Here is a 57,671-nt window from a genome sequence, read left to right as displayed (position 1 = left end):
CCCCCCGGTGCGCCGTCGGGACGCGCGTTCTGCCCGCGGCCCGCGAGGCGACCCCCGCTCTGGGGGCCGCGGCGGCCGCCTTCTCCTCAGCAGGTGAGCCCGGATCCCGGGGCCACTTCGACGGTGCTGGTGATGCGTTCGTACCGCTGTACGCGCGCGGCCACGGACTGCGGGTTGCCGCCGTCGCACTCCAGGGCTCCGTTGAGCGAGCGGATCGTCTCGCCGAACCCCGCGCCGCCGACCATCGCCTCGTGCGAGGTCATGGTCCCAGGGCCGTTCTGGGTGTTCCAGTACCACAGCGCGGTCCGCCAGGCGACGGACGAGTCCCGCTCGACCAGCCACGGATCGTTCAGCAGGTCGAGCCCGAGGGCGTCACCGGCGGCCTTGTAGTTGAAGTTCCAACTGAACATGATCGGGCCTCGTCCGTAGTACGCCTCCCGTCCCGCCGGGCAGCCGAAGGACTGGGTGTCGTCGCACTTGCGCCAGTAGTTGGCCTCGTTGATCTCCTTGACGTACTTCAACCCCACCGACTCGAAGTCCGCGTGCGTCAAGAAGGCGGCCGCCTCGCGGGCCCGAGTCTGCGGGGTCCCGGTGTTCGCGAAGCGCGGGTAGGCGTGCAGCGCGTCGATCAGGCCCTGGTAGGTGTAGAAGGGGTGGCGGTCCGGGAAGATCTCGTCGAACTGCTCCGGGCTGATGACGAAGTCGGAGACCCCTCCGGTGCAGGCGCCGCGGTCGGACCACGCGGACCCGGCACCCGGATTCTCGCCGCGCGTCCACCACTTCGCGGTCCAATTGCGTCCGTGGTGCGCAACGGTGTCCCCCCCGCGGTAGTCGGCCGAGGGGCTGTACAGCGGGGCGCACGGCTCGGCGCCGGACGGGACGGCCGACGCGGCGGGGGCCGCCGTCAGGAACGCGGCGACAAGCGCGGTCAGAGCCGCCGGCAAGGACAGGAAGCGTAGGGCGCGATGCAAGGCTGCTCACTCCTTCGGCGCGGCACACCGCATACCCGGCAGGCCGACAGGACGGACCCCCACCCAAGCCTGATTGGTCTGGACCTGTCAAGGTCTACCGGATGATGCCACCCCGACGTCCTTTCGGCGTACTCCCCCGCCACCCGGCCTCACAAGTCGACCATGCTCGCTCCCCGCCTGGGACCAGGCCGGTGTTCGGCACCATCGGCGCGGTCCTCAACGGCCCTGCCACGGCGCCGAGGCGCGTCGATCACCGGAATGACGCTCTGGCGAGGCCACCGCCTTCACGCTCCTGGGCTTCCTGCCCAACCTCCGGCCGGCGGTGACGGTGCTGGTGCTGCCAGGCGTCGGCATGGCGTACTCCGCCGATGTCGCCCTGCCCGCCTTCATCCGGACCGGGGCCCCACCGCGAGGCCCGCTCCCCGAGTACGGGGTCTCTCCGGCGCCACTCCCACCCGGAACCTGGCCCGCCGACCGGGGGCGCCTCGGCCTGACCGTCGTGCCGACACCTGGACGTCGGCCGCCTCGCTGCACCTTCCGCCGACCGGGCCACGGGAAAGCACCGGTGGCCCGCAGCCCTCCGAGCGCGCCCGGAGGCTGCGGCGCCCACCCGCCCCGTCGCCTGGTGCGGCCCCGGTCCGGTGACGTGCCTCGGGCGGCGGTCTCGCGTGGGAAGCGAGCGGTCCGCTGTCCGGCGCGCCGTTCACCTCGTGTACATACGAGATGCGGGTTGCCGGTCGGCCGGCGGCTGCCGTGCCGACACCAGGAGGGATCACTCTTTCGCGGGACCAGCCCCGCTCTCAGAGGAGATCTGCGTGACTCGCTCCATGATCGCCCGATCGACCGTGCTGGCCGTGACCGCAGCCCTCACGGCGGCGGCCCTGGCGGCGCCGGCCTCCGCCGGGGACCGCCATCGCCCCTCCAGCGATGCGCTGCCGGCCGTCACCGCCCGCGCGGAGACGCCGACGCTGCACGACGACGACGAGGGCGGCAACGCCGACGCGGACGACCCCGCCATCTGGCGCAACGCCGCGGCCCCCGGCCGCAGCCTCGTCGTCGCCACCGCCAAGGAGGGCGGCCTGCGCGTCTACGACCTGGACGCGCGCCTGGTGCAGTCGATACCCGCACCCCCCGCCGTCGGCGAGGACGACGCACCGGGCCGGTTCAACAACGTGGACCTCGTCCACGGGCTGCGGCTCTCCTCGGGGAAGGCCGATCTGGCCGTCACCAGCGACCGCGGCCACGACCGGCTGCGTTTCCACCGCATCGACCGCGACCGCACCGGCGGCCCGCTGACCGATGTCACCGACCCCGCCGCGCCGCCCGTGTTCTCACGGGACCAGGCCGAGATCAACGACCAGCGGACCGCCTACGGCCTGGCCACCTGGACGGACCCGGGGACCGGCACGTCCTACGCCCTGGTCAGCCGCCGCGAGCGCACCAGCGTCGCCCTCCTGGAACTCCTGCCGACCGCGGACGGCAAGGTCACCTATCGCAAGATCCGCACCGTGGACCTGCCCTCCTCCTTCCGGCTGCCCGACGGCGCCGCGTGGTCCCCGTGCGGCGAGCCCGGCGAGCTGCCGCAGGTCGAGGGCATGGTCGTCGACCCGGCCAACGGCGTGCTCTACGCCGGCCAGGAGGACGTCGGCGTCTGGCGGCTGCGCGCCGACCTCACCGGCACGCCGAAGCTGATCGACAAGGTCCGCGAGTACGGCGTCCCCGGCGTCTACGACGAGGAGACCGAGGAGTGCACGCCGGGCGCCGACCCCGGCTTCGGCGGCACGAAGGTCTCCGCGGACGTCGAGGGTCTGACGCTGCTCACCGAGCCCGACGGCGACGGTTACGTCCTCGCCTCCAGCCAGGGTGACGACACGTTCGCCGCCTACGACCGCGAGCTGGAGGACGCCAATGAGTACGAGGGCGGCTTCCGGGTCACCGCCGCGGGCGACGCCCTCGACGGCTCCGAGGAGTGCGACGGCGCGGCCGTCCTGAACGCCCCGCTCGGCTCCAAGTACCCCAACGGCCTCCTCGTCGTCCAGGACGGGCACGACGCCCCCGGTGACGGCGACCGCGCCTCGACCAACTTCAAGTTCGTCGACCTCGGCGAGGTCATGGGCGCGCTCGACGACTGATCCCCGTTCCGCGGGCCGTCCGGCTTCCGGCCGGGCGGCCCGCGTTCGGTCAGCCTCCGCCACGCGCCGCGCACTTCGGGGGGTCGTACGGTCGCGGGCGAGCCCGCGCCGGCGACCTCGGTGATCAGGTCGACCGGGTGGCCGCGGCGGCGAGCGCTCGACCCGGTTCGGGTCCGGCCGACCGGCATCACCACCAGGACCAGCCTCGTGTGCTGCTCAGAACTCGGGACGGAAGGCCTGCGGCTCGGCGAAGCCGGCGACCTTCGCCGTCCGCGCCTGCCGATGCGGATCGGGCCGGATCACATGGCCGAGCCCGAAAAGCTCCTGCCCCGCCGCCTCTGCGGCCTCCGACGGGAAGGCCGGCCAGTCTGGCCAGTGCGAGAGGTCCTTCTCGGCGACGGACTCGGAGCCGTCGTTCCGTGCCACTTGCAGGAGATGGCCGCTATCCGCCGCCTGCCGGGCGGCGCCGCCCCGAGATCGAGATGCGCGGACCGCGGTACGGGGCGAACCTGGAGGAACCCCACCCCCAGGAGAGCCATGATCGTCAAGATGCTGCACGACAAGGGCCTGCGGGCCGAGCACGCCTACACCGCCGGTTTCGTCTCGATCGGCCTGTCCATCGCCTCGTGGTGCGGGTCGATGAAGCTCGAACCCCTCGGGGTCTCTCGGGCCGACCGGTGGGGGATCTTCGTCGGCGAATGGGCGCCCACCTTCTTCGGGCTCGGGCTGGCCCTGGCGCACTACGAGTGCCACGCGGACGCGCCGCACTCGGCCACTCATTGAGGGCCGGGCTCGGACCGGGCATGAGGAGGGCCCCCACCGCGGTGGGGGCCCTCCTCATGCCCGGTCGGCACCTCGCGGACCGCCGGCCCCCTGAGAAGGTGCTGCCCGTTCGGCTGGTGCAGGGCCTCACATGAGCCCGACGGTCACGCCGGGTCACGCGTGAGGCGGTGCTCTCGAAGCAGACGCAGGCGGCTTGGACCGTGGCAGGGGCCGCTCCGGACAACGCCGAGGCGCGACCACCGGTTCCGTGCTTCGTCGAGGTCGTGGAGGGCCTTTCCCCAGGGTCGCGGTCGATGAACGCCGTGGCAGTGTCTGGAGGGCGCCGTCCTCGTCGACCGCTGCGTGGGCTGCGTCCAGCAGGTCGCCGCGTACCGCTCCGAGCACATCGCCCGCCCTGGGCACGGACTGACCATGGGTCTCATCGGCGGGCGTCGAAGCGACGCTCACCGACCGGGGTTCGCCGTTGGCGGCCCGCGGTCGCTGGGATCGCGGTACTCGACGAGGCGGTCGACTCCGCCGTGCTGGTCGGCTGTCGCACGGCGGGCGGGCTTCTTGCTGCGGACGGGACGACCGGGTGCGGCCTGTCGGGCCCGGACATCGTGCGCGGTGGACCCGCAGTGTTCGACGGGGCCGACCGCGACAGCGCCTGCCGGCCCCCTTCTCACCAGGGCGCTAGGCGAAGTGCCACAGTGCGCACCCGACCGGATGAGCGCTCGGCGGGGATGTCCGGGCTGCTGGTGAGCCGGGTGGCACCGGGCAGAGCCGCCGCGCGCGGGTTCGAGCCGTATCGGCGCACCTGGACTTCCTGGGCTCGCCGCAGGAGGGGACGACCCGGCGGCCGCCTTCGACCCGCCCGCGCAGGCCGCTGATGGGCCCACGTATCCGGGACGCCCGGAGACGTGGGCGACGTCAACGCGTACGTGGCACTGCACCGCCTGGACCACGACGGGCGAGTGCGGGCCTGACGTACCTGACGGGGATTCGGGTCGACCGACCGGGGCACCGGGCGTCGCCCCTGCAGCGGTGCACGTGACGGGGCTTGGCGGCCGTCGGCGGGCGACGGCCAGAAGTCAGGGCCGCGGGACGCAGGAGTCCGCGACGTGCCGCAGAAGGGCGTGGCGCAGGGCGGTGCGGTCGTCGAAGGGGCGTGAGCCGGTGGTGGAGGTCTGGTACCGGTCCGCGCCGCGTCCGGCGACGACGACCACGTCGCCGGGGCGGGCGGCCGAGACGGCCAGGAGGAGGGCTCGTTCCCGGTCGGGTTCGACCTGGACCGCCGCCTGGCCGGTCCGGTGGGCGCCGGCTGCGACGGCGGTGCGCAGGAGGGCCGGGTTCTCGCTGTGCGGGCTTTCATCGGTGACGATCACGAGGTCGGCGGCGCGGGCAGCGGTTTCTCCCAGTGCGTGGCGTTTGCGCGGGTCGCGGTCGCCTGTCGCGCCGAGGACGACGATGACCCGGCCGTCGGTGAGTGAGCGGAGGAAGGGCATGAGGCGGTGTTGGCCGCCGGTGTTGTGGGCGAAGTCCACGAAGGCGAGGAAGGACTGGCCGGCGTCGATGCGCTCCAGCCGCCCGGGGATCGAGGCGAGGTCCTCCATGCCGTGCAGGGCCGCGGCCACGTCGACACCGCCGGCCGCCAGGGCCGCGGCGGCGGCCACCGCGTTGTCCGCCTGATGGGCTCCGAGCAACCGTAGCCGCACCTCCTGGTCGACGTCTGGGCCCCGCAGGCGGAAGCGGGTACCGCGGGCGTCCGCGGCGATGAGGCGGGCGCTCCAGTGGGCCGGTTCGGGGCCCGTGGTGAAGGTGGTGACGGGGCAACGCGTCTCGGCGGCGAGGCGGCGTCCGTGGAGGTCGCCGATGTTGACCACGGCGTGCTCGCAGCGGGCCGGGGTGAACAGGGATGCCTTGGCGGCGTAGTACCGGTCGAGGGTGCCGTGGAAGTCGAGGTGGTCGGGGCTGAGGTTGGTGAAGACGCCGACGCGGAAGCGGGTGCCGTCCACCCGGCTGAGCTCCAGCGCGTGGCTGGAGACTTCCAGTGCCGTGTCGGTACCGCCTGCCTGCTGGATGAGGGCGAGCAGTCGCTGGAGTTCAGGTGCTTCGGCCGTCGTGCGCTCGGCCGGCAGACCGGCGCGGCCCGGCAGGCGTGTCTCCAGGCTGCCGGCCAGCCCGACGCGGCGGCCGACGGCTTCCAGGCCGGCGGCGAGCAGATGGGTGGTGCTGGTCTTTCCGTTGGTCCCGGTGACCCCGTACACGGACAGGGCGTGGGAGGGGTCGCCGTAGAGCCGGGCGCTGAGGGCGCCGAGGACCCGGCGGGGGTCGTCGACGACCAGGGAGGGCAGGCAGGCGCGGGGGTGGTCGCTGAGCAACGCGACGGCTCCCGCCCCGGCGGCCCGGTCGGCGAAGTCGGCCCCGTGCCGGCGCCTTCCGGGCAGCCCGGCGAACAGATCACCGGGCGCGACGTCGGTGCTGTCCAGGGTGATCCCCCGCACCCGGCGCTGCCCGTCGCCGGGTCCCGCGACCAGCCGGGCTTCGGGGGCCAGGGCTCGCAGGACGCCCAGGAGGTCGTGGAGGCGCAGGGGCGCCGTGAAGGGGCGGTCCTCGCGCTGCGGAGCACCGGTCATCGTCCACCTCCAGGGGCCCGGGCGCGGCCCGGGGCGGTATGCGTCGCGCACCACGCGTGCTGTTCGCCGGCGGCGTGCCAGGACCGTTCCGGCGGCCGGAGGCGGCATCGGAGAGGTAACCGGTCGGCCGATGCGCGAAACTCCGGTCGCGGCGGCGCCGAGGTCGGTGCGCCCGACCGGTGGAGTGCGCTGTCCGCACGGACTCGACGTGCGAACGCCTCCGGCTGGGGTGACGGTGGAGGTGGGGCCGGCGACATCGCCGGTCATCTGTCCGAGACTGAGGAGTTCCCGATGTCGGAACGCAACACCGCGCTGCGCAGTATGCATGATCTGGGGCTGGCGGCGTGGTTCGGCGGCTCGCTGATGGGCGCGGTCGGTCTGAACGGTGCGGCTGGGGCCGAGGGCGGTACGTGGCGGAACACGGCGCGGATCGCGAGCGCGGGCTGGGCGAAGTGGACGCCGGTCAACGCCGCGGCGATCGCCGTGCACCTCGTCGGCGGCGGCGGTCTCCTGGGGGCCAACGCCACCCGAGTGGCGAAACAAGAGGGTGTGGCCGCGTCCACGGTCGCCAAGACGGTGCTCACCGGTGCTGCCCTGGTCGCCACCGCCTACAGCCGCGTTCTGGGCAAGAAGATCGAACTCGCCTCGTCGGAGGATCCCGAAGCGCTGGAGAAGGCTGTGGAACATCCCATCGACACCGACAAGGCCCAGCGAGACCTTGCCCGTGTGCAGTGGGTGCTTCCCGCGCTCACCGGTGGCCTGATCGTCCTCAACGCCCTGCACGGCGAACAGCAGCGTCCCGCCGAGCAGGCGCGGGGAATGCTCCAGCGAGCGGGGTCGATGACCTCGTGGCCCTGCAGGCACTGAGCGGCCTGCCGACGGCCGGGCGGGGCGCCGGGCCGCGCTCCCGACGCGCGCCTGTGCGCTGTGGCCGGTCCGGTGGCCGACGTGTGCGGCGGCGCCACCGGCGGCACCGCACACGGAGAGCGGGTTCGTGGCGACGGGGGGCCGGTCGGCCCGCAGGACGCGGAGGCCGGGCAGCGTGAACGTACCGCACTGGTGGTCCGCCTCGGCGAACTCATGGCCGAGGACGACCGACCCGATCGACGCCGAACCGGTGTGGACCGAGATCGACGGCCGGCACACCCGGACCTGACCGCCCTGCGCCCGGCACCCGGCGTCCGGCGTCCGGCATCCGGGGTCCGGCGTCCGGCGTCCGGCGTCCGGGGAGGCGCATCGGGGGCTCGGCCGCTCCTGCGTCGACAAATCCCCTGGCGCGCCGCCCACGCGGCCGTCGCGCCCGGCCCTGGCGGCGTTCCAGCGGGTCGCCGTCGACGCCTGCACCGCAGACCGCGTCGCCCGACGCCCTTCGGGCCGTCCGCCGTCACCGTCCGGGCCCTCGCCTGTCACCGGGCGCGGCAGGACCGGAGTCGTCCTTCCGCCGTACGCGGTGGTGCGGTCACACGGGCCCCGGCGCGGTCCGGGGGGTGCGAGGTCCCGCGTCACGGCCCGGACGACGTCGACGTGTCGACGGGCGAGGGGGACGGTCTGCTCGCGCCCTGTCCGCCGCTTGCTCTTCCCGTCCAACCCGCTCCGGCCGGCGGGTTCGCCCTGCCCGGATTCCCCTGGGCGCCCCGTACGGAAGAGTCGTGGACACCCGCCGAGCGGAACGGGCGAGACTCCGGGCGCGACGTGACCGGCGCGGCCGAGGCCGCGGTGGAGAGCCGCACGGCACCGCTGAGAGCCGACGGCCGACGCCTCGTTGCGCCTGTGTGAACTCGGCGCGATCTCCTTGACCGGCACGGGGAGAGGCTGGCAACGTCCCAGGTCATGAGGCTCATGGCCGTCCGCAGGTGCGTCGCGCTCGTCGAGCGCCGCCACGTCGACCTGTGTCGTCACTCCAGCGCTGTCTGTCGCTGACCCGCGCCCTCGCGCGCCCTCTCTCTTTCTCTTCTCGTCGCCTCCTCGTCAGGATCACGCATGTCCGAGATATCCCGTCGTGCCTTCGGCGGTCTGGTCGGCGGCGGAGCCGTGACGGCCGTCGCCGGTACGTCCGCCGCCGCGTCCGCCCCTTCCGAGCGCCCGTTCCGCTCACGCTCCGCCGCACGGCCCCGCAGACGCCCCAACGTCCTGTTCATCCTCGCCGACGACCTCGGCTGGGCCGACCTGTCGTCCTACGGCGCTCCGCACATCCGCACGCCGCACCTGGACCGACTCGCCGCCCAGGGTGTGCGCTTCACCAACGCCTACTCCGGGTCGGCGACCTGCTCCCCGACCCGCTTCAGCCTCTACACCGGCCGCTTCCCGGGGCGCACCGCGGGCGGGCTGGCCGAGCCCATCGGCAACCGCGCCCAGGGGCTGGACCCCGACCACCCCACTCTGGCCTCGCTGCTGAAGGGGGCCGGTTACGCCACCGCTCTGCTCGGCAAGTGGCACTGCGGCTGGTTGCCGGACTACAGCCCCACCAAGTCCGGTTGGGACGAGTTCTTCGGCAACTTCGGCGGTGCTCTGGAGTACTTCTCGAAGCTGGGCCAGCTCGGCGACTACGACCTGTACGAGGGCGACGCGACCTACGAGGACCTGCGCTACTACACCACCGTCCTCACCGAGCGCGCCGTCGAGTACGTCGGCCGCGACCACGACCGGCCCTGGCTGCTGAACCTCAACTTCACGACCCCGCACTGGCCGTGGCTCACCGAGGACGACCAGGAGACGGCCGCGGAGATCGCCGCGGAGATCCGCTCCGGGAACGTGCTGGGCGCTCTGCTCCACAAGGACGGCGGTTCGGTGGAGAAGTACAAGGAGATGGTCGAGGATCTGGACGCCTCGGTCGGCAAGGTGCTCGCCGCGCTGCGCCGCTCCGGCCAGGAGGAGAACACGGTCGTGGTCTTCTCCAGTGACAACGGCGGGGAGCGCTTCTCGTACCAGTGGCCGCTCAGCGGCGGCAAGTCCCAACTGCTGGAAGGCGGCATCCGGGTCCCGACGATCCTGCGTTGGCCGGCAGGCGTCGATGCCCGGCAGGTCAGCCATCTGCCCCTCTACTCGCCGGACTGGACGGCCACCCTGCTGGAGCTGGGCGGCGCCCGGCCCGACCCGGCGTACCCGCTCGACGGGCACAGTCTCGCCGGCTACCTGCTGCGCGGCGAGAAGGCGCCCCCACGCGACCTGTTCTGGCGCGTGCGCGGCAACCGCGCGCTCAGGCGCGGCGACTGGAAGTACTACCGGGACGCGAACGGTCGGGACCACCTGTACGACCTGACCGCCGACGCCCGCGAGCAGGCCGACCTCGCCGCGGACCGGCCCGCGCTGCTCGCCCAACTGAAGGCGGCCTGGGAGAGGACCGACGCCGGGCTCCTGCCGTACCCGGCGTCGTGAGGCGGGTCCGTCGTCAGCCAAGGAGGCCTCGGCGGTAGGCCGCCGTCGCGCGGTCGTCGGCGCCCGGCGTGGCGTACGCCGTAGGTGAGACGGTCCGGAGCCCTGGCGCTCCGCGCGGCGCACGGCCGGAGACCGGAGGCCGTTGCGTACGCACTTGGCTGTTCCGAAGGGCTCGCGCGCTACCGGGTGGAGGCGCTCAGGAGGTGCGCCGGCGCGTCCGAGGTGTGCTGGAGGAGGGCGCATCGCGGGTCGATCGCCCCGTCGGGAACCATCCGGTCGTCAGGCCTCGGGGTGCCGACACCGGGAACGCGCGCACGCGTCGCAGCACGCAGCCGCGTCACCGGTCGGGTTCTGCCGTCGCTAGCAGGTGCGGACCGGTGCGGGAGGGCACTTCGAGCACTGTTCATGCCGGGGACACAACATCTCCACCAGCAGGTTCAGGGTGATCGCTTAGAGATAACGGGTCTGGTCCCACCAGACGCCGCCACGCCGGTCGGGGGCCGCCCCGGCGTGGCGGCCCCCGCAACTCCGAAGGACGTATCCATGGACCGCAGAACCCTGCTCAGCACCGCTGCCGGAGTGACCGCCGCAGCGACCGCCACCGCGCTGACGCCGGCCCAGGCGGCCGCCCGGCCCTCATTCGGCGGGCCCGTCACCACCTTCAACGTCATCAGCGACATCCAGGGCGACCTCGCCGACCTGGGCGTGGCGCTGCGGGACATGAAGTCGACCAATCCCGCCTCCTCCGGTCTCGCCGTCGCCGGGGACATCACCCCCCGCGGCTACGACGCCGAGTACGCCGCCGTCAGGGCCGAACTCGCCAGGACGAGCCATCCCTCCACCGTCGCCTGGGCCATCGGCAACCACGAGTTCTACGTGCCCAAGTGGCGTGACCCGGCCACCCTGGACCAGGCCGCGTGGCCCAACGGCACCACCGAGGAGTCCCTCTTCCGCAGCTTCTACAACTTCGCCGGACGCAACTCCGTCTACGCGGAGCAGCTCTTCGGCGGCGTCCCGGTGCTGACCCTGGGCACCGAGCGTTACATGCACTACCACGACCCGAAGCTCTGGGACGAGGTGTGGCTCAGCGACGCCCAGTTCACGTGGTTGGAGCAGCGGCTCGCGTACTGGGCGCGCCGCCGCCGGCCCGTCATGGTGGTGACCCACCACCCGCTGCCCAACACGGTTTCCGGCAGCCGCAACAACCTCTACCTCCACGACTACCTCCAGGCCGATCGCCTGCTCGGCATCCTCGGACGCCACCGCGATGTCTTCCTCTTCTGCGGCCACACCCACTGGGACCTCGGCCTCTCCGACTGGTACGTGCGCCGGGTCGTCCCCGGCACGGCGAACCTCAGCGGCTTCTCCGTGGTCAACACCGGTGCCGTGCAGACCGGTTACACCGACAACGGCAAGGGCGGGGAGACGGCCGTGGCCGGAACGTTCAACCAGGGTCTGCAGGTCGAGGTCCACAGAGACCGCGTGGTCATCAAGGCCCGCGACTTCGCCAAGCACACCTGGTTGAAGCAGATCACCGTCCCTCTCGCCACCCCCCTGTAGGCCGCGTGGCAGGAATGCATCCTGAGTGATGGATGATCACGGTCCATGCCGCGGGACGCTCTCGTGGACGAGCCGTGGGCGGTGCCGGGGTCGCCGTCATCGGCGGGCGGGGATACGGGACGGTCGCGTGTCCGGCCTCGACGGTGGTTGATCGACGGTATCCGGTCGCGGGTCCGGGCCGTGTTCCCGTCGCGGGGCGGGCGCGCCGGGCAGGGCCACGGCCTGGTCCGTCGATGGCACAGGGCTGCGAGGATCGACTTCGCCGTGCGGCCCGCTCATCGACATGCGGCCGGGTCTCGGGAGAAGAGCGCCCTCCGAGAGGGGGCGGCGGGCAGTCGGCGGCCCGCGCAGCAAGGTCGAGGGCCCTCACGCGACCGGCCGGGCCCTCGACCAACTCTCCCTGGAGCAACGCATCACCTCGCGTGGCCCTGTGGTCGCCGATCGGGGAACCGCCACCATCCCCGAGCCGGTGGCCCGGCGGCCGGCTCCCCCGTGCCGGACGCGGACGACGCCCTCCGGCCGGTCCACCCATGCCGCCCCGGCCGCTTCGCCACCGAGGCCGCCGGCGTACGCCCGTTCAGCATCTACGTCCCCTTGACGCTGCCGGACCCGGTCGGACTCCGATCCGTGCGGCTTCGGCTTCCGGGGCGCGCCGAGGCGTCGGCGGGCACCGCCCTGTTACCCCCGGCAACCGGCTTCCGACGGCGATTCGCTCACGCTATTGTCGCCGCACCGGACCAACCGGCCCTCGACGCTGCGCTGACAACGCCTCGACCGTCTCGTCGAACAGGTTGCCGTGCCCGACCTGCCTGCCTGCCTGCCGCGGAAGGAGCGATGCCGTGCGCGTCCTCGACCGGCACAGCGGCGGCCTCGCGGACCGCGGCAGCCCTCTCGGTGACGGCGAACACGGGGTCGCGTACGCAACCGTCCCCGAGCCTCCGTCCGTGGCCTCAGCCACCCGTGCGCCCGTCGCGATCCTCCCCTCGCTCACCGACCGCGGGCTGGAGTCGCCGACCGCCGGGCGGTGCGACCGCGCGACCGGCCCTTCCCCTGGCCGGCAGGCGACGCCACGCGCGATCGGCTCGACGCTCCCCGGCCGGAGGTCGAGGCCGTCAGCCTGTTCCGGGACAGGACGCGCGGGAACGCTGGGGTGCGTGGCTCCCGGCCGCACACAGCGCGATGCGCCCCTGACCGGTTGGCCGCCGATCTCCTTGGCACCAGCGGCTACGGCGAACTCCCCAGCCGCTTCCCGCACCAGGGGCCTCTTGCCGAACGCGCCGCAGCGGCCCACCATATGACGCTCGGCACCGACCGCTACATACGGACGAGGGAAGGTTGATGGAGCGAGCCGTCTTCCTCATGCAGGATCCCGGTGACGTCATGCCGGTCGAGATGTCCCTGTTCATGGGGGCGGACCCGCCGTACGACCCGGTCCGGGCCTCGGCCGAGTCCGCCGCGCTGCGCGAGACCCTCACCCGGTACGGCGCCGGTGTGCACAGCGTGCGCGAGGTCCTTGAGCGGGCTCCCCGGCGGGCGGTGGCCGAACTGGCGGCCGCCGCCGTGGGCACGTCGGACCCGGACCGCCGCGAGGCGATCAGCGCCGCCCTCGCCGCGTGGTCCACCCCCGACCTCGTCAGCATCGTGATCCGCCAACCGCACCTGCGTACCCACGCCGACCCGGACCTTGCCGCCATCAGCCCGGACGCCGGTTACGAGAGCTACGAACTGCGCCCCCTGTACGGCCTGTTGTTCCCACGCGACCACTACGTGGACCTGGGGAGCGAGGTGGCCCTCGGCCGTCTGCGCCGCCGCGACCGCAGGCGGGAGACCGCCGCCATGGCCGTGGCGCTGGAACACCTGCGCGGCAGACCGCCCGAGCTGTCCACCCAGGACACCGGCTACCTCGAGGGCGGTGACGCGGCGATCGCACAGGGGCTCGCCGTGCTCAACTCGGGCTTCCGCAGCAGCGAGGAGACGATGCGCCGGCTGGGGTCGCGCCTGGTGGGCGAAGGCGCCACGGTCATCCACGTGCAGGACGGACTGCGCCGGCCCGAGGAGTTCCACCTGGACCACTGGCTGGCGCTGGGGCGCGGGTTCGCCCTGGTGGCCCACGACCGGCTGCACACCCTGTCGGTCCCGGCCTCGGTGCACACGGGACCTGACCGGCCGGTCCGGTCCGGGCTCACCCTGGGCGAGGCACTCGACGAAGTCGGCGTCACGGTCGTCCCCCTGACGTCCCGACAGCTTCGCCGCTTCGCCGCCAACATCGTCTTCCTGCCCGGCGGCCGTACCGCCGTCGCCGCGACCACCGCCCGCGACGCGTTGGCCCCGCTGCTCGAACCTCTCGGCGTGGAGGTCGTGGGCGTGCCCTTCGACGAGCACCACAAGCTGTTCGGCAGTATCCACTGCGCTCTGAACACCGTGCCGATCCCCCCGGCCGGCAGGCCGGGTAGAGAGGAACCAACCCCATCATGACCAGTCAAGCGGAGACGCCGGCGAGCCCCGCCGTCACGGCACGGGACACCCTCTTAGGCCACATCGCGCTCGGGGGCAGCGTCCTGGGCATCGGCTCCGCGTTCATCTTCGTACGCCTGAGCGAGGTGGACGCCACCTCGACGCTCATGCTGCGCATGGTCGCCGCCTCCGCCGTGCTCGGCGCCTTCCTCGCACCGCGAGGCATCACGCCACGGCTGCGCGCCGTACGCGGGCGCGACCTGAGCCTGCTCATGGCGGCCAGCGTCGTCTCCGGGCTCGACCTGCTGGCGAACCAGTGGGCCGTGAACTACACGTCGGTGGCCAACGCCGCCTTCCTGATGAACACCTCGCCCGTCTTCGTCATCCTGCTCACCTGGCTGATGTACCGCGAGCGTGCGGCCGCCGCCAAGCTGGTGGCAGTGCTGATCGCCCTCGTGGGGGGCGCTCTGGTCATCATCGGAGGCGGCAGCGCGGCCCCGAGCGGCTTCCATCTCCTGGGGGACGGACTCGCGCTGTCCTCCGCGGCGCTCTACGCGGCCTCGCTGCTGATGACCAAGCAACTACGCGAACGGGTTCCCACGTCGATCATCATGCTCGTCAACTCGTTGACGATCGCCGTCCTTCTCGCTCCGGTCGCCTGGGCGACCAGTCACCCCCTGCTGCCGCAGAGCGCCGCGGGATACCTGCTCATCTTCGCCTACGCCCTCGTCAGCCAGTTGCTGGGCCACGGGCTGATGACCTACGCCCTGCGCACGGTGGACCCCACCCTCGCGTCGATGTCCGGGCTGCTGCGCCCGGTCGTGGCCGCCGTGCTGGCCTGGCTGGTGCTCGACGAAGGCATGGGCCCCCTCCAACTCCTCGGAGGGCTCGTCCTGCTCGTCGCCCTGGGCGTCTTCCAGTGGGCGGGTTCGGGGCGAGGCCGCCCACCCGCGTCGCCGCCCGCGGACGCCGCCCGCGGCGCGCTCCCCGTGCCGGAGAAGTAGCGCCGGGGCGGCAGGCGTCGGCGACGGGTCGCGCGCGGGCCCGCGGGATGCGTTCATCGGCTCGGGGGCGGCGACGCGCCCGCCCCTCGCCCGCCCGCGGCGCTGCGGCAACGGGATCACCGCAGGTGGCGGCGGTCCTCATCGCTCCACGTACGGGTGTCGCGGGGCTCGACGTAGGGCTCCTCGTCGGCCGGATGCCCGCCCGCGACCGCACGCTGACGGGCCATCTCGGCGTCGAACTCCAAGCCGAGGAGGATGGCGAGGTTGGTGATCCACAGCCACACGAGGAAGATGATCACACCGGCGAGGGTGCCGTACGTCTTGTTGTACGAGCCGAAGTTCGCGACGTAGAACGCGAAGCCGGCCGAGGCGAGCATCCAGATCACCAGTGCCAGGAAACTGCCGGGGGTGATCCACTTGAGACCTCGGCCCTTGGCGTTGGGGGCGGCCCAGTACAGGATCGCGATCATGATCGTGACGAGGAGGACCAGGACCGGCCACTTCGCGATCGACCACGCGGTCAACGCCGTGTCACCGATGCCGAGGGCGGCGCCCGCCTGCCGGGCCAGCCCACCGGTGAACACCACGATCAGCGCGCTGACCACGGCCAGGATCATCAGCGTGACCGTGAGGGCGAGCCGAAGGGGCAGGATCTTCCACAGCGGGCGGCCCTCGGGCATGTCGTAGACGGCGTTCGAGGTGCGGATGAACGCCGCGACGTAGCCGGAGGCCGACCATACCGCGACGGCCAGACCCACGAGCGCCAGGAGCGACCCGACACCGGCGTTGCCCTGCAACTGCTCGACGGCGTCGCTGATCACATCGCGGGCCGAGCCGGGCGTCAGCTTCTGCAGGTTGTCCAGCACCTGCTTGGTCGCCGACTCGCCCGCGACACCGAGCAGCGACACGAGCACCAGCAGAGCCGGGAAGAGCGCCAGCACCCCGTAGTAGGTCAGCGCCGCCGCGCGGTCGGTGAGCTCGTCGTCCTTGAACTCCTTCAGCGTCCCGCGCAGGACCGCCGTCCACGACCGTTTCGGCAGCTCCGAGAGCTGGTCCGGAGCCCGTTCCTCGACCTGCTCATCGGGGCCCACCCGCCCGGACTCGCCGGCGGAGGGGTCGCGGTGGTCACCGTGTCGGGGTTTCGCTGTACGTGTCATACCCAGCGGTTTTCCGCTCACGTCCGACCCATGCACTGCCGAGACCGGCAGGATGGGCGGGTTTCGCCCCTCGTCGGGTGCTCTCCACCGACTCCCGGCCGGCCGTCCGCCGGGTGTCCGTGTGTCGGCGCACGCACCGGGAGGACCACGTCGACTGCGAAACCGCGGTGCGGTCGGCGTTCGGGCGGTGCGCCGTGCCCCCGTCGGTACGGCGTCGGCGGAGCGGTCCCCGTACGCCGGTCGCCTCCCCCGCTGCGCGGACGGCGTCGACCGCGCGTGGGCGGGCTCGGGGGCCGGGCCCGTCCGGCGGCAGCCCCTCGGGAGGGGCTGCCGCGGGAGGGGCTGTCCTCAGCTCCGGGAGGGTCCGGGGCGCGCCGTGGGGTACGCCGCCTCCGGCACCCGGCGGCCCAGGGCGGTCAGGCTCGCGGCGACCTCGGCGGGGCTGCGGCCCGTGGCGCTCGCGATGGCCAGGATGTCCTGCACCTGCAGGTACTCCCCGTACCGGGCCACCGCCTCCAGCAGGGGGATGTCGTCCACGCGGACCGGCAGGGGCAGGGTGACCGCCTGGCCGAGCTGGGTCAGCCGCGTCGCGATCCGCTGGGGGCTGCGGCCGGTCGCGCGTGCCGCCCGCAGCACGTGCAGCAGCGGCGGAGCGGAGCCTCCGCCGAACCAGGGAGCCCGCCCGTCGAGCCCCTCGCTGAGGATGACGAGATCCTCCTCGTCCACGCCCGCCGACGCGGGCAGGGCGGGGCCGCCTCGGCCGAACTCCGCCATGCGGGAGAGGACGTCGGCCGGTGTCCGGCCGAGTGTCTTCGCGACGAGCAGCGCGTGCCCCGCGGTCGCGGACCTGGCCCAGGGCGCGGCGCCGTCGGCGTTGAGGCTGAGGAGGACGCGGTCCTCGGCCCGCAGGGTGAACGGCAGGCGGTACCCGAGGGCGGCCAGCCGCTCGGCGGCGTCGTAGAAGCTGATGCCCAGGGTGTCGGCGGCGGCCCATATGTGGTCCGTCAGGACCGTTGCGGCCGGGTCGAGCGTGGGTCCGGTGGGCCGGCGGTCCTGGCTGATCAGGACGGGGTCGCCGGAGAACGGGGTGTCGGGCAGGGTGGGGTGGAGGTTGCGGAATCCCAGGGCGTGCAGCCGTCGGCCGACGTCGGCGGGGGCGACGCCCTCGAGGCCCGCCCGCACCAGGATGTGCCGCAGCGGGATCTCCTGTTCCGCGAGGGGCCATTCGGGGGCCCACGGTTCGGTTCCGAGGCGGAAGAGATCGACGTCGTCCTTCGACACGGACGCGGGCGCCCCGGTGTCCGGCAGGTCGACGGTGTAGCCGAGTTGCCGGTAGCGGTCGGCGATCTCGCTGACGCCGCGGCCGGATCCCGCGCAGGCGAGCAGGATGCGGCCGTACGGGACGAGCGGGCCCGTCAGCCAGTCGACGCCGGTCCAGCCGTCGGCGCTGACGAGTCGGATGTCCTCCTCGGTGAGCGTCTGGTCGGGGATGGCGGGCAGGTTCCGGTAGCCCAGCTCGGCCAGCCGGGTCAGGACGGCCGAGATGGGCGCCCCCCGGTCGTGGGCGGCCCGCAGGACGTGGGCGATCGGTACGGGGTGTGCGGGAACGAGCCACGCCCCGTCGGCGTGGAAGAGGTGGCTGACGAGCCGCACGTCGTCCTCGGTGACCGTGGGGGGCAGGGTCGTCTCGGGGAAGTGGAAGCCGATCGCCCGCAGGCGGCCCATGATCTCGATCGGCGGCCGGCCGGTCTGCGCCGCGATCATCAGGACGTGGGGGAGCCCCGTCGGATCGTCCTGTTCGAGCCAGACACGCCTGTCCCCCGTCCCGACGGGACCCTTGCGCCCGGCCAGGGCGAAGGCCTGTTCGTCCACGTGGTCGGCCAGGGAGCCCTTGGGCAGGTGGCGGTAGCCGAGGCGGGCGAGCCGTATGACGAGCGCGTTGGGGTTGCGGCCGTGTTCGTGCGCGAAGGACAGGATGTGGCCGATCGACACGGGTTCGTCCTGGTCCAGCCAGGGCGGAAGGCCGTTCATCTCCTGGCTCATGACCATGAGGTCGTCGGCGGTCAGCTCCGCCGGGCCGGGCTCGACACGGTAGCCGAGCTCCGTGAGGTCCCGGCACGCGCGGACGGCCCTCTCCGCGATCTCCTCCGTGTCCTGGGTGTCGCCCTCGACGCGGTCGGCGATGCGGAGGATCTGGTTGAGCGTCACGGCGGGGTCGTCGGCGCGCCAGGGGGCGCGGCCGTCCACGTGGGCGCTGGCCAGGCGGAGGTCGCGGTCGGCCACCCGCTCCGGCGCGTTCTCGGTGTCGGGGGTCCGGTAGCCGAGGCGGGCGTACCGGGCCGCGATCCGCGCGGGGGGCTCGCCCAGTCGTGCGGCGACCCAGAGGATCCGTCCCCGCATCGTGGCGGGCTCGGTCTCCTCGAACCAGAAGGCTCTTCCGTCCAGGTCCCTGCTGGCGAGCATCAGGGCCTCCTCCTCGACGCCGTCGAGCGACGCGGGGAACCGTTCGGGGTCGGGCGCCGGGAAGCCGAGTGCGGCGTACGCGGCGGCGAGCTCGCGGGGCGAGCGCTGGAGCCGGGTGGCCGCCCAGAGGATGTGCCCCGTCATGCTGGTCGTGTACGCGGGATGGAGCCAGGGGGCGGCGCCGTCGAGTTCACGGCTGACCAGCCTCATGGCGTCGTCCGGGAGCGCTGCCAGTTCCTCGGGGGTGGGGACCCGGTAGCCGAGTTCGGCGAGCCGGGCGGTGATGTCCGCGGGGGCGTCCCCGACGGCGCCCGCCGCTTGCAGGATGTGACGGACCGGTACGGGGACGGCGGGGTCGAGCACGGTGGAGCGGCCGTCCAGGTGGGTGCTGGTGATGACCAGGGTGTGGTATTCGCGGGCGTTCGCCACGGGTGGGGCCTTTCGAAGGGATGTCCGGGAAGGGGTCTACTCGCCGACCGCTATGTAGCGCTCGCCGTCCTCGTCCTCCTCGGCCTCTTCCCGGTCGGACAGGTCCACCCGCACTCCCGACGGTTCCAGAGCCGCCCAGACGCGGAGCATCATCGCCTCGCTGAGGTAGTGGTGGCGCAGGTCGAGCGCGTGCAGATGGGTGAGGGGCCGGCCGTTCAGGAGGGCCTCGGCCCCCTCGTCACCGAGCGTTCCCATCGACAGGGCCAGCGATCGGAGACGGGCCACGACCGGGGCGTTCGCCACCGCGGCCGCGATCTCGTCCTGGAAGTAGCTGTTCTGCAGTCCCAGGTGCCGCAGCGCGGGGAAGCACGCTCCCTCCAGCAGGGGCCGGAGGACGTCCGGAGTCGGGTCGCCGCCGTAGCCCGCGTCCCCCAGCCACAGCTCCAGGTGCTCCAGCGCCGGCAGCTCCGAGGCCAGGACGTTGCGCACCACCTCGGCGGGCAGGCCGCTGCTCTCGAAACGCAGGGCGCGCAGCTCCTGGTGGCGCACGCGCGGGAACGCGAGGTCGCGGCTGCCGCGCACCGCGAGTTCTCGCAGCCGGGGGAAGGCCGCCAGGACGGGAGCGAGATCGCTCTGCTCCAACCAGGACATCTCGCACTCCTCGGAGACGACGTCGCCGAGGAACAGCGCCTCCAGCCGGCTCAGCCGGGGGGCCGCCTCGACGAGCATCTCGATCACGCCGCGGGAGTGCCCGGCGCCGTACCACGGGTACCCGATGACCACCGCGCGTACGTCCTCGGCCGCGGTCGCGAGGAAACGCTGCCAGTAGTCCGCGGAGTTCTCGTCGTCACCGTCGTTGTTGAGCGCGATCCGCCAGGCCACGGTGTCGACGGCGGGCAGCTCCCCGGCATGGGTGAACTGCGGGAAGGTGAGGACGGGCATCCCATGGAAACGCGCCAGATGATCGATCACGCTGGTCCTTCGACGGTGGGTCAACGACAAGCGTTGTTCTATCAGCCGCCGCTGACACACCAGTTCGGCACTCCCCCTGCGACGGCGTCCCCCCGTCGCGGCCGTCCCGTCCCTCACTCCGTCCCGGACGTGAGCCGTTCGAGCACCAGGTCGGCCAGCGCGCGCGGGGTCGGGCACTCGTAGAGCACGTCCGCCGGCCAGTCCAGGCCGGTCAGCCCGGTGAGGTGGTCCCGCAGCTCCAGGGCGGTGACCGACGTCAGGCCGAGGTCGAAGAACTCCTCCTCGGCGCCGACCTCGGTCGCGGTGTCGTACGCCAGTACGGCAGCGGCCAACGAACGGACCCCTTCCAGCACCGCGCCCGCCCACTCCTCGCGGGGCAACCGCCGCAAGCCCGAGCTCAGTTCGGAGACGGGCCCCTGTTCGTCCTCGGCGGCGGGCGGGGAATCGGCGCGTGCGTCCGCGACCGGCCGAGCGGGCGCGTCGGCGGCGGTGTCCTCGGGGCGCGCCACGTGCACCGCCGACGCGTCCAGGGCCATCGCGTGGCGCAGGCCGTCGACGGCGGCGCCGGGGGCGAGGTCCGGGTCGATCGTCACCATGAGCGGGCCGTCGCCGGTGCGCTCCCGCGGCGCGGCGTGCGGACGCCGGTCCACGGCCACCAGCGCCACCCGCGGCGCGACGGCATCCTCGAATCCGCTGCCTGTCCGGACGATCGCCGCGGTGAGTCGCACCGGTCCGGCGTCCTCGAACCCCACGGCGCCGGGCGGGCCGTCCGCCCCCGCGGCGACCAGGCAGCGGGCGCCGGCGCGCAGCACCGCGCCGACGATCGCCCCGGTCAGCGCGTCCGGCGGGCCGGCCACCAGGACATCGCCCTCGGGCGTCCAGCGCCCCGACGGCTCCGCCCGCTCGTAGGACGGGACGTACAGGCCGTCCGGATCGATCCTGGCCTCCCGGTGGCCGCCGGCGATCGCGCCGCACAGCCGGGTCCGCGCACGGGCGTCGAGCACCCTCGGCAGGGTGACGACGTGATCGCAGGGCGGCGCCCCCGCGCCCTGGACGAGCGCCCACCTCGGGACGCCGGGCTCGGCGGCCGGTTCCGCGCCGGGCAGCGCCACCACGAGATCCGGCCGCCGCCCGCCCGGATCGTGGCGGACGCGGGCGCCGTTGCGGACCAGAGCGCCCGCGATCGCGTCCGCGAGGTCCTCGTCACCGCCGGCGGGGGCCACGAGCAGCACGTCGCCGCGGAGTGCCGTCGGGCCGTCCGGCACGTGGCGCCAGCGCGCGATCCGCAACGCCGCGGCGTCCGCGCCCGAGCGCAACCGGCCGAGAGCCGCTAGGAACTGATCGGGCGTCTCGTCGCCCGCGAGGCCCAGGAGTTCCAGGGCGGCGGGGACGTCGGCGCTGTCGACGGCGGCCCACAACGGTGCGAGCGCGCGCTCGTCCGCCCCGGCCCCGGCGGGGTCGGGCACGGAAGCGGGCGGCGCGGGGTGGCAGCCCGCCCGCGCCGAGGCGGCGGGCTCGGTGGCCCGCGGCGCGGGGTCGGCTTCCGGCGCGGGCGGGGGCGCCGGCCAGTAGCGGCGGCTCGTGAAGGCGTACGTGGGCAGGGGGACGCGGGGGGTCGCGCGGTCCGCGTGGACCGCCGACCAGTCCACCTCCACACCCGCCAGGTGCAGCAGCCCCAGCGCCTCGGTCCCGGCGCGCACGTCGTCGCGGTCCCGGCGCAGCAGGGGGACCGGGCGCACGGGGGCGTCGGGGAGGCAGGCCTCGGCGGCGGGGGCGAGCACGGCGTCGGGGCCCACCTCCAGCCAGGCCGTGACCCCCTCCGCGTCCGCCTTCCGTACGGCGTCGGCGAAGCGGACGGTGGAGCGCACCTGCTCCACCCAGTAGTCGGGGGTGTCCATCGGGTGCTCGGTGCGGACCGTGGACCGGAGGGGGACGCGGGCCGTCGCGAAGCGCACCGCCCCGGCCGCGGCGCGGAACTCTTCCAGGGCGGGTTCGACGAGGGGCGAGTGGAACGCGACGCCCACGCGCAGCCTGCGGGTCCGGTGGCCCCGGGCGGCCAGTTCCCCGGCCACGGCCTCGACCGCTTCCCCGTCGCCGGACAGGACGACGGAGCGGGGGCCGTTGACGGCCGCGACGCCGACCCGGCGCGCGCGGTCGCCGCCGTCGTCCAGGGCGGCGAGCACCTCCTGCTCCGTCGCGCGGACCGCCACCATCGCCCCGCCCTCGGGCAGTCGGCCGAGCAGGCGGGCGCGGGCGGCGACGAGGGCCGCGGCGTCGGCGAGCGGCATCAGCCCGCCGACGCAGGCGGCGGACAGCTCGCCGGCGGAGTGGCCGATGAGGACCTGCGGGACCACGCCCCAGGACGACAGGAGCCTGGACTGGGCCACCTGGAGGGCGAACAGCGCCGGCTGGGCGTACTCGGTGCGCTCCAGCAGCTCCGGCCGCTCGAACACCGCCTCGCGCAGGGCGGTCTCCGGTCCGAAGTGCGCGCACACCTCGTCGAAGGCTCGGGCGTAGACCGGGAACGCCTCGTACAGGCCCCGTCCCATGCCCGGCGTCTGGCTTCCCTGGCCGGTGAACAGGAAGGCGAGGCGTCGGCGGCCGGCCGTGCCGCGCCGGAGCCCGGCGTCGGCGCGCCCGCTCGCCAGGGCCTCCAGGGCGGTGCGCAGGTCCTGCTCCCCGCTGCCGCTCACCATGGCCCGGTGGCGCTGGGAGGCCCGTGTGGTGGCCAGGGCCCGTGCCACCGCGGCCGGTTCGGCGAGGTCCCACGCCAGCAGTCGCGTCGCCTGCGCGCGCAGCGCCTCCTCCGAGCGCGCCGACAGCAGCCACGGCGCGCCGGTGAGCGCGGGCAGCGCGGACGCCGGTGGTTCGGCGGGGGGCGCCTGCTCGATCACGACGTGCACGTTGGTGCCGCTGATCCCGAACGACGACACGCCCATGCGCCGCGGTCCGGGCTGCTCGGGCCACGGGCTCGTCTCGGTGAGCAGGTCCGCCCGCCCGGCCGACCAGTCGACGTGCGGGGAGGGTGCGTCGATGTGCAGGCTGCGGGGCAGCACGGCGTGCCGGACGGCCAGGACCGCCTTGATCACCCCCGCGACGCCCGCGGCCGCCTGGACGTGGCCGATGTTGGACTTCAGCGAGCCGAGTCGCAGGGGCGCGGGGCGTTCCTGACCGTAGACGGCGAGCAGCGCCTGCGCCTCGATGGGGTCGCCCAGCGCGGTGCCGGTGCCGTGGGCCTCGACGGCGGCCACGTCGGCGGGGCGCAGCCCGCCCGCGGCCAGGGCCGCCCGCATCACGCGTTCCTGGGCGCGGCCGTTCGGCGCGGTGAGGCCGTTGCTGGCCCCGTCGGAGTTGAGTGCGCCGGCGCGGAGCACGGCCAGCACCTCGTGGCCGTGGGCGCGGGCGCGGGAGAGCCGTTCCACCAGCACGACGGCGACGCCCTCGCCGAGCGCGGTGCCGTCGGCGGCGGCCGCGAACGGCTTGCAGCGGCCGTCGGCGGCCAGTCCGCGCTGCCGGCTGAACTCCACGAACGCCGCCGGGGTGGACAGGACCGTCACCCCGCCCGCGAACGCCATCGCGCACTCCCCCGCCCGGATCGCCTGCGCGGCCAGGTGCAGTGCGGTCAGCGACGACGAGCACGCGGTGTCGACGGTGACCGCCGGGCCGTCGAGGCCGAAGGCGTACGCCACCCGTCCGGAGAGCACCCCGCCGCCGACGCCGGGCGCCAGGAAGCCTTCCGCGGCGGAGTGCTCCAGCACCATGCCGTAGTCCTGGTACATGGCTCCGACGAAGACGCCGGTCGGGGTGGAGCGCAGGGCGCCGGGGTCGATGCCGGCGTTCTCGCAGGTCTCCCAGACCGTCTCCAGCAGGAGCCGCTGCTGCGGGTCCATCGCCAGGGCCTCGCGCGGTGAGATGCCGAAGAACGCCGCGTCGAACGCCGCGGCGTCGTGGACGAAGCCGCCGTGGCGGACGTAGGAGGCGCCCGCCGTGTCGGGGTCGGGGTCGTAGAGCCGTTCGAGGGGCCAGCCCCGGTCGTCGGGGAAGGGGCCGATGCCGTCGCGTTCCTCGACGAGCATCCGCCACAGGTCCTCGGGGGTGCGGACCCCGCCGGGGAGCCGGCAGCCCATGCCCACCAGGACGACGGGGTCGTCCGCGTCGGCGGGGCCCGCGGCGGCGGGGGCGGGGGCCGCCGTCCGGCCGGTGAGCAGGTCGTCCAGGTGGCGGGCGAGTGCGGCGGGGGTGGGGTGCCCGAACACCAGGGTGGCCGGCAGGCGGAGGCCGGTCGCGGCGGCCAGCCGGTTGCGGAGCTGGACCGCGCTGAGCGACCCGAAGCCGGCGTCCTTGAACGCCCTGTCGGCGTCGACCGTGTCCGGTGACCGGTGGCCGAGGACCGCCGCGGTGTGGGCGGTCACCAGGTCGAGGAGGGCGCGCCGCCGTTCGTCGGGGCTCAGCCCCGCCAGGCGGGAGGCCGACGCGGAGTCGGGGGCGGGGTCCGCCGCCGCCGCGGCGCGGCGCGCGGGCACGCCGGTCAGGTTCCGCAGGACGCCGGGGAGGTCCTGGCCCTGGGCGCGCAGCGCGGCGGTGTCGAGGCGGATCGGGGCGAGCACCGGCTCGCCGTGGGCCAGGGCGGCGTCGAGGGCGGCCAGCGCGTCGGCGGCGGGCAGCGGGGGGAACCCGGAACGGGCGAAGCGGGCGTGGTCGGCGCCTTCCGTCATACCGCTCGTGGCCTCCCACAGGCCCCAGGCCAGGGAGAGACCGGGCCGCCCCCGCTGGTGGCGCCCTCGCGCCAGGGCGTCCAACGCCGCGTTGGCCGCCGCGTAGTTGGCCTGGCCGAGGCCGCCGAGCAGACCGGCGGCGGAGGAGAACAGCACGAGCCGTGCGTCGGGCAGCAGGTCGTCCAGGTGGCGGGCCGCCTCCAGCTTCGGCCTCAGCACACGCCTCACGCGCTCGGGCGTCAGGTCGGTCACCAGGCCGTCGTCGAGGACCCCGGCGGCGTGCACGACCGTGGTGAAGCCCGCGTCCCCGACCAGGGCGGCCAGCGCGTCGCGGTCGGCGACGTCGCAGGCGGCGGCCACGGCGGTCGCCCCGGCGGCGGTCAGTTCGTCGACGAGCCCGGTCATGCCGGGCGCGGCGGCTCCGCGGCGGGCGGCCAGGACGAGGTCCCGTACGCCCAGCGCGTGGACGAGGTGGCGGGCCACGAGCCGCCCCAGCGTCCCGGTCGCGCCGGTCACCAGGGTTCTGCCGAGCTCGGGCGGGGCGCCGGTGGCCGGGGCGGCGCGCACCAGTCTCGGCACCCGTGCCCGGCCGTCCTCCAGGGCGATCTCCGGTTCGCCGGCGGCGAGGGCCGCGGGGAGGGCCGCGAGGGTGGCGGCGTTCTCGTCGGCCAGGTCCAGGAGCAGGAACCGGCCGGGGTGTTCGGCCTGGGCGGAGCGGATCAGGCCGGCCACGGCCGCCTGCGTCACGTCCGTCCGCGCGAGGCGGGTGACCACGACGAGGGTCGACGCCGTCTCCCGTCCGCCGGCCAGCCAGTCCTGTACGCGGCCCAGCGCCTCGGCCAGGGCGTCCGCCGGTTCGCCGGACCCGGCCGTGGTGAGGACGAACCGGGCGGGCCGGTCCGTCGGCTCCGCGGCCAGCAGCCGGGCGAGGGCGGGGTCGCGGACCGCGAAGTCCCGCTCCGCGGCCGCCGGCAGCGGCAGCGGGACCCGGTCGAGGCGGAGCAGGTCGCCGCGGCCGGGGGCGGCCAGGGCGCCGGGGGGCAGTTCGCGCAGGGTGAGCGCCTCGACGGTGGCGACCGGCGCCCCGGCGGGGTCGCTCAGGGCCAGGCGCACGGTGTCGGGGGCGGCGGCGGTCAGTGTCACCCGCACCGCCTCGGCCCCGGCGGAGTGGACGCGCAGCCCCTGCCACTCGAAGGGCAGTGCGGGGCGCCCCCGGCCCTCGCCGAGGAAGCCGTCCACGGCCACGGGGTGCAGGCAGGCGTCGAGCAGCGCCGGGTGGAGGAGGAAGCCGTCCGGCGCGTCGGCGGCGGCGGGCAGGGCCACCTCGGCGTGCAGCTCGCCGTCGCCGCCCCGCCACAGGGCGCGTACGCCGCGGAAGGCCGGCCCGTAGGCGAGTCCCGCGTCCGCCAGCCGGGCGTACAGCGCGTCGACGTCGAGCGGCTGTGCGCCCGGCGGCGGCCAGGGCGACGGGGCGCGGGCGGCTCCGCCGGCGGGCGCCGGGGCGAGGACGGCGGTGGCGTGCGCGGTCCAGGGGCCCTCCCCGGTCCGGGCGAGCAGGGTCAGGGCGCGGGCGCCCGCCGGGTCCGGGTCCTCGACGTCCAGCCGCAGGCGGACGGCGGCGTGGTCGGCGAGGACGACCGGGGCGAGCAGGGTGAGCTGTTCGACGGTGGAGCAGCCGGCCTCGTCGCCGGCGCGGGCGACCAGTTCGGCCACCCCGGCGCCCGGCAGCACGATGTGGCCCTCCACGGTGTGGTCGGCCAGCCACGGCTGGGCCGCGAGGGAGAGGCTGCCGGTGAGGACGAGCCGCCCGGACCCCGGCAGGGCGGCCCGCAGCACGGGGTGCTCGACGCGGTCCAGGCCGAGCGCGGCCGCGTCGTCGTCGCGTGCGGGGGTCAGCCAGTAGGGCTCGGTGACGAACGCCGTCGTGGGCAGGTCGACCGTGCGGGCGTCCGGCCAGACCGCGCCCCAGTCGACGGACGCGCCGTGGACGTGCAGTGCGGCGAGCGAGCGCAGGATCTGCCGCCGGTCGCCCTCGTCGCGGCGCAGCGTGTGCACGACCGCCGCGTCGGACCGCAGGGCGTCCAGGGTCTCCTGGACGCCGCCCGTGACCACCGGGTGGGGGCTGACCTCCACCAGGGTGGTGCAGCCCCGCTCGACCAGGGCCGTCACGGCCTCGTCGAAGCGGACCGTCTCCCGCAGGTTGCGGTACCAGTACTCCGCGTCGAGGTCTCCGCCGTCCTCGATCCAGCGGCCGTGGACGGAGGAGAAGAAGGGGATGGCCGGGGTGCGGGGGCGGATCGGCGCGAGAGCGCGCAGCACCTCGTCCCGGACGGCCTCGACGTGTGCGCTGTGCGAGGCGTAGTCGACCTCCACGCGCCGCGCCCGTGTCCCCCGCGTGCCGCACAGGGCCTCGAACTCCTCCAGCGCGTCCGCGTCGCCGGAGACGACCACCGACGCCGCCCCGTTCACCGCGGCCAGGGAGAGCCGGCCCTCCCAGCGCCGCAGCAGGTCGCGGGCGTCGGAGGCCGGCGACGCGACGGAGAGCATTCCGCCGCGCCCGGCCAGCCCCCGCAGCGCGCCGCTGCGCAGCGCGACGACGCGGGCCGCGTCCGGCAGGGTCAGCGCCCCCGCCACGCAGGCCGCGGCGATCTCCCCCTGGCTGTGCCCCACCACGGCGGCGGGGTGGACGCCGAGGGAGCGCCACACCTCGGCCAGGGCGACCATGACGGCGAACAGGGCGGGTTGGACGACGTCGACGCGGTCGAGGTCGCGCTCCCCGCGCAGCACGGCGGGCAGGTCGACGTCGTCGTCGACGTACGGGGCGAACGCGGCCTCGCACGCGGCGATCCGCTCGCGGAACACCTCGCTGGTCCCCAGCAGGCCCAGGGCCATCTCGCGCCACTGGGACCCCTGTCCGGGGAAGAGGAACGCCACGTCGCCCGCCGGGCCCGTCCGGCCCTCGACGACGGCCGGGGACGGGCGGCCCGCCGCCAGGTCCGCCAGGGCGTCGGCCAGTTCGCGGCGGTCGCCGATGAGGACGGCGCGGTGTTCGTGGGCGGTGCGGGTGGTGGCGAGGGAGAGGGCCACGTCGGCGGGGTGCGGCGCGGGGCGTTCGGCGAGGTGGGCGGCGAGGGCGGTGGCCTGGGCGCGCGTCCCGGCGTCGGTGCGCCCGGAGACGGGCCAGGCCCAGACCCCGTCCGGCGGCTCGGGGTCCGGCGCCTCGGGCCGGGCCGGTGCGCGTCCTCCGCCCGCCGCTGCGGCCGGAGCGGGGTCCGGCGCGGGGGGCTCCTCCAGGATGACGTGGGCGTTGGTGCCGCTGACTCCGAAGGACGACACCGCCGCGCGGCGGGGTTCGTCGCCGGCGGGCCACGGCGCGTCGGCGGCCAGCAGGCGCACGGAGCCGGCCGACCAGTCGACGTGGGGGCTGGGGGCGTCCAGGTGCAGGGTCCTCGGCAGCCGTCCGTGCCGCAGCGCCAGCACCGTCTTGATGATGCCCGCGACCCCGGCGGCGGCCTGGGTGTGCCCGAGGTTGGACTTGACCGATCCCAGGTGCAGGGGGGCGGCGCGCTCGCCGCCGTACACGGCGAGCACGGCCTGCGCCTCGACGGGGTCGCCCAGCGGGGTGCCCGTGCCGTGGGCCTCGACCGCGTCGATCCGGTCGGGGGTGAGGCCGGCGTCGACGAGGGCCTCGCGCAGGACGCGCCGCTGGGCCGGGCCGTTGGGCGCGGTCAGGCCGTTGCTGGCGCCGTCGGAGTTGACCGCGGTGCCCCGGACGACGGCGAGCACGCGGCGTCCGGCGGCGAGCGCGGCGGAGAGGCGTTCGACGACGAGGACGCCGACGCCCTCCGACCACGCGGTGCCGTCGGCGGCGGCCGCGAACGGCTTGCACCGCCCGTCGGGGGCCAGGGCGCGCTGGCGGCTGAACTCGACGAACGCGGCGGGCGTGGCCATCACGGTGGCCCCGCCGACCAGGGCCATGTCGCACTCGCCGCGCCGCAGGGACCGTACGGCCAGATGGAGGGCGACCAGCGAGGACGAGCAGGCGGTGTCCAGGGTGAGGGCCGGGCCGCGCAGTCCGAGGTGGTAGGCCACCCGCCCCGAGACGACGCTGCCCGCGCCCTGGGCCCCCGGATAGTCGTGGTGCATGACGCCGGTGAACACGGCGGTACGGCTCTCCCGCAGGCCGGCCGGGTCCAGTCCGGCGCGCTCGACGGCCTCCCAGGAGGTCTGGAGGACCAGCCGCTGCTGGGGGTCGGTGAACAGGGCCTCCTTCGGCGCGATACCGAAGAACGCCGCGTCGAAGTCGGCGGCGCGGTGCAGGAAGCCGCCCTCGCGGACCGTGCTCGTCCCCGGATGGTCGGGGTCGGGGTGGTAGAGGCCGTCCACGTCCCAGCCCCGGTCGCGGGGGAAGCCGGTGATGCCGTCGCGGCCCTCGGACACCAGCGTCCACAGGTCCTCGGGCGTCTCGACGCCGCCCGGATAGCGGCAGGCCATGCCGACGATCGCCACGGGCTCGGCGGAGCGCTCCTGGAGGTCGCGCAGCCGCTGCCGGGCGGACCGCAGCTCCACGGTGGCGCGTCGCAGGTAGTCGCGCAGCTTGTCCTCGTGGGTCATCGGGTGCGGTCCTCCGGTCGGGGCGGCGGGGCGCCGAGCTCGGCGTCGATCAGGGCGAAGACCTCGTCGTCGCCCGCGGTGGCGAAGGCGTCGGCGGGGTCCGCCGGGGAGTGCGGGGTCAGGGCGTCGAGCAGGCCGCGGACCCGGTCGGCGGTGCGGTCGCGGGCGGTGTCGTCGGTCGCCGTCGCGGTGAGCGCGGCGGCGAGGCGGTCGAACGCGGCGAAGAGGGCGGGCAGGTCGCCGGCCTCCTCCTCGCCGCCGTACCGCCCGGCGAGGTGGGCGGCCAGGTCGGCGGGGGTGGGGTGGTCGAAGACCAAGGTGGCCTCCAGGGACAGGCCCAGGGCCGCGCCGAGCCGGTTGCGGAACTCGATGGAGCTGAGGGAGTCGAAGCCGAGTTCCTGGAAGGGGCGGTCGGGCTCGACGGCCGCGCCCGAGGGGTGGCCCAGCACGGCCGCGGCCTGTCCGCGCACCAGCGCCGACAACCGGGTCCGCAGCTCGTCGGGCGGCAGGCCGGCCAGGTCGGCCAGGTCGGCCTCCGGGCCGGGCGCGGCGGGCGGCGGGGGCAGGAGGCCGTGCAGAAGGGGCGGGACCGGGGCGGCGGGGCCGGGGGCGAGGCGCGCGGCGGTCACCGCGGGGTGGGGGCCGTCGAGGGCGGCGTCGAGGAGGGCCAGGGCGGCGTCCACGGGCAGGGGCCGGATGCCGCCTCGGGCGAGCCGGTCCTGGTCGGCGGCCATCCCGGTCTCCACCGCCCAGGGCCCCCAGGCCACGGACACGGCCCGCTGCCCCGCCCCGGCCCGCTGCACGGCGAGGGCGTCGAGGAAGGCGTTGGCCGCCGCGTAGTTGCCCTGGCCGGGTCCGCCGAGGACGCCCGCCAGGGAGGAGAACAGCACCAGTTCGGCGTCGGGCAGCCGGTGGTGGAGGTTGAGCGCGCCGTCCACCTTGGGCCGCAGCACCCGGTCGAGCCGTGCGGCGTCGAGGGCGGTGACGACCGCGTCGTCGAGCACGCCCGCGGCGTGGACCGCCGTCGTCACCTCCCGGCCGGCCAGCAGCGCCGCCAGGGCGGCGTCGTCGGCGACGTCGCAGGCGGCCGCCTCCACACGGGCCTCCAGTGCGCCCAGCCCCGCGGGCAGGCGCCCGGTGCGGCTGACCAGCAGCAGGTCGCGCACCCCGTGGCGGCGCACGAGGTGGCGGACCAGCGGTGCGGCGAGGGCGCCGCTCGCGCCGGTGACGAGCACGGTGCCGCGCCGGGGCGCCGGGGCCGGGGGCTCGGCGGCGGGGACGCGGACCAGGCGGGCGGCCCGCACCTGTCCCCCGTTGAGCAGGAGGTGGGGTTCCCGGGAGCCGAGGGCGCGCGGGAGGCAGGAGGCGTCGTGCGCGTCGAGGAGCGTGAACCGGCCCGGATGCTCGGACTGCGCGGAGCGCACCAGTCCCCAGGCGGCGGCGGTGACCGGACCGGGGCGGGCGGTGGCCAGCACCAGGCGTGCCCCGGCGAACCGGGCGTCGGCCAGCCACCGCTGGACCACGTCGAGCACCTCGCGGGTGAGGGCGTGGACGGCGGCGGCCGTCCGGCCGGCGGGCGGCGCGCAGTCCGCCGGCGCGTCGGGGGCGATGGGCCACACCACCACGGGGGTCACCTCCGTCAGGGCGGCCAGGCGGTCCGCGCGGACCACTTCGGCGCCGCTCTTCTCCAGCACGGCGGTGAGCCCGTCCGGGTCGGGGCCCAGAACGGCGTAGCGGGCGCGGGGGGCGGGCTCGGCCACGTCCACCGGCAGGAACTCGACCCGGTGCAGCGGGTCGGCGGGGGCGCCGGCCGGGCGCAGCAGGACCGATTCGACGGACGCGACCGGGGCCCCGTCCGCGTCGGCGAGGTGCACCTCGACCAGGTCGGGCCGCAGGTGCGCGACGCGGGCGCGGGCGGCGGTCGCCCCCGCGGCGTGGACGCGCACGCCGGTCCAGGCGAACGGCAGGCGGGGGCGGCGGCCGTCGAGGGCCCCGCCGAGGGCCACCGCGTGGAGGGCGGCGTCGAGCAGCACCGGGTGGAGCCGGTGGGCCGCCGCGCCGGGGTCGGACGGCGCGGTCCCCGGTACGGCGACATGGGCGTGGACCGCGTCCTCGGTCCGCCAGGCGCGGCGCAGGCCGCGGAAGGCGGGGCCGTAGCCGGAGAGGGTGTCGTAGAGCCCGGTGACGTCGATCTCGTCCGCGCCGGCGGGCGGTGGCGGGGTTCGGGGGGCGGGGTCGGCGTCGGGGGCGAGGACGCCGGTCACGTGCTCCGTCCACGGTGTGGTGGCGGTGCGGGCGTGCACCGTGAAGGGCCGGTGGCCGTCGGGCGCGGGCGGGGCGGCGACCAGGCGGAGGTCGGCGTCGCCGACGGCCAGCGGTGTGTGGGTGATCAGCTCCGCGACGCGCGGGCAGCCCAGGCGGGCGCCGGCGTCCAGGGCCAGGTCCACGAAGTACGTGCCGGGGACGAGCGCGTCGCCGCCCACGGTGTGGTCGGCCAGCCAGGGCTGCTCGGTCGTCGACAGGCGTGCGGTGAACACGTCGCGGTCCAGCAGCTCCACCCGTTCGGCCGGGGCGTGTGCGCCGGGGCGGGGCGGGGTGGGGGCGGTGCCGATCCAGTGGCGTCGCCGGGCGAACGGGTAGCCGGGCAGGGACAGTCGGCGCGGCGGCTCCTGCTGGGGCAGGGTGATCTCCGCGCCCCGCACCCAGGACCGGGCCAGGCCGTGCAGGTCCGTGCCGTCGGGGGGCGGTGCGGCTCCCCGGCGGCGTCGGCCGCGCAGGCGGCCCTCGCCGGTGCGCAGGGCGTGGGCGAGTTCGGCCGTCGTGGTGGCGACGACGGCGAGCCGTTCCTCGAAGTGGTCCCGTCCGGCCCACAGGGTGAAGGCGAGCGCCGCCGGGTCGAGGGGGCGGGCGGCCGTGGCGAGGCGGGCCGCGAGGGCGGCCGGGGTGGTCGCGCCGTCGATCCTCGGCCGGATGCCGAAGACCTCCTCGACGCGCTGTTCGAGATCGGCCAGCCGCGGGTAGTCCAGGCCCAGTTCGGACAGCGGCTCGCGCGGGTCGGCGGAGGAGCCCACCATGTCGGCCACCAGCGCGTCCACGGCGGTGGCGGCGTCGGGGCCGTGCCCGCCCGCCTGTTCCAGGGCGGCCAGCAGGGCGGCGGCCGCCTCGTCGAGCCGGTCGGCGTCCTTCGCCGAGAGCACGAACAGCCGGGGGCGCGCCGGCCGCGGCGGGGCGGGCGGGGTCGGGTGTTCGGCGAGGACCAGGTGGGCGTTGGCGCCGCCGGCGCCGAAGGAGCTGACGGCCGCCGTCCGGGGCGCGCCCTCGCGCACCGCCCAGTGCTCGGCGGCGCGCTGCACGCGGAAGCGCGAAGCCGCCCAGTCGACCGCCGGGTTGAGGGTGTCGGCGTGCAGGGACGGCACGAGGCGGCGGTGGCGCATCTGGAGGACGACCTTGGTGAGGGCGGCGATGCCCGCCGCCGATTCCAGGTGGCCGATGTTCGTCTTGACCGACCCCACCGGCCAGGGTCCCCGGCCCGCGCCGACGCGGTCGAAGGCGCGTTCCAGGGCCGCGATCTCGATGGGGTCGCCCAGAGCGGTCCCGGCGCCGTGCGCCTCGATGTAGCCGATGTCGGCCGTGTCGGCGCCGGCCGCCGTCAGCGCATCCGCGACGAGGGCGGCCTGGGAGGCCGGGTCGGGCACGGAGAACCCGCCGGTGTGGCCGCCGTGGTTGAGCAGCGTGCCCCGGATCACGGCGTGCACGTGGTCGCCGTCGCGCAGGGCGTCGCGCAGCGGCCGCAGGAGGACGACGCCGACGCCCTCGCCGGGCACGTATCCGTCACCGCCCGCGCCGAAGGCCCGGCAGCGGCCGTCGGTGGAGAGGAAGGAGGACTGGCTGAGCAGCAGGTACTTGTTCGGGTGGACGTGCAGGTTGACACCCCCGGCCAGGGCCGCCTCGCACTCCCCGGCGCGGATCGCCCGGACGGCGAGGTGGATCGCCGTGAGCGACGAGGAGCACATGGTGTCCAGCGCGATGCTCGGCCCCTTCAGGTCCATGAAGAAGGAGACCCGGTTGGCCACGGACGCGCTGAACGACGAGGGGACGAGGCCCGGTTCGTCGCGGACGCCGTGCAGTTGGTACTGGTTGTACATCACCCCGGCGAACACGCCGACGGCCCGGCCGCGCCAGGCCGAGGGCGCGTGGCCCGCCTCCTCGAAGGCGTGCCACGCCTCCTGGAGGAACAGCCTCTCCTGCGGGTCCAGCACGGCGGCCTCGTTCGGCGAGACGTGGAAGAACCCGGCGTCGAACTCGTCGGCGCCGTCGAGGAACCCGCCCCACCGGCCGTACGAGCGTCCCGGCACGCCCTTGGTGTCGGTGTGGATCGCCCGGTGGTCCCAGCGGTCGGGCGGCACCTCGGTGACGCAGTCGCGGCCCCCGTCGAGGTTGGCCCAGAACTCGTCGAGCGTACGGGCCTTCGGGTAGCGGCCGCTGATGCCGACGACGGCCACGGCGTCGTCGTCGGGGAGGCCGGCGGCCCTTGCGACGGTGGTGCGGTCGACGCGCTCCGGCGTCGGGGTGGTGGCGCGGTCGTCGTGCTCCACCGAAGCGGCGGTGGAGCGGTCGTCGGCGTGCCCCGGCGGCGCGGCGGTGGCGCGGTCGACGTGCTCGGGCGTCGCGGCGTCCGGTTCCGGTGTGAAGCGGGCGGTGATGCGGGGTGCCGAGCCGACGAGGGCCGCCACGTGGGGTCGGCCGCCGCCCACGGCCCGCAGCAGCACGTCCACCGCCGTGGGGGTGTCCATGGGCGTCAGCCCCAGGGAGCGCAGCGCGGCCGGGTCCACCGGCATACCGCCGTCCGCCCAGGCGGGCCATCCGATCGACACCACCCCCGGCTTCCCCTTTGCGAAGGCGTCGAGGAAGGCGTTGGCGCAGGCGTAGTCGGCCTGTCCGATGTTGGCCCAGACGGCGGACGTGGAGGAGCACAGCACCAGGAAGTCCAGGTCGAGCCGGCGGGTGGCCTCGTACAGGTGGCGGGCTCCGGTCACCTTCGGAGCCAGCACCGCGCGGACGTCGTCGGCGTCCTTGCCGGCGATCAGCCCGTCGCGCAGGACTCCGGCGGCGTGCACGACCCCGTGCAGGGCGCCGAACCGCGTCAGGGCGTGTTCGACCGCGTGGGCGACGTCCTCGGCGCGGGTGACGTCGGCGGCGAGGACGGCGACCTCGGCGCCCAGGGCGGTCAGTTCGGCGACCCGTCCCTCGGCGGCCGGGGCGGTCGCCGTCCGGCCGCACAGCACCAGCCTGGCCCGTACGGTGCGGGCCAGGTGCCGGGCCAGTGCCAGGCCGACGCCGCCGAGGCCGCCGGTGATCAGGTACACGCCCCGTTCGCGCGGTCGCGCCGCGTCCCTCGGAGCGGGGATCGGCTGGACCTCGCGGACGCCGCGCTCGCCCGCTTCGTACCGCACGTCGGCGTCGGGGAGGCCGGCGGCGAGTTCGGCCAGGGCGTCGGCGGCGTACGGCGAGCGCACCACCGCGGCCCGTACGCGGGGCTGTTCCGCCCCCAGGGTGCGCAGCAGCGCGGCGAACGCGGCGGCCGGAGGCCCGTCCGGGACGCGGCAGACGAGCCGGACGGGGCCGCGGGGGTGGCGGGGCAGGGCGGCGGCGAACGCGACGAGGGCGGCGGCCTCCTCCTCGACGTCCTGCGGGTGGGCGGGGGTCCACAGCACGTCGCGGGCGTCGGAGGCGGCGAGGAGGGCGTCCCAGTCGCGGGAAGTCGACGTGTCGACGGTGAGCACCGGGGCGGGCGGCCGCTCCGGCGCGGGCGGCAGGGCGGCCGCCCGCCAGCGCGGTGCGAACCAGACGACGTCGGCGGGCGGTTCGCCCGGCCCGCCGCCGCTCGGCCCGTCCACCGCGCGGGTGCTGGTCGGGGGGTCGGCGGACGGGGGCGCGGAGGGCGTGTTCCCGGCGGGCCGGACGCCGTGCGGAAGCCGGTACTCCCCCAGGTGCCCGACCAGGGAGGCGAAGGTGTTGTGCTCGAACAGCAGCGTGGGGGAGAAGTCCGTGCCGTAGACCCGTTCCAGGTCCGCGGCCATGCCGAGCAGCGCCGTGGAGTCCAGGCCGAGTTCGTAGAAGCCCGCCCGCTCGTCGAACTCCGGGTCCCGCAGGCGCGCCGCGAGCAGGTCGCGCACCACCTCCTCGGCCGCCGCCCCGGCCGGCCGGCGGTCCGGGTCGGGGCCGCCGAGCCGGGTGATGGACTCCTCGGTGCGTACGCGTTTGGAGGTCAGCCCGCGCAGCCATCCCGACACCCGGCCGTCCGGGTCGAGGAACTGGAGGTCGCACACGGTGAGGTCGCCGTCCGGGCCGACCTGACGGGGCGGGACGGCATGGACCAGGGTGCGGGGGCCGAGAGGGCTCCGGGCCCGGAACGACTCGATGAGCAGCGGGATGTAGGGGCGCGCTTCCGAGCCGGTCGGGGAAGGGGCGAACCGGGTCGGCAGCAGGGTCGCGGAGTCCAGCGCGGCCGGATGCACGAGGAAGTAGTCGGCGTACGCGGCGGCCTGCGGGCTCAGCGACAGGTCCGCCAGCAGTTCCGCGTCGCCGACGTGCAGGGTGCCGCGGGCCCGCATGAAGTCGCCGTGCTCGATGCCGGTGCGCCGCACGGTCGCGTACAGCTCGGCCATGTCGGCGGTGCGGCGGGCCCCCGCGCGCAGCGCCGCCAGGTCGACGGACCGCTCGGGGAAGGGCGCGTGCAGGCGCAGCCGGCACTCCAGGACGGGTTCGGTCCGCCCCGAGGGGGGCTGGGTCCCCGTCACCGTGACGCGGTGGCCGTCGCCGTCCGCGGTGAACACGAAGCGCAGCGCGGTGGTGGAGTCGGCCCCGGCCGCGACGGGGTTGCGGAACAGCACGCGGCTCAGCTCGGCCCGGCCGGTGTCGACCCCCCGTGCGCGCAGGATGCGGTGGATCATGTCGAGGAACGACACGCCGGGCAGGACGCGCGTGCCGTGCACCCGGTGGTCGCGCAGGACCGGGTCGGTTCCGCGCACCACCACGGTGCAGGTCAGGCCATCCAGCGCTGTCATCTCTCTCCTTCCGGCACGGCCGTGAAATCGAGCTCGAAGAACGGCGCGGGCATGTCCGCCGGCACCCGCTCGGGCACGGATGCGGCGGGCGCGGATACGGGCACGGCGGGCGGCTCCTCGGCCGGTACGGGTGCGGCGGGCGCGGGTGCGGCGGGCCGGTCGAACCAGAACCGCCGGCGGCGGTAGCGCGGCGGGGGCAGGGGGCCGCGCGCGGGCGCCAGGCCCCCGGGGGCCTGGCGCACCACCAGGTGCGCGTTGGTGCCGCCGAACCCGAAGGAGCTGACCGCCGCTCGGCGGGTGTCGCGGTGGTCGGGGAACGGCAGGGGCTCCCGTACCGGGAACAGGGCCGACTCCTCGAAGCGGAATCGCCGGTTGAGGGTGGCGCAGTGCAGGGTGGGCGCCAGCCGCCCGTGCTGGACCGACAGCACGACCTTGATCAGCCCGGCCATGCCGGCCGCGCTGAGCGTGTGCCCGATGTTGGTCTTCACGCTGCCCACGCCGCAGAAGCCGGTGGCGTCGGTGGAGGCGCGGAACGCCTCGGAGAGCGCCTTCAGCTCCATCGGGTCGCCGATCATGGTGCCCGTGCCGTGCGCCTCCACGTAGCCGAGATCCCGCGCACCGATGCCGGCGTCCGCCCAGGCCGCCTCGACGACCTCCCGCTGGGCACGCGGGTTCGGTGTGGTGATCCCCATGGTGCGGCCGTCGTTGTTGAGCGCGCTGCCCTCGACGACCGCGTGGATGCGGTCGCCGTCCCGGATCGCGTCGGACAGGCGCTTGAGCAGCAGCGTTCCCGCGCCCTCGCCGAGGACGATGCCGTCGGCCCGCTCGTCGAAGGTGTGGCAGCGGCCGGACGGCGACAGGGCTCCGGCCGCGCTCATCCCGAGGTAGGGCACCTCGTCGAGGAGGATCTCCGCGCCCGAGGCGAACGCGAGGTCCACCTCGCCGGACCGCAGGGCGCGGGCGGCGAGGTGGACCGCGACCAGCGCGCTCGAACAGGCCGTGTCGACGACGACGGCCGGCCCGCGCAGGTCCAGGTAGTGGGAGAGCTGCGCGGCGATGAAGTTCTGGGCCAGTCCGCTGATCGCCTGCGGCCCGGTGGCACGGTGGTGCGCGCCGAAGTTCGCCGCCCGCGCCCCCACGAAGACGCCCGCGCGCCCGCCCGCGACCTGTTCGGGGGCGAGACCGGCGTCGGCCAGGCATTCGGCCCCGGTCTCCAGGACCTGGCGCACCAGGGGGTCGATGTGCTCCGCGCCCGCCGGGTCGAGCCGGAAGAACTCCGGGTCGAAGTCCTCGATGCCGTCGAGGAATCCGCCCCACTTGCTGACCGTGGAGCCGGGCCGGCCGTCCGGCCGCCAGAACCGCTCGGGGTCCCAGCGGGACGGCGGCACCTCCGTCACCGAGTCCGTCCCCGTGACGAGGTTGTGCCAGAACGCCCGGTGGTCGGGCGCGCCGGGGAAGTGGGCGGCGAGGCCGATCACGGCGACGGCGTCGTCGGCCGGGGCGACCTCGGGGGCCGGTCGGGTCGGAGCCGCGGGAGGGGTCGGGGGCACGGGAGGCGCCGAGGTGGGCGTCGCCGCTTCGGCGACCTCAGCGGTCCGGGTGGCCGGCGCGGGCGGGACCCGGTCGCGCAGCGCTCCGGCGAGGAGGGTCGCGGTGGGGTTCTCGATGACGGCGGAGGGTTCGGCGACGACGCCCAACTCCCGTTCCAGCGCGGCCAGGATCTGCGCGACCATGATCGAGTCCACGCCCAGGTCGGCGAAGTCCTCGTCCGGTCCGACCCCGTCGGGGTCCAGGTGCAGGGTGGCGGCGACCACCTCGCGCACCCGGCGTACGAGGTCGTCCCCGGCCGGGGACGCGCCCGCCTCGGGTACGGCGGGGGCGCCGCCCGGCCCGCCGGGCGCGGCGGCGGGGGCCCGGCCCGCCGGCCGCTCGGGGGCGGGTACGGCCAGCAGCGTGGCCGCGTCGAAGCGGGCGGGGTCCACGACGCACGGCAGCACGACCGGATCGCTGCCGCTCATGGCCCGGTCCAGCAGGGCCAGCCCGGTCTCCGGGTCCAAGGCGCGCAGGCCGAGGTGCCGGTACGCGGGAGTGTCCGCCTCGGGCATACCGGCCGACCGCCAGCTCGGCCACTGGATCGACCTGACGACGCGGCGCCCGGTGGCGGCCCGGTGCTCGGCGACCCGGTCGAGGAGGGAGTTGGCCAGCGCGTAGTCGCTCATCCCCGCGGCCAGCGCCGGCACCTGCCCGGCGATCGACGAGTACAGCACGACGAAGCGCAGCGGGTCGTCCGCGCACGCGTCGAGGACGGCTCGCAGCCCGGTCGTCTTCGGCTCCAGGACCTGCCGTACGTCCTCCATCCGCTTCCCGACGAACGCCGGGTCGCGCATCACTCCGAGCCCCGCGCAGTGCACCAGGCCGGCGATCGGCCCCAGGGTGCGCCGGGCCCGGTCGACGGCCTCGGCGATCCGGTGCGGCGGGGCCGCCTCGGTCATGACCCGTACGCCGGGGCGCTCCAGAGCCGCCAGGTCGCGCAGGCGCGCCGCGAGGGCGGGGTCGGCGCCGGGATCCGCGATGAGGGCCGGCCAGGTGGAGCGGGCCGGCAGGGGGGTGCGGCCGAGCAGCAGGAGGCGGTCGGCGCCGCGCTCGACGAGGCGGGCCGCGACGAGCCGCCCCAGCGCGCCCGTGCCGCCGGTGATCACCACGGTCCGGCCGGCCAGGTCCGCCGACCAGTCGGCCGACGCCGGGGCCGGGTCGGCGGGGCGCAGCACCGGGCGGTGCCGTACGCCGCCGCGTACGCAGGGCTCGGTCACGGGGTCGGTGGCGGCGAGTTCGGCGGCGGCGGCCGCCCGTACGGCGGCCGGTTCGAGGGTGTCGAGGTCGAGGGTGCGGGCGAACACCCCCCGGTACTCCGCCGTGATCATCCGGACGAGGCCCGCCTGCGCCGCGCCCCGCAGGGTGGGGCGGCCGGCCCGGAACCGGGTGAGGCCGTGGGTGAGGTGCAGGTAGGCGAGGCCTCGGGTGCGGTGTGCGGTGATCAGTTCGCGCAGCAGGGCGATCCGGTCACCGTCGACGTGGACGTCGTCGAGCGGTTCGGCCGTCAGGTCGACCGCGTCGATCACCGTGACCGTCTCCCCCGCCGTCTCGGCGATCCGTGCGAGGGCGCTGGGGTCGCCGTCCAGACGGACCAGGGCGGCGCCGGGGCCGAACGCCGCCCGGGCGAGCGGTTCGCTCTCCGCGCCGACCAGCACGGCGACCGCGTCCGGCAGTCGGCCGGCGGGCAGCGGTGCGGGCTCCCAGTCCTTGACCAGCAGCAAAGTGGACTCCCGCGGGCGCGCCGGTTCCGCCGGGGGCTCGGGGGGCTCCGGCAGCCAGTGCCGTTCGCGCGCGAACGGGTAGGTCGGCAGGGAGACGAGCGGCGGCCGGTCGCCGCGCAGGGCCGCGAAGTCGACCGGTGCGCCGCTCTGCCAGAGCGCGGCGAGCCGGTCGAGACGGCCCTCGCGGGCCAACCGGGCGAGGTGGGCCGCGCCCTCCGGCTCGGTCAGCCAGGCGTGGTCCCCCTCGGCGCGGCCGCAGGGCAGGTCGCCGGCGAGGAAGGCGGTCAGGCGGTCGCGCAGCTCCGCGGCGGAGGCGAAGACGAGGGCGAGCCGTACGGCCATGGGGACCCGGCCGGTCTGGGAGGTGTACGCGAGCGAGGCCGCCGACGGCGCCCCGGTGTCGAGGAGGTCCACGACGGCCGAGGCGTAGCGGCGCAGGGCGTCCTCGTCGCGGGCGGACAGGACGAACACCTCGCGGTCCGCCTCGCCCGCCGGGGCCGGCGCGCGGGGCGCGGGCGGCGCCTCCTCCAGGACGACGTGGGCGTTGACGCCCCCGAAGCCGAAGGAGCTGACGCCGGCGCGCCGGGGCAGGGGGGCGCCGTCGGCGTCGGCGGGCGCCCAGGGGGCGGTCTCGCGCACCGGCCGGAACGGCGTCCCGGTGAGGTCGATCAGCGGATTGAGGGTGTCCAGGTGGAGGGTGGGCGGCAGGGTGCGGTGGCGCATGGCCAGCATCACCTTGACGACCCCCGCGACGCCCGCCGCGGGTTCCAGGTGGCCGATGCTGCTCTTGACCGCGCCGATCCCGCAGGAGGTCGCGGGGCCGCGGGCCAGGGCGCGGTGGGCTCGGGTGAGGCCGTCGATCTCCACCGGGTCGCCGAGCGGGGTGCCGGTGCCGTGCAGCTCGACGTAGGACACGGTCTCGACCGGCACCCCGGCGTCGGTGTAGGCGTCCACCAGCAGGTCGGCCTGGGCCAGCGGGTTGGGCGCGGTCAGGGAGGAGGCGCGGCCGCCGTGGTTGACGGCGCTGCCCCGGATCAGCGCGTGCACGCGGTCGCCGTCGGCGAGGGCCCGCGCGAGGGGTTTGAGGACCAGGACGCCGACGCCCTCGCCCTTCACGTAGCCGTCGGCCCCCGCGTCGAGGGTCTTGCAGCGGCCGTCCGGGGAGAGGACGCCGAGCTGGTTGCCGGCGACCACGGTCTGCGCCGTCAGCACCAGGCTCACGCCCCCGGCGACGGCGAGTTCGATCTCCCCGGCGCGCAGGGCGCGCACGGCGCGGTGCAGGGCCACCAGGGAGCTGGAGCAGGCCGTGTCGATGCTCTCGCTCGGCCCTCTGAGGTCCAGGAGGTAGGAGACGCGGTTGGCGAGCATGGTCCGCGCCAGACCGGTGCCGGCGTGGGGGTTGAGCCGTCCGCCGCCGAGGATCATCGTCTCGTAGTCGTTGAACTGCACCCCGGCGTAGACGCCGACGCGGCGGCCGGCCAACCGGTCGGCGCGGCAGCCCGCGTCCTCCAGCGCGGCCCAGGTCTCCTCCAGGAAGAGCCGGTGCTGCGGGTCCATCGCCTCGGCCTCGGCCGGGGAGATCCTGAAGAACCGTGCGTCGAACCGGTCGACGTCGGTGAGGAAGCCGCCCCAGCGGGCGGTCCCGCCGTAGCGCTGCCCCACCTCCCGCCAGTCCCAGCGGTCGGCGGGGGTCTCGGTGATCAGGTCCCGGCCGTCGGCCAGGTTGCGCCAGAACGACGCGAGGTCCGGTGAGCCCGGAAACCGTCCCGACACGCCGATGACGGCGATGGCGTCGGCGGCCGCCTCCCCGGCGGCTGCGGGCCCTTCGGCGGGCGGCGGCGTGCTGCCTGGAGCGGGGGCGCATCCCGGAGTCGGGGCGGGGGCCGGGGGCTCTTCTGCATCCCGGCGCTGCTCCCGCTCCCCCACCGGCCCCGGCAGGGCGGGGTGTTCGGAGAGGAGGTGGCGGGCGAGCCGTTCGAGCGTGTTGGCGCCGAAGAGCGTCGTCGTCGGCACGCTCGCGCCGTAGCGCTGCTCCAGGGAGGCGGACAGGGACTGGAGTCCGAAGGAGTCCAGTCCGTACTCGCCGAACCCCGCTTCGGGGTCGAGGGCGTCGGGCGCCATGCCGACCAGTCCGGCGACCAGTGCCCGCAGATCGGCGAGGAGGTCGCCGGATGCCGGGGCGGGTGCGGCGCCGGTCCTCGGGCGGTCGGGGGCCTCCCGCTCGCGGACGCGCTGGGCCTCGACGAGCGCGCGCATCCGCTCCGGCTCCCCCGGCAGTACGGCGATCTGGGGGTGGTCCAGGCGCAGCGCCAGGTCGAGGAGGCGCTGCCCCTCGTCGGCCTCCAGGTAGCGGAAGCCGGTGCCGGCGAGGTAGCGGCGTTCGTCCACGGGGTCGACGTGCATACCGCCGTCGCGCCACAGGGGCCAGTCGATGGAGACCGTGCGCCCCGAGCGGCGGCCCGCCGCGCACAGCGCCGCGCGCTCCTCGGCGAAGCCGTCGAGGAAGCGGGCCCCGACCGCGTAGTCCACCAGGCCGTAGTCGCCGAGGCGGCCGGCCAGGGAGGAGTACAGGACGAAGACGTCCAGCGGTTCGTCGCGGGTGACCCGGTCCAGTACGCGGGTCCCCTCGATCCGGGCGCGCAGGTGGGACCGGAACTCGGCGAGGTCCTTGCCGGGCAGCGGGGTGCGGGAGGCGGTCCCGGCGAGGTGGAAGACGCCGTGCAGGGCGCCGAAGCGCTCTTTGGCGGCGGCCACCGCGCGGGCCATCGCGTCGGGGTCGTCCACGGACGCCTGGACGTAGGCGACGTCCCCGAGGGCGTGCAGTTCGGCCAGTTCCCGCGTGCGGTGGGCGGCGGGCGAGCGGCCGGTGAGGGCCACGCGGGCGCCGCGCGCGAGCAGGGTGCGGGCGAGCAGCAGGCCGAGCCTGCCGGCGCCGCCGGTCACGAGGTGGACGCCGCCGGGGCGGAGCGGGGAGGGGGCGGCGGGCCGGGGGGCGACCGGTTCGGGCACGGACACCGTGCGGCCCCGCGCCGTCAGGCGGACCGCGGGCGCGCCGACCCGTCCGGCCGTCACCTCGGCGACGAGGGCGGCCGGTTCGACCGGGCCGGTGACGCGTACGACGCAGAAGGCCGTGCCGGGGAGGGCGGCGCGCAGCGACACGTCGAACCCGCCCCACGCCTCCGCCATCGCGTCGTCGGGCGCCAGGGCGTGGACGCGGGTCGCTGCGCGGGTGGCGGTCATGGCCTGGACCAGGAGGTAGACGGACTCGGTGGCGCACTCCGGCCGGTCCGGTTCGGTCAGCGCCCACTGGTGGACGACCCGGTCCGCGGGTGTGGCGAGCAGCCGCCGGTAGTCCTCCGGTTCTCCGGGGCGCAGCGTGACGGCCGTGCCGTCGTCGGCGTACGCCGAGCCGGGCCGGACGTGGACGGCGCCGGGGACCGGCAGGTCGCCGAAGACCAGCACCCGGCCCGTGAACGGGGCGGCGGGCGGCACGGGTTCGGGCGTCCACGCCGTGGTGTAGAGGCTGACGGGGGCGTGCTCCTCGATCGCCCGGCCGCCGGTGGCGGTGGCGGCGGTCGGTGGGCCGGCGGTCGGGCCGCTCTCCGGACGCGTCGCGGTGTCGGCGTCAGGGCCGGTGCCTGCGTCGGCTTCGGCGCCGGTATCGGCGTCGGTGAACCAGTGGCGCTCCGCCGCGAACGGGTAGGTCGGCAGGGACCGGCGTACCGGTGTGCGGGTGCGGCGGGCGGCCCAGTCGATCGTCCGGCCGAGGACCCAGGCGGCAGCGGTCTCCTCGTCGGGGCCTGTGAAGGGGGTCCGGTCGGCATGGCGGCCGACCCGGCCGAGGTGGACGCCGTCGTGGTCGCCGGCGAGGTGGCGCCGCAGGACGGCCACCGCGTGGTCCCCGGACCGGGCGACGAACGCCAGGCGTTCGGCGTGGCCGGTGCGGCCGGTCTGGAGGGTGTGGGCGGTGCCGGCGAGGTCGTGCCGCCAGGCGTCCCGCGTGTCGACGAACGCCCTGGCGTAGGCGCGCAGCCGTTCGGGGTCGCGGGCGGAGAGGACGAACACGGCCGGGCCGTCGGTCGGCGGCTCCTCGGGGGCGGGGCGCCGGTACTCCTCCAGGACGGCGTGGGCGTTGACCCCTCCGTAGCCGAAGGCGCTCACACCGGCCCGGCGCGGCACGCCGGGCGCGGGGGGCGGCCAGTCGCGCGCGCCCTCCAGGATCTCGAAGGGCGTGCCCTCCAGCCCGAGGTGGGGGTTGCGCTCGGGTCCGTGCGGGTCGCCGGTGAGGCGGCCGTGGCGCATCGACAGCAGGACGCGCAGGACGGCGGCGATCCCCGCGGCGGGTTCGAGGTGGCCGATGGTGTTCTTCAGCGCGCCCAGGGCACAGTGCGGGGCGGTGGGCGCGGGGTGGCCCCAGTCGCGGTACAGCTCGTCGAACGCCTGGCGCAGGCCGTTGGTCTCGGCGGGGTCCCCGATGACCGTTCCGGTGCCGTGGGTCTCGATGTAGCCGACGGTCCTCGGGTCGACCCCGGCCGCCCGGTGGGCCCGTACGACGACGTCGGCCTGGGCGCGCGGGTTGGGGGCGGTGAGCGAGTTGGCCCGGCCGCCGTGGTTGACGGCGGTGCCGCGCACCACGGCCAGTACGGGGTCGCCGTCCGCGAGGGCCTGGCTGAGCCGTTTGAGGACGACGGCTCCGACGCCCTCGCCCCGCACGTACCCGGCGGCGTCCCGGTCGAAGGCCCGGCCGGCGCCGTCCGGGCTGAGCATCCCCGCGCGTTCGAGGGAGGCGAAGGTCAGGGGCGACAGCATGAGGTTGACGCCGGCGGCGACGACCGTGCCGCAGTGCCCGAGCCGGACGGCCTCGGCCGCGCGGTGCAGGGCCACGAGCGAGCTGGAGCAGGCGGTGTCGACGGGTTCGCTGGGGCCGCGCAGGTCGAGGTGGTACGACACGCGGTTGGCCAGCATGGACGGGGTCAGGCCCGTCGCGGAGTAGGCGTCGGCGGCCGTGCCCGAGCGCCGCACCAGCTCCGCGTACTCGCTGGAGCCGACGCCGACGAACAGGCCGGTGTCGGTGCCCGCGAGGGCCGCCGGATCAATGCCGGCGTCCTCCAGCGCGGTCCACACCGTGCGCAGCAGGAGGCGCTGGCGGGGGTCCATCCAGCGGGCCTCGCGCGGGGAGATGCCGAAGAACAGCGGGTCGAAGCGGTCGATGTCCGGCATGAAGCCGCCGCGGGCGACCCGCGTACGGTCGGGGCCCCGAGCCGGATCGCCGTAGTGCGCCCCGGCGTCCCAGCGGTCGGCGGGCACGTCGCCGATGAGGTCGCCGCCCCGCCGCAGCGCGGACCAGAACGCGTCCAGGTCGCGCGCGCCGGGCAGGATTCCGGCCATCCCCACGATCACGACCGGGTCGTCGGCGGGCCGGGCGCCGGTGGGCGGCGGATCCGCGGAGGCCGTCGCGGGAGGAGCGGGGGCGGAAGCGGGGGCTGTCGCGGGAGGAGCGGGGGCGGGAACAGGGGCCGGAGCGGGGGCCGGGGTCGCGGTGTGCGCGTGTTCGCGTTCCAGCCACGCGGCGAGCGCCGCCGGGGTGGGTGTGGCGAGCAGTTGGTCGGGGCCCAGGGGGACGCGGCAGGTCGTCGCGACGGTGTCGGCGAACCGGATCAGGCTCAGGGAGTCCAGGCCGTGCTGGTGGAAGGTGTCCGCCGCGTCGAGGTCGGTGACGGGGTAGCCGGTGAGCTCGCCCAGCAGGCGCAGCACGGTGTCGAGTGCGCCGGGGGCCCGTTCGGGGGCGGGATCGGCCGAGCCGGCGGAATCGGCGGAAGGCGCGGGCTCGACGGGGGACGCGGGTCCGGCGGAGGGCACGGCCCCGGCGGAGGCTGCGGCCCCGGCGGCGGACACCGGCCCGGCCGGGCGTGCGGGTCCGGCGGAGGGGGCCGCGGCGTCGATCCAGCAGCGGATGCGGGCGAACGGGTAGCCGGGCAGCGCGAGCGGGCGCACCGGGGTCCGGTGGGCGGCCGTCCAGTCGAAGACCTCGCCGTCGGCCCAGCGGCGCGCCACGTCGTGCGGGTCGGCCGGCGAGGGCACGGCGGCCGGACCGGGTTCCGTCGTCACGACGCCGGTGCAGCCGACCGGCCGGCCGTCGAGGAACGCTTCCAGCGCGTCGGCCAGCTCCTCCGCCGAGCGTGCCACGACGGCGAGGCGGTGGGCCATCGCCTCCCGGCCCGTCTGAAGGGTGTGGGCCAGGCGTACGAGGTCGACGGCGGGAGCGGCGCCCGTGCGGGCGGCGAGCCGGCGCAGCGTCGTCCCGGCGCGATCCCCGAGCGGTCGGTCCGGGTCGCCGGAGCCGGTCAGGCGGACCAGGGTGGCGGGGTCCAGCCCGAGTTCGTCGAGCGGTTCGTCCACCGCGCCGACGGGCACGCCGGCCGCGGCGGCGAGGGCCTCCGGGCTGGCGGCGGGCCGTTCGGACGCCCGCAGCCAGGCCGCCGTACGGGTGACGACTCGGCGCAGGGCGTCCGCGTCACGGGCGGAGAAGGGGAGGACCACGTCGCCCGCGGGGGCGGGGACCGGCTCGTCCTGCCGGTACTCCTCCACGACCAGATGGGCGTTGGAGCCCCCCGCCCCGAAGGCGCTGACCCCGGCCCGCAGCGGGGCGGCCCCGGTCCAGCGCTCCGCCTCGCGCTGCACCCGGAAGGGCACGGCGTCCCAGTCGACGGCCGGGTTCAGCGTGTCCGCGTGCAGGGACGGGGCCAGTTCGCCCGCCCGCATCTGGAGCAGCACCTTGGTGAGCGCGGCGATGCCGGCGGCCGACTCCAGGTGGCCGACGGCGGACTTCACCGAGCCGAGCGCGACCGATCCGGCGGGGAGGTCGCCGAACGCCCGTGCCAGTCCGGCGATCTCGGCCGGGTCCCCGAGGGCGGTGCCGGTGCCGTGCGCCTCCACGTACGACACGCTCGCGGGTTCGGCGCCGGCCGCGCGCAGCGCCTCGGCGACCGCCTCGCTCTGGGCGCTCGGACTCGGCACGGCGAATCCGCCGGTCTTCCCGCCGTGGTTGACGGCGCTGCCGATGATCACGCCGAGTACGCGGTCGCCGTCGCGCTCGGCGGCGGCGAGGGGTTTGAGCAGGACGGCGCCGACGCCCTCGCCGGGGACCATGCCGTCGCCGTCGGCGGCGAAGCTGCGGCACCGTCCGCCGGGGCCGGTGAAACCGCCGGCGGCGAGCTGGCGGTACTTGCGGGGGTGCGGGGTCAGGTTGACGCCTCCGGCGAGGGCGTAGTCGGTCCGTCCGGACGCCAGGGCCTCGCAGGCGAGGTGGATCGCCGTCAGGGAGGAGGAGCACATGGTGTCGATCGCCAGGCTCGGGCCGCGGAGGTCGAGGGCGTACGAGACGCGGTTGGCGATCGAGGCGTAGCCCATGCCTCCGGCCAGGCCCCGTTCGTCCTCCAGGAGCTGGTAGTGGCCGTACATCACGCCGACGTACACGCCGACGCTGCTGCCGCGCAGCCGGGCGCGGGTGTAGCCCGCGTCCTCCAGCGTGTGCCAGGCCGTCTGCAGGAAGAGGCGTTCCTGGGGGTCGGTCAGCTCGGCCTCGCGCAGGGACATCTGGAAGAAGCGGGGGTCGAACGCGTCGATGCCGTCGAGGAAACCGCCCCAGCGGCTGACGGGGGTCCCGTCGGCGTCACCGAGCGCGTCGGCGTCCCACCGGTCGGCCGGGACCTCGCGCACGCAGTCGCGGCCGGCGCGCAGGTTCGCCCAGAAGGCGTCCAGGTCGTCGGCCATGGGGTAGCGGCCGGCGACGCCGACGATCGCGACGCGGTGGCCGGGGGCGGCGGGAGGGGCGGCGGGGGCGTGCGCGGCGGCCCGAGGAGCGGGTGCGGGCGGCGCGGGCAGCAGCTCCCGTACCCGGTCGGCGCGGCGTTCGACGAGGTGGTCGGCGACCTCGCGGACCGTCGGGTGCTCGAAGAGCAGGGTGGCGGGCAGGTCGCCCATGCGTTCGGACAGGACGTCCACGATGCGGGGCACGGTCAGCGAGTCGACGCCGAAGTTCTCGTACGTCTCGTCGAGCCAGATCCGGTCGCGGGGTATCTGGAGGACCTGCTCGAAGGCGTCCTTCACGTACGCGCGGGCGGCTTCGGTCAGCGCGTCCCCGGCGGCCCCGGCGTCTGCGGCGTCCTCCCCGGCGGGCGGCGCGGGCGACGCGGGGGGCGGCGCGGCGGCCTCGGGCTGCGGGCTCGCCCGGCGGGCCGGTGCGGCCGTGTGCGACTCCGCCGTGCGCGCCTCGGCGGTAGGCGCCTCGGTCGTGTCCCGCGCCGCGTGGGCCACGACGACGTGCTGGGTCAGTGCCTCGTCGGCGGGCAGCGCCCGGCTGCGGGGGAAACCGGCGAGCCGCAGCGCGGTGCGCCAGCCGGACGCCGACAGCAGCGGGGAGCCGGGCAGACGCCGTTCGGCGTCCCGGTGCAGCCACCACCCGTCGAGCAGGCCGAAGGTGAGGGTGGCGGTCAGGACGTTGCTGCCGGCCTCGTTGAGCACGAGCCGACCGCCGGGTTTGAGGAGCCGGGCTACCGCGCGCAGGGTGGCGACCACGTCGGGGGTGGCGTGCAGGACGTTGGCGGCCACGACCAGGTCGGCGCAGCCGGGTGCGAACCCCTGGGCCGTGGGGTCGGCGGAGATGTCGAGCCGCTGGAAGCGGACGAACGGGTGCTCGGCGGCGAACCGCTCGCGCCCGTGCTGGAGGAAGGCGCGGGAGATGTCGGTGTAGACGTAGGAGACGTCCGCGCCGGAGGCCGCCAGGGCCGGCAGGACGGCGGCCGTGGTGCCGCCCGTGCCGGCGCCGATCTCCAGGACGGTGAGGGGCCCCCGGCGGTCGCGTACGCCGTCCAGGACCGCGCCGACCACGAGTTCGTTGGCGCGGTCCACGACGGGGCTGCCGCTGTAGGCGCCCTCGACGAGCGCGGTCGATCCGTTCGGGAACAGCACGTCGGTGGCGCGGACGGTGCCGCGCAGCACGCCGAACAGGCCGCGCATACAGGGGGTCAGGAGCCGGTCGAAGCGGTTCAGGGCGGGCCGGGACGCGCACAGGGCGGCCAGGTCGCCCTCCGGATCGCCGGGGACGGGGCGGTCGGCCGGGGTCCAGTGGCCGTCGTGCTCGATGAGGCGGCCGCCCCGCGCCAACTGCCGCAGCAGTTCGTCGAGGAGGCGGCGGCGTGCCGGTACGGCGCCGAGGCGCGCGGCGAGCCCGTCGCCGGTCCACCGCTCGGCGGGGCTGAGGAACACGCGCTCGTGCCGGAACAGCTTCCACAGCCAGCCGTGCAGGATCTCGGTCAGGCGGCGGTCGTCGGCCTCGCTGAGCAGCCGGGCGACCGGGGGCAGCGCCGCGAGTGCGGGCACCAGCGCGGGGTCGTCGGCGGGGTCCTCGCCCGCGGGCGCGCCGTCCGCCCCGCCGTGCGGCTCCGCGCCGACGGCGGCGAGCGCGGGCCCGTCGGCCTTGACGACGACGACCTGGCGGTCCGGGCGGCCCAGGACGGCGTGCACGGCGGCCATGCCCTCGCGCGGGGTGATCGAGTGGATGCCGGTGGCCGCGAGCCGGGCGCGGTGGCGTTCGTCCGCGACGATGCCGACGGTCCCCCAGTAACCCCAGTTGATCACGGCGACCCTGGCGTCCAGTCGGCCGTCGAGATGGTGGGCGTAGGCGTCCTGGAAGGTCGACCCGGCGGCGTAGTTGCCCTGCCCGGCGCTGCCGGACAGGGACACGGCGGAGGAGAGGAACAGGACGAAGTCGAGCCCGGCGGCGTCGGCGAGCGCCGCGTGCAGGGCGACGGAGGTGCGGGACTTGGCGTCGAGGACCGTGCGGAAGGCGTCCTCCGTCATGGTCGCAACGGTCCGGTCGTGCAGGACGATCGTCGCGTGGAGGACGCCGTGCAGCGCGCCGTGGTCCGCGCGCACCGCGCGGACCGCCTCGCGCAGCGCCGCCGGGTCCCTCGCGTCGGCCCTGCGGTAGTGCACCAGGGTCCCGGTCGGGTCGATGGCGCGCAGCCGCTCGCGCCGGTCGGCGTCCAGTTCGCCTCGGCCGAGCAGGACGACCGTGGCCCGGTAGCGGTCGACGAGCCAGGCGGCGGTCTCCAGGCCGATGCCGCCGGCCCCGCCGACGATCAGGTAGACGCCGCCGTGCCGGATCGCCTCCCGCGGCGGTGCGGCGGCGACCGGGACGAGCCGCCGCCGCAGGAGCGCCGTGCCGCGCAGCGCGTACGGGCCGCCGGCGGGGACGTCGAGGACGGCCGCGGAGGGCGGGTCGGCGCTGGTGCGGTCGACGACGGCCACCCGCCAGCGCGGGTGCTCCTGGGCGAGCGAGAGGGCGAGGCCGTGCAGGCCCGCCGCGTACGGGTTGCCGACCGGTTCGCCGGACGTGGTGAGCGCGTCCTCGGTGACGACGGTGAGGCGGAGGGCGGAACCGTGCCGCTGCCGGGCCTTGGCGAGCCGGAACAGGGTCAGCACGCCCCGCTCCTGGGCCGCTTCGAGCGCGTCGACGTCGTCGGTGGGCGCCCCGGCGCGGGGGCCGAGCAGCACGATGTGGTCGGGGCGGCCGGGGGCGTCGGCGGCCCGGCCGGGTTCCAGTTCCACGACGGGGCCGCGCGACCGGGCCGCGAGGACGGCGGCGAGGTCGGCCGACTCCGTGCCGCGCACGATCCAGGTCGTGCCGTCCAGAGGGGCCGGTTCCGGTTCGGGCAGCGCGGACCAGCGCGGGACGTACATGAGGCCGTCCGCCACCGCGCCACCGGTGTCCGCCGCAGCCCCGCCGGTCGCCGCGACGGCCGGTGGGAGCGTGCCCGGCGCCGGCCGCAGGCTCAGGTCGCGCAGCCGTACGGTGACCCGGCCGGTGGTGTCGGCCAGGGTGAGGTCGTAGCGGTCGGGGCCCGCAGTGGTGACATGGGCGTAGCCGTCCTCGGTCACCGGGGACAGCACCTCGGCGGCGGCCAGGGCGAAGGGCGCCATCGCGGGGCCGGCGGTGCGGTCCCGCAGGACGGCGAAGGCGTGCAGGGCCCCGTCGACGACGGCGGGGTGCAGGGTGCAGCCGGTGAAGCGGGCGGCCTGCGCCGGGACCCGTATCCGGGCCAGCGCCTCGCCCCGGCCGGCGGCGACCCAGGCGACGGCCCGCAGGGCGGGGCCGTAGACGAGTCCCGCGGCGGTGAGGTCGGCGTAGAGGCCGTCGCCCTCGTGCCGGTGGGGCAGACGGGCGAGGAGGTCGTCGAGGGGAAGGGCGGCCGGCGCAGGGTCGGTCCAGGGCTCCAGCCGCCCTTCGGCGAGGAGTTCGCCGTCGCCGTCGCACAGGTCGAAGGCCAGCCCGGCGTCCGTGCGGCGCAGCCGGGTCACGGCCGTGCGCTCGGCTCCGGCCACGGTGAGGGGTCGCAGCCAGCGTACGGCGGTGAGGCGGAACCGCTCCCCCGCCCCGGCGGCCTCGGCGGCCGCGTGCGCCATCGCGAGGACGGCGGCGGCGGGGAGCAGTCTGACCTCGCCGACGCGGTGGCCGTCGATGAGGGGGTGTTCGGGCCCGAAGGCGGTGCGGAAGACCGGGCCGTCGAGGCTGCCGTCCGGGTCGAGGGCGTCGAGCAGGGGGTGCCCGGCCCACGCGGCAGGCGGCTTGGGCGGCGAGGGCGGCGAGGGCGGCGAGGGCGGCGAGGGCGGCGACCAGAGGGTGTCGGTGAGCCAGCAGCGGAGCTCCTCGAAGGGGTATCCCGGCAGGGGGACGCGCCGTCCGTCCGTCTCGGGCCACGCGACGGAGGCTCCGGCGGCCCAGGCGGCGGCCGCTTCGGCCGGGTCGGTGGCGGCGGGCGCTGGGCGGGACGCGCCGCGCCCGCGGGCGCTGCCGGTCCAGACGCCCGCCGGGTCTCCGCCGCGCAGCCGGGCGAGCAGTTCGGTGCGCGTGGCGGCCTGGACGACCATGCGGTCCGCCCACGCCTCGCGCCCGTGCTGGAGGGTGAACGCCACGTCCGCCAGGGGCGGGTGCGGCGCGGTCTCCAGGGCGTCCGCCAACCGGGCGGCGAGCAGCGGCAGCCGGTCGGGCGTCCGGGCGGAGAGCGGGAAGAGCCAGGGCCCGGTCCGCTCGCCCCGCGTCGGCCCGCCCGTGTACTCCTCCACCACGATGTGGGCGTTGGCCCCGCCCGCGCCGAAGGAGCTGAGGCCCGCCCGGCGGGGGGCGCCGTCGCGCCGGGGCCACGGGGCGAGGTCGCGCTGCACGCGCAGCGGGGTCCCGTCGAAGTCGATGTCGGGGTTGGGCGGGTCGGCGTGCAGGGACGGCGCGAGTTCGCCGTGCCTCATCTGCAGCAGGACCTTGCACAGTCCGGCCATGCCCGAGGCGGACTCCAGGTGTCCGACGTTGGACTTGACCGAGCCGATCGGCAGGCTGCGCGGCGGCAGGCCCGCACCGCCCAACGCCCGTGCGAGGCCGCGGATCTCGATCGGGTCGCCGAGAGCCGTGCCGGTCCCGTGCGCCTCCAGGTAGCCGAGCGAGGCGGGGTCGACGCCGGCCTCGCGCAGCGCCCGTTCGACCAGTGCGCCCTGGGCGACGGGGTTGGGCACGGTGAAGCCGTTGGTGCGGCCGCCGTGGTTGACGCTGGTGCCGAGGATGACGCCGTGGATGTGGTCGCCGTCGCGTACGGCGTCGGCCAGCGGCCTCAGCAGCACCGCGCCGACGCCCTCGCCGGGGACGTAGCCGTCGCCGTCCGCGCCGAAGCTGCGGCACCGGCCGTCGCTGGAGGTGAAGCCGCCCTGGCCGAGGAAGCGGTACTTGTACGGGTGGACGTGGAGGTTGACGCCGCCCGCGAGGGCGAGGTCGGTGTCGCCGGAGCGCAGGTCGCGTACGGCCAGGTGGATCGCGGTCAGCGACGAGGAGCACATCGTGTCGACGCCGAGGCTCGGTCCGTCCAGGCCCAGGGTGTAGGAGACGCGGTTGGCGATCGAGGCGTGGGAGGAGGCCCCGATCCGGCCGTCCTCGGCCTCGTGCATCTGGTAGAGCCCGTACATCGCGCCCACGTACACGCCGACGCGGTGCGGGCGCAGGTCCGCGCGGGTGCGGCCGGCGTCCTCCAGGGCGTGCCAGGCCGTCTGGAGGAACAGCCGCTCCTGCGGGTCGATGATCTGCGCCTCGCGCGGTGACACGCCGAAGAACAGCGGGTCGAACAGGTCGATGCCGCGCAGGAAGCTGCCCCACCGGCTGTAGCGGGCGGCCCGGTCGGCGGGGGTGGCCGCGTCGTAGGCCCGCCAGTCCCACCGGTCCGCCGGGATCTCGGTGACCAGGTCGCGGCCCGCCCGCAGGTGCGCCCAGAACTCCTCCAGGGTGTCCGACTCGGCGAAGCGGGCGGCCACGCCCACGATGGCGACGGGCATCGGCCCCGGCGAGGGGGCGGCGGGGCCGGAGGGCGCGGGCGACGGGGCGGTGGCCGTCGGCGGCGCGGCCGGGGTCGGCTCGGCGCTCGGCGCGGGCGGCTCGGGGGCGGTCGGCGTCGCGGCGGCCGGGGCGGGCTCGGGTGTGCTCGGCTCGGGTGCGGCCGGTGGTGCGGGCGTCGGCGTCCCGGCGGGCGGTGCGAGTCGCGCGATGCGCGGACCGTGGTGCTCGGTGAACCAGCCGGTGAGCGCCCGCAGGTCCTGGTACTCGAAGAACAGGGTCTTCGGCAGCGACCCGAAGTGCTCCTCCAGCCGGCGCGTCAGATCCATGACCAGGAGCGAGTCGATGCCGAACCGTTCGAAGGGGGTCTGCGGCCCGATCTCCTCGGCGGGCAGCTCCAGGACGCGGGCGAGGACCGCCCGCAGGAAGTCCTCGGCGGCCTCCGCGTCCGGCGGCGGCGCGTGCGCTGTGCCCTCCGCCGCGTCGGCCGGAGCCCGCGACGGCTCCGGCGCGGGGCCGTCGAGGAGCTGCCGCAGCCGTGGCAGGTCGCCGTGCGCCACCAGGACGTGGTCGCCGTCGTGGCCCAGCGCGCGGTCGAAGGCGTCGAGCGCGGCGGCCGTCCCCATCGCCGTGAGGCCGAGGCCTCGGGCCGCCCGGGCGGTGCGGGCGGCGTCGACGGGTATCCCGCCCTCGGCCCACAGCGACCAGAGCACGGACAGGCTCCGGCCGGGCCGGTCCGCACCGCGCCGCCAGGCCGCGAACGCGTCGAGGAAGCGGTTGGCGTAGGCGTAGTCGGTCTGTCCGGGGCTGCCCGCCGCCCCCGACAGGGAGGAGAAGACGACGAAGAAGTCGAGGGGGTCGCCGGCGGTGGCCCGGTCGAGGTCGAGGGTGCCGTCGACCTTGGGCCGCAGCACGGCCGCGCTGTCGTCGTCGCTCTTGTCGGCCAGCAGCGCGTCACGGGTGGTGCCGGCCAGGTGCAGGACGCCGTGGAGCGGCCCGAAGGAGGCGTGGACGCGTGCGACGAGGTCCGCCGCGGCGCCGGGGGCGCCCAGGTCGGCGGGCAGGTAGTGGACGTCGAGCCCCGCCGCGCGCAGCTCGGTGAGGTCGGCCCGCGCCGAACGGCCCGTCAGCACGTAGCGGGCCGGGCCGCCGAGGTGCGCGACGAGGTGGCGGCCCAGGACCCCCGCGCCCCCGGTGACCAGGACCGTGCCGTGCGGTGTGAGCGGGGCCGCGGCGGGGTGCACCGGCTCCCAGCGGGGCGTCCGGCGGCCTTCGGGCCCATGGCGGACGCGGAAGGCGTGCGCGGCGCGGGCCTCGCTCGCCGCGGCGGCCGCGATGCCGTCCGCTCCGGCCTCCACCACCGCCACCCGGAACTCCGGGTGCTCGCGGGCGAGGGCGCGGCCGAACCCTTCCAGGGCGTACACGCGGGCGTCCTCGGCCGCGCCCGTCGGACGGAAGAGGTGCAGCACCCGCACCGGTCGCCGGGCGGGCTGGGCGGCCCAGGCGCGGAACAGGCGCAGCAGTCCGGGCAGGGCGTCGCCGGTGTCGAACGCGGAGCGGACGACGGTGAGTTCGTCACCGCAGGGGAAGACGGCGTCCACGGGCACCCGCTCGGCGTCGGGGAGGGCGGGTTCCCGCGTCCGGTCCCGCCCCTCGTCGAGCAGCACCGTCCGGGCGGGGCGGGCGCCGGTCGCCGCCGGGTCGTCGTGCCACCGCTGGACGAGCAGGTGGGCCCGGTGGGAGGGGCCGGGCCCGGCCCCGCCGTCGACCGCTCGGGTGACGACGCCCCGCAGCCGTACGCGGACGTGGCCGTCGTCGTCCGTGAGGGACACGTCGTGGCCGGCAGGGGTCGCGGCGGCGTGGGCGTAACCCTGTTCGGGCAGCGGGCCGAACAGGTCGACCGCGTCCACGGAGAACGGGAGCCGCCGGGCGCGCGGGGCCGAGACGTCCTCGTCGGTCCACAGGCAGACCTGGAGCATCGCGTCGAGGAGGGAGGGGTGCAGGGTGAAGTCGGTGAACGGGCGGTCGGCCGCCGCCGGGACGGCGACCCGCGCGAGGGCCTCGCCCGGTGCGGAGCGCACCGAGCGCAGGCCGCGCAGGCTCGGCCCGTAGCCGCCGCCGAGCGCGGCGAACCGGGCGTAGCACTCCTCGGCCGTCGCCGTACGGGGCAGCCGGGAGCGGACGGCGTCCAGGTCGACGCCCGGCGGCGGGGGGGACGGGTGGAAGCGGAGCGTGCCGGTGGAGCAGAGCACGCCCTCGGCCGCGCCGTCGGTGCGGCGGACCTCGTAGGGGACGCCGTCGGCGGAGGGCGCCAGGTGCAGGCGCAGGCGCACCGGTTCGGTCTCGACGGTCACGGGGCGGGCCCACAGGACGTGGTCGATGCCCGTCGCCCGGCCGTGGCCCAGCGCCTCGGCGGCGGCGACCGCGAACTCCAGCGCCGCGACCGCCGGCAGGAGCCGGACCGGGCCGAGGGCGTGGTCGCGCAGGTAGAACTCGTCGCCGGTGAGCAGCCGTTCGGCCGTCCCGCCGGTCAGGGCGGCGGGCGGGGCGAGCCAGTACCGCCGGGTGGGCCGGGGCGGGCGGGGCAGAGAGAGTCGGGGCGGGCGGCCGCCGGGCAGCTCCGGCCAGGCCACGGTGGCGCCGGTGGTCCAGTGGCGGGCGATGCGGGCCAGCTCCCCGGCGCCGGCCGGCCCGGCGGCCTCCTCGTCGGCGGCGGCCTCCTCGCGGTCGGCCGCCGACGGCGTGTCGGACGCCGACCCGGTCACCGCTCCCGACAGGTCCCGCAGGCGGGCCGCCAGGTCGGGGAGGCCGGTGGTGATAAGGGCGAGGCGTTCTGGCAGGGGCTCGCGGCCGACCTGGAGGGTGTGGACGACGCCGTCGAGCGGGGCCGCGGGGTGGGCGTCCAGCCAGTCCGCCACATCCGCGCGGTAGCGGTCCAGCTCCGCGCGCCCGTCCGCCGAGAGGACGACCAGCCGGGCCGCCGTGTCCTGGGTGCTGTCGTTCATCAACGCCTCCCCGCCTCTTCGACGACCACGTGCACGTTGCTGCCTCCCATGCCGAACGAGCTGACTCCGGCGCGGGCCGGCGTGCCGTCGGGCGTCTCCCATCGCCGCGCCTCGGTCTGGAGCCGGAACGGGCTGCCGGTGAGGTCGATCATCGGGTTGGGCGTCCGCAGGCCCACGAGGCCGGGCAGCGTGCGGTGCCGCATCGCCAGCAGCGCCGTGACGAGGCCCGCGACGCCGGCGGCGGCCTCCAGGTGGCCGATGTTGGTCTTGACGGACCCGACGCCGGTGCGTCCGGGCGTCACCGGGACGTCCCAGTCCGCGTGCAGTCGCCCGAACGCCTCCTTCAACGCCTCGATCTCGATCGGGTCGCCGAGCGGCGTCCCGGTCCCGTGCGCCTCGATGTAGCCGATCGTGTCGGGCGCCGCCCCGGAGGCGCGGTGCGCGGCGAGCACGACGTCGCGCTGTGCGCGCGGGCTGGGGACGGTGAGCGAGTGGGTGCGCCCGCCGTGGTTCTCGGCCGAACCGATCAGCACGCCGTGCACGGGGTCGCCGTCCGCCAGGGCGCGGTCGAGGAGTTTCAGCGCCAGCAGCACCACGCCCTCGCCCCGGCCGTAGCCGTCGGCGCGCTCGTCGAACGTCTTGCAGCGGCCGTCCGGGCTGAGCATCCCGGCGCGGCGCAGCCCGGTGAAGCCGTGCGGCGCGAGCAGCAGGTTGGCCCCGCCGGCCAGGGCCAGGTCGCATTCGCCGTGCTGGAGGGCGCGTGCGGCGCGGTGGACGGCGACGAGGGAGCTGGAGCAGGCGGTGTCGAAGACGGCGCTGGGCCCGTGCAGGTCGAAGGCGTAGGAGATGCGGTTGGCGGCGATCGAGGGGACGTTGCCGAGCAGGAAGTGGTCGCCCGCCTCCGGGGAGCCCGGTGGGAGCAGGCTGAGGTAGTCCGCGCCGCTGAGCCCGACGAAGACGCCGGCGCCGCTGCCGGTGAGCGCGGCCGGGACCTGCCCGGAGTCCAGCACGGCGTCGTACGCGGCGTGCAGCAGCAGCCGTTGGCGCGGGTCCATCTGGGCGGCCTCGCGGGGCGAGATCCGGAACAGCGGCGCGTCGAAGGCGTCCACGTCCTCGACGAAGGACCCCCGGAACGCCTCCGGGAACACCTGGGCGGAGAAGCCGCGCTCCATCGGGTACGGCCGGGTCAGGTCGCGGCCGGCGGCGAGGTGCGCCCAGAACTCGTCCAGGGTCGCGGCGGCCGGCAGCCGTGCGCCGATGCCGACGACGGCCACCGGCGGGTAGCCGCCGCCCCCCTCGGTCGGCCGGGGGCGGCCGTGCGCGGTGGCCGCGGCGAGGGCGTCGGGGTGCTCGCGCCCCAGGTGGGCGGCGAGCGAGGCGAGGTCGGGGTGGGAGTAGAAGACCGTGGGCCGTACGGTGATCGCGAACCGTTCCCGCAGGGCCACGGCCAGCCGGGTGAAGCCGATCGAGTCGAACCCGGCCTCCCCGAGCGGCCGGTCGACGGGGATCGCCGCCGCGTCCACCCCGGCGACCTCCGCGGCGGCCTCCCGCAGCCGCGCCAGGGCCCGGTCCCGCTCCCCCTCGCCCCGGCCCCCGGCGGCCCCGTGCGTGCCGGTGCGGGCGGCGGGCCCGCCGCCGTCCGGCCGTCCGTAGCGCCGCTGGATCTCGT

Annotated in this window: 18 protein-coding genes (1 of these 18 only partly in view); 8 read left to right on the top strand and 10 right to left on the bottom strand. The window is 76.0% G+C overall.

Annotated features, from left to right (window positions below; translation table 11 throughout):
• Positions 1-86: 86 nt before the first annotated feature.
• Positions 87-944 (bottom strand): glycoside hydrolase family 19 protein, encoded by an 858-nt coding sequence (locus ACZ6EJ_RS05535; protein WP_469264829.1) that lies wholly within the window; start codon positions 942-944, stop codon positions 87-89.
• Between the two features lie 854 nt (positions 945-1,798).
• Here ACZ6EJ_RS05535 and ACZ6EJ_RS05530 point away from each other — a divergent pair.
• Entirely contained in the window at positions 1,799-3,103 is a 1,305-nt protein-coding gene (locus ACZ6EJ_RS05530; protein WP_469264871.1) for a phytase, read from the top strand.
• A 216-nt stretch (positions 3,104-3,319) separates the two neighbouring features.
• Here ACZ6EJ_RS05530 and ACZ6EJ_RS05525 read toward each other — a convergent pair whose 3' ends face one another.
• Positions 3,320-3,529 (bottom strand): hypothetical protein, encoded by a 210-nt coding sequence (locus tag ACZ6EJ_RS05525; RefSeq protein WP_469264828.1) that lies wholly within the window; start codon positions 3,527-3,529, stop codon positions 3,320-3,322.
• 111 nt (positions 3,530-3,640) lie between these two features.
• Between ACZ6EJ_RS05525 and ACZ6EJ_RS05520 the strand changes: the two genes are divergently transcribed.
• Entirely contained in the window at positions 3,641-3,886 is a 246-nt protein-coding gene (locus tag ACZ6EJ_RS05520) for a hypothetical protein (protein ID WP_469264827.1), read from the top strand.
• Positions 3,887-4,956: 1,070 nt separating this feature from the next.
• On the opposite strand, the gene ACZ6EJ_RS05515 is transcribed toward ACZ6EJ_RS05520, so the two are convergent.
• The gene (locus ACZ6EJ_RS05515) at positions 4,957-6,501 is read right to left on the bottom strand and encodes a Mur ligase family protein (protein ID WP_469264826.1); all 1,545 of its coding nucleotides are present in this window, start codon (positions 6,499-6,501) and stop codon (positions 4,957-4,959) included.
• 291 nt (positions 6,502-6,792) lie between these two features.
• Here ACZ6EJ_RS05515 and ACZ6EJ_RS05510 point away from each other — a divergent pair, with 291 nt between their 5' ends.
• From ACZ6EJ_RS05510 to ACZ6EJ_RS05485, 6 genes are all read left to right on the top strand, one after another.
• Complete coding sequence (locus ACZ6EJ_RS05510; RefSeq protein ID WP_469264825.1) at positions 6,793-7,368, top strand: hypothetical protein; 576 nt, start codon at positions 6,793-6,795, stop codon at positions 7,366-7,368.
• A gap of 963 nt (positions 7,369-8,331) precedes the next feature.
• Entirely contained in the window at positions 8,332-8,421 is a 90-nt protein-coding gene (locus ACZ6EJ_RS05505; RefSeq protein WP_469264824.1) for a putative leader peptide, read from the top strand.
• A gap of 60 nt (positions 8,422-8,481) precedes the next feature.
• Positions 8,482-9,876 carry a sulfatase family protein gene (locus ACZ6EJ_RS05500; RefSeq protein WP_469264823.1) on the top strand — a complete coding sequence of 465 codons (1,395 nt, stop codon included), beginning with the start codon at positions 8,482-8,484 and terminating at the stop codon, positions 9,874-9,876.
• 543 nt (positions 9,877-10,419) lie between these two features.
• Complete coding sequence (locus ACZ6EJ_RS05495) at positions 10,420-11,436, top strand: metallophosphoesterase family protein (protein ID WP_469264822.1); 1,017 nt, start codon at positions 10,420-10,422, stop codon at positions 11,434-11,436.
• Positions 11,437-12,774: 1,338 nt separating this feature from the next.
• Positions 12,775-13,911, top strand: coding sequence for an arginine deiminase family protein (locus ACZ6EJ_RS05490; RefSeq protein WP_469264821.1), 1,137 nt, complete (start codon positions 12,775-12,777; stop codon positions 13,909-13,911).
• Positions 13,908-14,894, top strand: a complete 987-nt coding sequence (locus ACZ6EJ_RS05485) for a DMT family transporter (protein ID WP_469264820.1) — start codon at positions 13,908-13,910, stop codon at positions 14,892-14,894. The genes ACZ6EJ_RS05490 and ACZ6EJ_RS05485 overlap by 4 nt, the downstream gene beginning before the upstream one ends.
• 116 nt (positions 14,895-15,010) lie before the next feature.
• On the opposite strand, the gene ACZ6EJ_RS05480 is transcribed toward ACZ6EJ_RS05485, so the two are convergent.
• The 7 genes from ACZ6EJ_RS05480 to ACZ6EJ_RS05450 form a co-directional block, all read right to left on the bottom strand.
• The gene (locus ACZ6EJ_RS05480; RefSeq protein WP_469264819.1) at positions 15,011-16,051 is read right to left on the bottom strand and encodes a YihY/virulence factor BrkB family protein; all 1,041 of its coding nucleotides are present in this window, start codon (positions 16,049-16,051) and stop codon (positions 15,011-15,013) included.
• Positions 16,052-16,399: 348 nt separating this feature from the next.
• Positions 16,400-18,943, bottom strand: a complete 2,544-nt coding sequence (locus tag ACZ6EJ_RS05475; RefSeq protein ID WP_469264818.1) for a wHTH domain-containing protein — start codon at positions 18,941-18,943, stop codon at positions 16,400-16,402.
• 36 nt (positions 18,944-18,979) lie between these two features.
• A complete protein-coding gene (locus ACZ6EJ_RS05470; RefSeq protein ID WP_469264817.1) occupies positions 18,980-19,915 on the bottom strand; it encodes an STM4015 family protein in 936 nt (311 codons plus the stop codon).
• Between the two features lie 113 nt (positions 19,916-20,028).
• A complete protein-coding gene (locus ACZ6EJ_RS05465; RefSeq protein ID WP_469264816.1) occupies positions 20,029-29,244 on the bottom strand; it encodes an SDR family NAD(P)-dependent oxidoreductase in 9,216 nt (3,071 codons plus the stop codon).
• Positions 29,241-36,311 (bottom strand): SDR family NAD(P)-dependent oxidoreductase, encoded by a 7,071-nt coding sequence (locus tag ACZ6EJ_RS05460; RefSeq protein WP_469264815.1) that lies wholly within the window; start codon positions 36,309-36,311, stop codon positions 29,241-29,243. Before ACZ6EJ_RS05460 ends, ACZ6EJ_RS05465 begins: the two co-directional genes overlap by 4 nt.
• Positions 36,308-56,002, bottom strand: coding sequence for an SDR family NAD(P)-dependent oxidoreductase (locus tag ACZ6EJ_RS05455; protein WP_469264814.1), 19,695 nt, complete (start codon positions 56,000-56,002; stop codon positions 36,308-36,310). The genes ACZ6EJ_RS05460 and ACZ6EJ_RS05455 overlap by 4 nt, the downstream gene beginning before the upstream one ends.
• Positions 56,002-57,671 carry the 3' end of an amino acid adenylation domain-containing protein gene (locus tag ACZ6EJ_RS05450; RefSeq protein ID WP_469264813.1) on the bottom strand. The gene runs 2,971 nt beyond the window's last position, so 1,670 of the gene's 4,641 nt are visible here — the last part of the coding sequence; the start codon falls outside the window, past its right edge; the stop codon is at positions 56,002-56,004. The genes ACZ6EJ_RS05455 and ACZ6EJ_RS05450 overlap by 1 nt, the downstream gene beginning before the upstream one ends.

The sequence above is a fragment of the Streptomyces sp. NPDC041970 genome (assembly GCF_055588985.1).
The sequence above is the reverse complement of the archived record's forward strand: the minus strand, read 5'-3'. Positions and strand labels throughout refer to the sequence as shown.

Coding starts and splice junctions, on each gene's coding strand:
- ACZ6EJ_RS05490 (WP_469264821.1), top strand. CDS start 12,775: ATGGAGCGAGCCGTCTTCCTCATGCAGGATCCCGGTGACGTCATGCCG.
- ACZ6EJ_RS05515 (WP_469264826.1), bottom strand. CDS start 6,501: ATGACCGGTGCTCCGCAGCGCGAGGACCGCCCCTTCACGGCGCCCCTG.
- ACZ6EJ_RS05480 (WP_469264819.1), bottom strand. CDS start 16,051: ATGACACGTACAGCGAAACCCCGACACGGTGACCACCGCGACCCCTCC.
- ACZ6EJ_RS05495 (WP_469264822.1), top strand. CDS start 10,420: ATGGACCGCAGAACCCTGCTCAGCACCGCTGCCGGAGTGACCGCCGCA.
- ACZ6EJ_RS05455 (WP_469264814.1), bottom strand. CDS start 56,002: ATGAACGACAGCACCCAGGACACGGCGGCCCGGCTGGTCGTCCTCTCG.
- ACZ6EJ_RS05460 (WP_469264815.1), bottom strand. CDS start 36,311: ATGACAGCGCTGGATGGCCTGACCTGCACCGTGGTGGTGCGCGGAACC.
- ACZ6EJ_RS05485 (WP_469264820.1), top strand. CDS start 13,908: ATGACCAGTCAAGCGGAGACGCCGGCGAGCCCCGCCGTCACGGCACGG.
- ACZ6EJ_RS05530 (WP_469264871.1), top strand. CDS start 1,799: ATGATCGCCCGATCGACCGTGCTGGCCGTGACCGCAGCCCTCACGGCG.
- ACZ6EJ_RS05500 (WP_469264823.1), top strand. CDS start 8,482: ATGTCCGAGATATCCCGTCGTGCCTTCGGCGGTCTGGTCGGCGGCGGA.
- ACZ6EJ_RS05520 (WP_469264827.1), top strand. CDS start 3,641: ATGATCGTCAAGATGCTGCACGACAAGGGCCTGCGGGCCGAGCACGCC.
- ACZ6EJ_RS05465 (WP_469264816.1), bottom strand. CDS start 29,244: ATGACCCACGAGGACAAGCTGCGCGACTACCTGCGACGCGCCACCGTG.
- ACZ6EJ_RS05510 (WP_469264825.1), top strand. CDS start 6,793: ATGTCGGAACGCAACACCGCGCTGCGCAGTATGCATGATCTGGGGCTG.
- ACZ6EJ_RS05505 (WP_469264824.1), top strand. CDS start 8,332: ATGAGGCTCATGGCCGTCCGCAGGTGCGTCGCGCTCGTCGAGCGCCGC.